Here is a 57,544-nt window from a genome sequence, read left to right as displayed (position 1 = left end):
CGGAAAACATCCGGTAGAACCGCTTGGCGCTGACCTTCGAGCGGCGGCGCGCGATGGCGTAGAGCATCTGGAAGTCGGACCGGATCGCCTCGGGGAAGTCCTCGGCGAAGCGGCGGTGCAGCACCATCGACTTGGCCGCGGTCAGCGCCGAGCGCGGATAGTGGAAGCCGGTATGGACGCGCGCCTGGTTGACCCGCGAGGCGCGGTCCATCAGCCGGTCGCCCGACTCGACCAGCACGATCCGGTCGGTGACCGAGCGCAGGAACAGCGCAAGGCAGCAGCCATAGAAGCCGCCGCCGATCACCAGGCAGTCGACGGCTCCGCCGCGGCTCATGCCGTGGTTCCCGTCAGGGGCGCACGCCCCCGCATCGCGAGTTCGGGCAGGACAAGCGGGGTCACCGCCTCCTGCCCGGACAGGACGGGCGGGGTCTCGTCCACCACCTCGACGTTCAGCTCTTTCATCACCTGCCCGAAGAGATCGACCGAGCTGCGCTCGTCCAGGATGTCCTCGCCCAGGGCGCCGGACAGCGACTCGATCATCTTCTGCACGCCGATCGACAGGCCGAAGATCGCGATGGAGAGGAACAGGGCGGTCAGGCTCAGCGCGAGCGTCAGGGTGAACCAGCCGGGCTGGACCGCGCTGAAGGTCAGCCAGACCACCACCGCATAGACGGCGAGCGCGAGCGACCCCCCGGCCACCAGCAGCGACAGAAGCGCGACCAGCGCCAGCACCCGCGGGGCGGAACTGACGAGCAGCTTCTGCACGAGGCCGAGCTTGCGCCCGAGATCGCCGAACATCCGGTGCCGCCGCCGGGCCGTGGCGGTCTGCCACAGCACGGGCAGGGCCTGGTCCATCGGCGGGAAGCGCAGCGCCAGCTGCGGGTCGGGATGGGCGAGCAGCTTGTTCAGCAGCGTGCGGGGATAGGCCGCCGTCAGCATGCTGCGCGCGCTGACGCGGAAGCCCGCGCTGTGCCCCAGCGCCTCGAGCAGCGGGTTCATCGCGCTCCGCGACCGGCGCCGGCCGATCACGATGGCACTGGCCGCCGCCGCCGCCTCGATCATGGCGGGAAGGTCGAGGTCCGGCTGCTCGTCGATCGCGGTCAGCACCACCACGTCGCCGATCGCCTCGGCGGCCCCGGCCACCCGGCGGCGGTAGAACGGCGTGCCATGGCGGAGCTTCAGCAGCCGGATGTTGCCGATCCTGGCCATCAGCGGCTCGTAGGCCTCGGCGCCATCGGCCGGCACGGTCAGCAGCACCTCCCAGTAGCGGAACCGGGCCGCGATGTCCCCGCAGAGGCGCTGCAGGCCGGCGGCGGCCTCGCGCGTTGCCGGAAGATCCGGAAGGCAGACGGAAACGAAGATGTCCTCGCGTCGGGAAGTCGGTGTCATGCCGGGTCTGCCTTCTCGCTGGCGATGTCGAGAGCCTGCATGAGGCGGCCGAGCGCCGCCCCGAGCACCGCCGCCATGGCCTCGGGCGGCTGTTTCATCTCGATGGAGACCCAGCCGGAATAGCCGCGCCGGGCGAGCGCCGAGAGGGCGGTGGCCGCCGCTCCGGCATCGGCGGGGGCCGGCGCCAGATGCGGCTCGCTGACATGGACATGGCTGATCGGCGAGGCTACCCCGGCCACCGCCTCCGCGATGCCGGCGAAGGCCCCGTTCAGATGCATCGAACCGAGATCCAGGATCAGCGTCACCGCCGGATGCGCGAGGTCCGCCACGAAGGCATCGGCCTCCTCGAGCGTGGTGAGGAAGTTTGTGCCATAGGCCGCCGGGTTGAATTCCACCCCCAGCCTCGTGCCGGCGGCCTGTGCCGCATCGCCGAGATCGGCGAAGGTCTCCAGCGCCACCTCGCGCGCCTCGGTCGCGGCCATGGTGGCGGGCACGACCCGCTGCCGCGGCGAGCCGAAGACGAGGTTCGGGATCGCCAGCCGCCCGGCCAGCGCGATGGCGCGCCGCATCCCCGCCCGGAACGCCTGCCGTTCCCCGGGGGCGCCGAACAGCGCCGCCCCCTCGACCCCGAAGAGCAGCGACTGCATCGAGACAAGCTCCAGCCCCGCCGCCCGCGCCTCGCCCACCGCCCCGGCCAGTTCGGCCTCGGTCGGGGCGAAGGGATCGGCGCTGCGGTCGAAGAACAGCCCCGGGGCGATCTCGAGGCCGCGGATGCCGTGGGCGCGCAGCACCCCGTAGGCCGCGGCCCGGTCCTGCGGATGCCAGGCGATGTTGGAGACCGCGAGCCTCATGCCGCGGCCCTTTCGGCGGCGAAGAACCGGCGGAGGCCGGCCAGAACCTCCCCTGCCGAGGCGATGTGGGGACCCGTCCGGCCCCAGAGCGCGGCATGGCGCGTGCGCAGGTCCTCGCGGTGGATCCTGGCCTGCGATGGGGGCATCGGCCGGCCGGTCAGCGCCCGGTGGATCGCCCCCGCCTCCAGCGGCTCCGGCGCGAGATGGATGAGGTCGAGCCCCGCCCCGAGGCAGAGGCCGATGTCCGCCCAGAGCCGGGACATGTCGTAATACTGGAAGCGGCTGTCCGGATGGGTGAAGCGCACCGCCTCCATCCCGGCCGCCGACACCGCCGCGTCATAGGCCGGCCGCCGGCCGCTGGCCTCCAGCGCCGCGCGGTCGATGACATGCAGGTCGGTGGCCGGCTCGGGCCGGTAGATCCCGGCCAGCCCCGGGCGCAGGCCGGCCGGCAGGGCCTCGGCCAGCTCGGCCAGGCGCGGCTCCGTCAGCATGGCGGGCATCGGGTTCAGGATGTCGAACAGGAAGTTCTTCCTGAGCCCGGGACCGAACAGGGCGGGCAGCCGGACGATCAGGCAGCGCGGAAACCGCTCGACGCAGAATTCCTCGAGCGCGCGGCGGTTGCGGCCATAGGCGAGGGCGGTCTGGAACCGGGTGCTCGTCTCGTCGTCGCCGCCGTCGAACCGGTCCAGGACCGCGATCGAGGAGATCAGCACGAAGCGCTCGGCCCGGATCGGGGCGAGCCGCTCCATCAGCGCGCCCATCGCGGCCGCATCCTGCTCGGGGAAGCGGTTGGCGGTGAACATCGATCCGGGAGCCGCGGCGCAGACGACGGTCCCGAAGGTCCGGTCCACCGCCCCGGCGATGTTCGAACGGTTGAAGAGGCCGCCAAATTCGTGCTGCCCACGCAATGAATTGCCGACGAAGCCCGTAAAACCTACCAGGGCATCCATGACCATACTGACTTTTTGATAAAGACAATGGGCAAGAACTAGACCCGTCATTCCGATTCGTCAAATTCCGGCCACCACCATTTGCCGCGGATTTCCGGCGGTGCGCCATTGTCCTTTCGGGGCGGTTTATCTGCAAATATCTGATATTGTTTTACTTAATTTTAGGTTCCGGGTTCCTCCCGAACGGATGAGAGGATCCGGAAGCCCGTTTTGCCGGCAAGGGGATCAACGGACAGGCAGGTTCTGGACCATTATCCTATCGATCAATATGCTGCTATTGGACAGAGGTCCGATCTCTCTTTCAGGCGCGGTGACTGGCCGATCTATTGCGTGACGGTCATGTCTCATTCGGCGGGCGGATGCCGACATCTGCCGCGCCCCCGTCCGCAGGAGCCTCCCCGGCACCGCTCAGATGAGGCCCCAGTTGCCGGTTGCCAGTGCCACCCCCGCGATCACCGCATTGGCCGCGGCATGGGCCAGGATGGCATCGGTCAGGTTGCGCGAGCGCAGCGCCAGAAGCGCGAAGGCCACGCCCGCCAGTCCCGCCGCCAGCCAGCGGTCATGAAGGACCGCAAAGGCTGCGGAACTGACGGCCACCGCCAGCAGGACACGCCAGGGCCGGCGGCTTCCCGGCGGGGCAAGCCGGTCGAGCAGGTAGCCGCGGAAGAACAGCTCCTCGATCACCGGGACGAGCAGCGCGGTGCCGATGACCCGCGAGAGGATCCAGAGGGCGAGGCCCGCGCCGGCCAGCGTCCCCTGGGCCGGCAGGCTGCCCGGCCCGGGCGCCGGACCGGTCAGGGCCCAGAGGAGGCCGATGCCCACCCCCAGCCCCAGGGCCAGCGGATCCACCCGCCAGCCGAGGCTGCGCAGATGGGGCAGGAACAGCGCGAGCACCCCCGCCATCGCCAGCACCCGCAGGGGATAGACCGTCTCGGGCGAGGCGGAGAAGGTCGAGGCCAGCAATGCCGAGGCCATGAAGACGGCAAATGGCAGGATGCCCGCCACCATCGGATCGGCCAGGAAGGGCGGCAGGCGCGGGGCCTGTGCCGCCGGCCGCGGCAACCGGGCGAAGACGGCAAGGCTGCGGGCGGCAAGGATCAGGCCGAGCGACAGGAGCGTGAAGCTCAGCCAGCCGGCATGGCTGTGGAACCCGCCCACCGCCAGCCCGGGATGGCCGTTCAGCCCGATGACGAGCAGCAGCGTGATCCGCAGGATGTTGAGCGCCGCGCTTGCCACGATCCCGATCGGATAGAGCAGCAGGGCCGCGGGAAAGCGCAGCTCGTGGCGGAAGAGGCCCAGAAAGAGCGTGACGAAGACCGCGACGAGGCCCATCCCCTCGATCCCCGAGCAGACCGGGGCCACGCTGATCGAGAAGCCGGCGGCGCCGATGGTCTTCGCCACCGGGTCGGCCGCGACCTCGTAGCCTAGAAGGCGGATCAGCCCCGCCACCGCCGAGAAGGTGAGGTCGGCCATGGTCTCGAGCCGCCACAGCGGCCGGACCTGCATCGCAAGGATCGGCGCCAGCAGCCCCGCCACCGCGGCAAGCGCGAACCGCCCGCCCTGCGCGGCCAGGAACACCCGCCAGCGCGCAAGGGGCGCCACCATCAGCAGGGCACCCGTCGCGCCGAGCAGGATGCCCATGCCCCAGCAGGCCAGCACGACCGGCAGGACCGCGGTGCCGGCGCCCTCGGCCAGCAGGGGCAGCGGCGCCATCATGGCGGCGAAGCCGGCAAGGTTCGGCAGAAGGCCCGCCCGCCGCAGCCCGGCCTCGGCCGCCAGCTGCCGCACCGCCTCGGGGATCAGCAGCGCCACCAGCGCGAGGGCCGCGGCCATCGCATAGACGCTGACCATGAAGGTGCTCGCCCCGCCGCAGACCGCGGCCGGCCAGTTCTCGAGGCAGGTGAACCGGATCAGATGCTTGTAGGTGACGCCGATCACCGCCAGCTCGGCCGCCAGCAGGCCGACGAGCGCCAGAAGCGGCGCGACGGCCGGGCGGAGAGGGGGGCTTTCGGTGGTCATCGTCGCTGTCGTCGGAAGGGGAAGGAAAGCCCGCCCCGCAGGAAGCGAAGCGGGCCGGGGCCGGATCGCCGGGTCAGGCGGCGCGGCGGCGACGCTCCCAGGCGAGCAGGACGAGCGCGCTCACCACGGCGAGGGCGGCAGCCCCGTCGAGCGCGCTGATCTCGGGGACCGAGCAGGTGCCGAGCGCGATGCAGCCGTCCGTCGCGAGGGCCTGCGTGGCCGATACGAAGGAAATCGCGGTCGCGGCAAGAGCCGTCAGCTTCTTCATGTCACTTCCTTTGCAAGAATGAAGGCCCATGCGCGGGCCGCTTCAGCTTCCTGTCGTGGGCGGCGCATCGCCCGGGGCCGGCTCTCCGGCGGCACCGCCCGGCGAAAGACGCAGCTTTCGCCGGGCGGTGTTTCCGCTGCCCCGGCCAGAGCCGGGAATGATCGGGATCGTCAGCAGAGGCAGTCGAGCGCGCCGAAGGAAACGCCCAGGATGAAGGGCTGCGCGTTGTCCGCCGTCACCGGGTCCGGGTCGACCACCAGCGCCACCACGTCATCGGTGCCGGGCACGAAGCCCTCTCCGTTGCGGATGGCCAGGTCGACCAGTTCGTGGACATCGGCAAGCTGGCCGAAGTTCGAGCCGATGGAGTTGAGGCCGTCGGTCAGATTCCAGATCGCGGCCTGCACCTCGGCATCGTTGAACCTGGTGCCGGTGAAGTCCTGGTTCAGCAGCCAGGTTATCAGGTCGATGTTCTCCGCCGCCGCAAGCCCGTTGCTTCCGGTCTGCCCGGCCAGAACACGGGCCACCGCCGCCGCATCGGTGGCGCAGTAGAGATTGCCGGTGAACACCGGCGCATTGGAGAAGCTGGTCCCCATGGAGGCCAGCTCATAGGCGCTGGCGCAATAGGCGGTCGTGATCACCTGGCCATCGAACCGGGCGTCGCCGGTTCCGGCGATCCGCATGCTGTAGGCGTCGGACGTCCCGTTCTGGTATCCGCTGACCAACTGGTACTCCACCCTGTCCGGCAGGCTTTCGCACAGCTCTTCCAGCGTGTCCGCCACCCCGCAGAAGGACAGCTCGACCTCGGCCGCGGCAGTGCCGCCCCTGCCGTCCGAGACGGTGTAGCGGACCGTCTCGTAGCCCCTCTCGCCGACGTTCAGATCGGCATGGGCCGCCGTGCCGTCGAACGAGAGCTTGCCGTCCGACAGCGTGACCAGCGTCCCCCTGGCGGTGGCGATCGTCTCGCCTTCGCGGATCGTGTGGCCGTCCACCGTGGCGATGACCAGCGTGTCGCCATCGTCATCGCTGTCGTTCGCCAGCACGTCGAGCGTGATCGTCTCGTTCGCGCAGCCGCGACCGGTGTCGTTCAGCGCGACCGGCGCCGTGTTCAGCCGCACGAGGCCCGCATCGATGTCGGTCTCGACCTCGCCGATGGACAGCACGAACGTGTCGGTCAGGCCGAGAAGGTTCGCGTCGCTGTCGCCGTTCACCGCATCCGCGGCCTCGGCACCCCTGGTGGTGAAGGCATGGCCCGCCAGCGTGCCGAAGACCACCGAATAGCTGCCCGCGGCGAGACCGGTGAAGGAATACTGGCCGCCGTTCGCCGTGGTGGTGCTGGCCACCACCGCGCCCTTCCCGTTCAGCAGCGTCACCTCGACGCCATCCGCGCCGGCCTCGGTCGCGTCCTGCACGCCGTCGCCGTCAGCGTCGAGGAAGACCGTGTCGCCGATCGAGGCCGTCCGGGGATCGCGCACGCCGGCATCGACGTCGGTCTTCGCCTCGCCCCGGCCAAGCGTGATCCGGTCGGTCCGGCCCGTCGCGGGGTTCACGTCCGAGTCGACGGTGTCATCGCCGCCTACGTCCCTGCCCACGAAGACCCGGCCCGCCGGATCGTCGCCGAAGGCCACGGTGTAGTCGCCCGCCTTGAGGCCGCCGAAGGAATAGCTGCCGTCGGCCGCCGTCGTGGTGGTGGCCACGACCCGGCCGTCCGCGCCCATGAGCTGCACCGTCACGCCGCCCACGCCCGGCTCGGCCTGATCGGTGCCGCTGTTGTCGGTGTCCACGAAATAGCGGCCCGAGATCGAAGCCGGCCGGAAGGTGCAGAGCCCGAGATCCACGTCCACCGTCTCGCCGCCCCTCACGGTCAACACGTCCGACGCGCCGCCCGCATCCACGTCGGAATCGAGACTGTCGTCGGTGCCGGCATCCCTCAGGGTGAATTCCGTGCCGTCGGGCGCGACGCCCACCACCTTGTACTGGCCGGCCCTCACGTTCTCGAAGCTGTAGGCGCCGTTCGCATCCGTCGTGGTGGTGGCCACGACCCGGCCGGACAGATCGACCAGCTTGACCGTCACCCCCGCCCTCGGCGGCTCGGGCGTGCGCACCGTCGTGTCATGCCCTTCCAGCCGCAGGCTGTCGATGCGCACGTATTCCGAGCAGCTTCCGGCCACGGCGAGCCTGATCTGGTCGCCGCAGTCGATCTGCACGTCCCTGATGACATAGGTCGAGAACGGGCCGCAGTCCGAGCCGCCGCCGTCGCTGTCGCGGCTCAGCCGGATCGCCTCGACCTCGCGGCCGTCGATCACCAGCCGGATCGTGCTCTGGCCGTCGTTCTCGTCCTGCAGGCGGAGCGTCAGGTCATAGGTGCCGCTCTTGCCGTTGAAGCTCGTGGTCAGCTCGCCCTTGCCGCCGGGGCAGGCGAGGCGGACGAACTTGCCGCCCGAGGCGCCGGAGTCGCAGATGGTGACGAGGCTCGAGGTCTTGCACATCGCCTCGGCCTCGATCAGGTAGTCGCAGCCGGGGATCGTGCCGAGCGTGCCGTTGATCCCGTCGCAGTTGGTATCGCCGAAGACGCTGCCCGAGACGGTTCCGAGCTTCTCGAGGCTCCCGGCGCCGAGGTTGCAGTAGTCGATCCAGTTCGAGGTGACGTTGCACTGGCTGACCACGGTCAGCTTCGCGCCCGCGGCAGGCAGGCCGCAGGAGCTGTTGAAGGTGTAGTAGGTGCCGGCGCTGCCTTCCTGCTCGATCTCGACCAGCATGTACTTCTTGCCGCACTGATCCTGCACCCAGAAGTAGCTTTCGGCATAGACCTGGCCGCCGTTGCCCGCCGCGGTGCCGTCGGTGACGATCGACGCCTGCTGCCCGCAGCCATCGTCGGCATTGTTGTCCCGGCAGCTGTCGCCCGACAGGAAGCGGTCGTCATCGGCAACCTTCAGCGCGGTGTCGGCCGCGGCAGGCATGGTGAAGCTGTCGCCGACGCTCACCGAAGCGCCCATCGTGCCCTGCGAGAGGAGCTGGCCCGCGCTGAAGGCCGTGAACTCGAAATTGTTGAGGTTATAAAGGAAAGTCATTCCCGATACGGCTCCGCTTCTTCACAAATTCCTGTCGTGGGAAGCGATTTCCCGACTCCGGCACGAATGCATGGGCCCGACCGCCGACCGGACATGCCGCCCGAGGCGCGCCAGGATTGCATCGTCCGGCTGTCTGGCAAGAAACCGCTCCCTAACGGGGGCAAAGAAAGACACAGTTTTAACACAATTTAAAGATAATATTGACTTTTATTATCAATGACTTGTATTTGCAGAATTTCCAGTTTCGGCCTCCCGTGTTTCCGGGTTTAGCGGCTGAACATGATTTCCCGCAGGGATTGAAAATTGCAAAGGCATGCTCTTTCTGAGCAATTGTCTTCGCAGGGGTTTCAAATCCTGCGGCAATCGCGCCGCCTTTGAGAAAATCGGCCGGTGCGAATCCCGGATCTGCCGGGTTGCGGAATCGTGCGGCCGGCGGGCGCCCGTGATGGCAGGATCGACCGTCCTTCGGTGCCGTTCCTGAAGGTGCAAGCCATGGCCGGGGGCTTCCCCTGCGCCCCCGGCCCCTTCCGGGTCATGGGTGAGCCTGGCGCAGCCGGTGTTCCGCCCCCGGGTCTCGGGATCCCGGTGACGGCCGCAGCGCCGGCCCCGGCGCGGCTGCCGGCCGTGACGGACGGATCGGGGCGATCCCGCCCCCGGCCGGCCCTACTGCTCGCGGAAGGCGCGGGCCATGCTGTCGAGGACGGGGCGGGCCAGATACTGGGCGAAGGTGCGCTCGGCGGTCTGGATCATGATCTCGGCCGGCATCCCGGGCGTCGGCGTGAAGCCGGGGACACGGGCCAGTTCCTCGGGCTCGAGGCTCACCCGCGCCACATAGACCTCGCGCGGCACGCCGTCCGACGCGTCGGCGACGCTGTCGGCCGAGACATAGGCCACGCGGCCGTTCAGCACCGGCGTCGTGCGCTGGTTCAGCGCCACCAGCCGCACCGTCGCGGGCTGGTCCGCCTTCACGCTGTCGATGTCGTTGCGCGGCACCAGCACCTCGACGATCAGCGGCGCATCCGCGGGCAGGATCTCGGCGATCGGCTTGCCGGTCTCGATGACGCCGCCCGGCGTGTGGTAGTGCAGCCGGACCACCGTGCCGGCCACCGGCGCCGGCACCTCGGTGCGCGTCAGCACGTTCTCGGCCTTGCGCGCCTCCTCGCGCACGCTTTCCAGCTCGCCCTGGATCGCCTGCAGCTCGGCCAGCGCCGCGCGGCGGTATTCGTCGTGGGTCTTGTCGATCTGGGTCTGGAACTTGGCGCTCATCTTGAGGCTCTCGGCGATCTCGGCCTCGATCCGGCCCATCTGGCCCTGGGCCTCGAGCAGCGCCCGGCGCAGGGCGGAGATCTCGGTCTGCCGGATCAGCCCGGTCTCGAGCAGGGTGGTCTTCGAGGAGAGCTCCTCCTCCAGCAGCTCCGCCTGGCCCCGCATCGCCCGAAGCTCGGCCTCGTAGCCGCGGCCGCGCATCTCCAGCGCCTCGATGTTGCGCTCGACCAGCGCCACGTCATTGGCCAGCTGCGAGCGGGTGGCGCCGAAGGCGAGCCGCTGGCCCTCGATGATGGCGGCGATCTCGGGATCGCCCTGGGCGGCCAGCAGATGCTGGGGCAGCGCCAGCTGCTCGTCGCCGTGATGAAGCGCGAGCAGCCGCGCCTCGGTCGCCTCGAGCCGGGCGCGGCGCAGCACCAGCTCGCGCCGCGTGGCCTGCGCCAGCGTCTCGTCGAGGCGCAGGATCACCTGGCCCGCCTCGATGCGGTCGCCCTCCTCGACCAGGATCTCGCGGATGATGCCGCCTTCCAGATGCTGGACGATCTTGTTCTGGCCGGTGGCGACGAAGCTGCCCTGCGAGATCACGGCGGCGGCGAGGGGGGCCCTGAAGGCCCAGAGGCCGAAGCCGCCGAAGGACAGCGCCATCAGGCTGAGGCCGAAGACCGCGTGGCGCGTGACCGAGCGCGGCACGCCCGCATACCATTCCGGATAGGATGTCTCAGCCATGGGCGGGGCCTCCCTCGGGCCGAGCGACGCGGGCGGGCGCCGCCTGCGCATTGAGCTGGGCCAGCACCTTCTCGCGCGCGCCGAAGAGCGAGACGGTGCCATTGGCCAGCAGCATGATCTTGTCCACCACCTGAAGGAGCGCGGGCTTCTGGGTGATGACCACCACGGTGATGCCGTTCTCGCGCGCCTGGGCGATGGCGCGGGCCAGCGCCTTGTCGCCGGCCGTGTCGAGGTTCGAGTTCGGCTCGTCCAGCACCACGAGGCGCGGGTTGCCGAAGAAGGCCCGCGCCAGCGCCACGCGCTGCTTCTGCCCGCCCGAAAGCGGCGCGCCATCGGCCGCCACGAGGGTCTCGTAGCCCTGCGGCAAGAGCGCGATCATCTCGTGCACGTCGGCCAGCACGGCCGCGCGGTGGATCTCCTCGTCGGTCGCATCGGCCCGCATCCGGGCGATGTTCTCCTTGATCGTGCCGGGAAAGAGCTGCACGTCCTGCGGCAGGTAGCCCAGGTTCTCGCCCAGCTGGCGCGGGTCCCAGTTGCGCAGGTCCATCAGGTCCAGCCGGACCGAGCCCGAGGTGGGCAGGATCGAGCCCACCAGCATCTTGCCCAGCGTGGTCTTGCCCGCGCCGGAATTGCCGATCACCGCCAGCGTGTCGCCGGGATTGAGCGAGAAGCTGATGCCGTTCAGCACCACCTGCCTGGTGCCCGGCGGCACGTAGAGCAGCCGCTCGACATCAAGCCGGCCTTCGGGGCGGGGCAGGCGCAGCCGCTCGAACTGCAGCCGCGAGCCGGTCAGCAGCCGGGTGATCCGCTGGTGGGCGGCCCGCGTCAGGATCACCGCGTTCCAGCCCTCGATCGCGCCTTCGATCGGGGCGAGCGCCCGGCCCGCGATGATCGAGGCCGCGATCACCATGCCGCCGGTGATCTCGCCCTCGATGGCGAGATAGGCGCCCCAGCCCAGCAGGCCGATCTGCGTGAGCAGCCGCACCGCGCGCGAGAGGGCGGCGCTGACGATGTTGCGGTCCTGCGCGCGCACCTGCGCGGTCAGCGAGGCCGCCACGTCGCGGCCCCAGATCGCCACCGCCTCGGGGATCATCGCCATGGCGTTGATGATCTGGCTGTTCCGCGCCATCGACTCGAGATGCAGGTTGGCCCTGGACTGGGCGAGGTTGGCCTCGGCGAAGGGTTTCTCGGTCATCTTCTGGTTCACCAGCGCGATCACCAGCAGCAGCAGCGCCGTCACCACGACGATGCTGCCCAGGTGCGGATGGACGAGGAAGATCGCGAGGATGAAGAGCGGCGCGAAGGGCACGTCGAGGAACGAGATCAGCGTGCCCGAGACGAGGAAGCTGCGCAGCTGCTGCAGGTCACCCAGCGTCTGGTATTCCCGGCTTGATCCCGAAAGCGAGGCATGGGCGGCCGAACTCAGCACCGGCGCGCCGAGTTGCACCGCCACCTCGACCGCAGTGCGCATCAGCATGAAGCGGCGCACGGCATCCAGCACCGCCTGCAGCAGCACCGCCCCCACGATCACCACGGTCAGCATCACCAGCGTGTCGAGCGAGCGGCTGGTCAGCACCCGGTCCGAGATCTGGAACAGGTAGATCGGGATGGCGAGGATCAGCAGGTTGGTGGCGCAGGTCAGCGCCATGACGAGCCCGAGGTTGCGCCGCACCGCGGCCGTGCCCTGGCGCAGGCTCTCGCCGAAGTTCTCGGGGCCGAGGCGGCGGTGGAAGCCCGGTCCCTGGCCGCCCCCACCCCCGCCCTGTCCCGGAGGCGGGGCCGGGCGCTTCGGGATCGGCTCGCCCGCCCGGGCCTCGATGGTGACCGAGCCGGGGCCGGCGGCCGTGGTGTCCCGCATCCGGGTCGCGCCTGCGGCGACCCCCTCCGCGGCCCTGTCGGCGGTCCTGTCGGCGGCCCCGTCCGCGGGCCCTCCTGCGGCCGCCGGCGATCCGCCGCCTGCGGCGCCCGGCGGCAGGTCCCGCCGGTCCTTCGCTTCGAGTGTCAGGGTCGCATCGGAAACGGGCGGATCGGCGGGGGGATCGAGCATGTCCTTCAAGTCGGTGTCTCCGCTGTCGGCCCGCGCTCAGGCGAGCGCCGTCTGCATCACGTCGAGGCTGCCGGGCAGGTCCGGCAGGCCCGGGACGGGGGCGATCTCGAGGTCGGGGAGGGGGTCGATCATGCCCTCGGCCAGGAAGGCCACCGCCTCGCTCACCACCGGGGCCAGGGCCACGCCGCCGGGCGGCGCGTCGAGGTCGATCAGCCCGGCCTGGTGGATCAGCGCGTCGCTGTAGCCGCCGCCCGCCGCCATCACCGTGCTGTCGAGCCCGTCGTCGAACACATGGGCAAGGTTGGCCTGCGCATTCGAGCCGGTGACGATGCCGATCTGGCCGCCCGCCGCCGCCAGCCCCTCGCAGGCGAGATGGAGCTGGTCGGAATCCCCCAGCACATTGACCTGCTCGATGACGTTGAGCTTGGTGAAATTGCCCCGCACATACAGGACGTCGAGCCCGTCGAGGCCCGCGAAGGCCGGATCGTCGAGGATCGCCGCGCCGGGTCCGCCCCCGGCGGCCATCGCCTCGAGCGTGTCGCGGATGCCCGCGGTCATCTCGGTCACCGTGTCGATGCCCGACTGGGTGATCCGGGCGCTGTTGAGTTGCAGGTTGTCCTGCGCCGTCACCGTGCCTGCGGGGGCGCCGGTCACCACGTCGCTGTCGAGCAGGACGTTGGTCTGGCTGATCGAGGTCAGGCTCAGCATGTCCCCCTCGACCACGATCAGGTCGTAGTGGAAGCCGAGTTCGACGATCGCGGCCTGGTTCGAGACGATGTTGCCCCCGAGCCCCATCCAGGTGGAGGAGCCGGTGAAGATCACCTCGGCCCGGTCCATGTCGCCGAGGAAGACATACTGCTGGACCCAGTTCATCGCGGTCAGGTCGCCGTCAATGGTCACGATCCGCCAGTCCTCGGGCGCGCCGGAGCCGGTGGCCGCGGTCCCGGCCCCGCCCGAGGAGAACTGCTCGATCGCGGCCGCGTTGATCGCCTGCCCCGAGGGGGCGGTGCCCGGCAGGGCCGAGGAGACCATGACGTTGGTCTGGCTGATCGCGGCGAGTTCCACCACCGTGCCCCCTACCGCGATCACCGGCGCATCGACCCAGCGCAGCGTGATGAGCGTCTCGTTGACCGCGAGGTTGGCGCCGGTCTCGACCGCATGGCCGGGCTCGACCTCCATGTCGGAGAAGGGCCCGGCGGAGGGAGCCCCCGGATCGAGCCGCGGATCGGAGGCCGGATCCTCCGCCCCCCCGCCGCCGTTCCCGCCGCCATCCCGGCCGCCGTGGCCGGTCTGGATGCCCGCGGGTCCGCTGGCGCTGCCGGCCGTGGCCGTGCCGCCGCCCGGGCCGTCCTCTCCGGCGGGGGCGGTCTCCTCCCCCTCCTCCTCGGGGCGCAGCGCCTCGGGCAGCAGGTCGAGGAAATCGGGCAGGACCCCGGCCGGCGCGCCCACCACATGGATGCCCAGGGCCTCGGCCCCGTGCAGCGTCACCTCCGTCACCCCCGGGGCGGCCGGCGCCTCGCCCGTGGCGATCATCCGGGCGGCCATGGCCCCGGCATCGGCCAGCATGGGGACGGCATGGGCGGGCAGGCCCGCGTCCACATCGGCGCCGAGCGCCGCGGCCGCCCCGGCGAGCGCCTCGAGGGTGGCCATCTGCAGCCCGACCGGCAGGAAGACATCGGGCGTGCCGAAATCCAGAAGGTCGTTGTCGGACAGGTCCGCCACCTGGACCGTCACCGTCAGGATCGTGTTGGGCGGCGGCGGCACGAGGGCGGGAAGCCCCTCCGCCACCTCGCCGCCCGATCCCTGCACCGCGGGAAGCGCCGCCTCGCGCAGCGGAAGCAGCAGGTCCGGCGCGATCGGCTCGACGGGGGCGGGCGGGGTCTCGGCCGGCTCGACCGGCTCGGGCGCGGCGGCGGGGACGGCGGGCGCGTATTTCAGCCCCGGGGCAAAGTCCTGAAGCTCATGGGGCGCGGAAAGGGCCGGAAAGGGCACCGGCTCCTGCGGGGCTTCCTCGGCCAGCTTCCCGGCGGCGCGGAACGCCTCGTAGTCCGAGCGCATCCGTTCGGCCTCGAGCTCGAGATGGAAGGATCCGATGAAGCGGGAGATGGCCTCCGTCGAGGGATCAAGGGACATGGAACCTGCCTTCTCGGTCCGGGGGGCCAGCCGGGAGGGTGGCCCCGGTGGTGGGGGCGCGGGCACTGCCGCGCGATGGGCAGGAGCGGGGGCAGGGGTGCCGGTCCCGGTCCTGCGCGGAGGGAAAGCCGGCGGTTGCCTTGCGCCCCGGGCTTGCGGAGCGCGGGGCAACCGCCGACGCCTGGCCGGGATCGTCCCGCCCCGGTTGCAGGCGCGGGGCCGGCGTCGGCCGGCCCCGCGGAAGGGGTCCGTCAGCTCAGGTCGTCGTCGCCCACCGAGGTGGTGGAGGAGAGCGAGCCGCCCACCACCGTCATGTCGACGGTGTTGCCGAGGATGTTGGCCCCCATCACGATCGACTGGTTGAAGGCCGTGACATCGATCGCGGCCGCCGCCGAGGCGAGGGACTCGCCCGTGACATAGCCGTCGTCGCCGTTGCCCGTGCCCCAGCTGCCGGCATTGCCGCCGGCGCCGCCGTCGCCGTTCATCGCGGAGCCGCCGTTGCCGCCCAGCACGTCGCCGAGGGTCGCAGCACCGCCCGCGGCCGCGCCGCCGGTGGCCGCCCCCGAGGCGCCGCCCGTCCCGGAAGCCCATGCCGCCGTCGCCGGTCCCGCCGATCGAGGCCGCGGACGAGCCCGCGCCGCTCGAGCTGTTGGTGGCGTCGTCGTCGGAGGTGGCGTTGCCGCCATAGCCCGAGATCGCCTCGGCCATGCTGTCGGCCGAGCCGTCGAGATCGGCTTCCGCGAAGATCTGGGACAGGCCGCCCAGACCGCCCTCGGAGGCCGCGTCGCCCGTGCCGGCGCCATCCGAGGCGGCGCTCGATCCGGCCGTGTTGGTGCCCGCGCCGCCGGTGGCGTCGCCGCCCGTGCCGGCACCCGAGCCCGAACCGGCCGAGTCCGCGGTTCCGGTGCCGGCCCCGCCGGCGCCGCCCTCGGAGGCCGCGTCGCCCGTCCCGGTGCCCGTCCCGATACCGTCGCCCGAGTCCGCTCCGGCGTCGCCGCCATAGCCGGCGCCCGCCGTTCCGGTGCCGGTCCCCGTTCCGGTGCCGATGCCGTCCCCGGAGGTGGCGCCGCTTCCGGCATCGCCGCCCATGGCCGCCGCCAGGGCGCCGCTCAGCAGGCCGATCGCGCCCGCGCCGGCCCCGGCGCCGCCGCCCGTCGCCGTGCTGTCCGCGTCGGAAGAGGCCCAGGCCCGCGCCGAGGCCCGCGCGAGCGCGCCGGCATCGCCGCCGTCACCGCCATCGGCATCCGCATCGCCGCTGTCGCCCTCGCCGCTCCCGGTTCCCGTGCCGGTCGCCGCCGAGTCGCCGCCATCGCCGCCATCGCCATCGGCATCCGCGTCCGAAAGCCCGAGGCCGAGGCCCGCGCCGAGCGAACCCGCATCACCGCCGGCCGCGCCCTGCGGCCCGGTCGCGGAGCCCGCGAGACCCACGCCGAGGCCCACGCCCAGCGACGTGCCGTTGCCGCCGTCGCCGCCGTCGCTGTCGCCATCCTGGTCGCTGTCGGCCGAACCCTCGGCGCTGCTGTCGGCATCCGCCTCGCCGCCATCGCCGCCGTCGACGTCGCTGTCGGTCGTGGCGCTGCCGAGCCCGAGGCCGAGCCCGAAGCCGCCATCGGCCTCGGCATCGCCGCCGTTGCCGCCGTCGCCGTCACCGTCGCCGCCATCGCCCGAGGTGCCGCCCCAGGCCCCGGCCTCGCCGCCCTGCGCCATGCCGCCATGGGCCATGCCGCCGATGCTCGTGGCTTCCGATCCGCCCTCGGCGCCGTTCGCGCCCGCGCTGATCCCCTCGGCGGCACTGGCGGTCCCGCCGGTGGCGTTGCCATACTGGTTGAAGGTGCCGTCGTTGCTCACCGTCGGGTTCCAGAGCATGTCGGAATCCGAAAGGCTGCCATACTGGCCGGTCACGACGGCCGCATCGTTGCCCGAGCCGAAGTCCGAGCCGCCGAGCACGCCCTCGAGGTCGAGGTCGTCGCCCGCGCCGTAAACATTGCCCGCATCGTAGCTGAGGTCGCCGCCGGCCGCGAAGATGTCGCCCACCTCGGCGTCGTCACCCATGTCGATGTCGACCAGGTCGTCGTCGCGCGGGATCCATTCGCCGCCGCCGAAGTCGATGTTCACCTGGTTGGAATTGTCGTTGCTGTCGTCACCGCCGTTGGCGTTGGCGTTGTCGACGCTCTGGCCCTGGCCCTGGCTCTGGCCTTGCCCCTGGTCCTGACCCTGGCCCTGGTCCTGGCCTTGTCCCTGGTCCTGACCCTGGCCCTGATCCTGGCCTTGCCCCTGGTCCTGGCCCTGGCCCTGTTCGTTGGCCACATCGGTCGACTGCTGCTGGTCCTGCTGCTGCAGGTCGATGTCGGCCTCATGGACGCCGATCTCGGCATCGACATCGGCGTTCAGTTCTTCGACCGTGATGTCGTCGAACATGACCTGGTTGGACGGCGAATATGATCTTCTGTCGGACATGACACTATCTCTCCGGTCGCGCCGCAGGTCCGTCAGTCATTTCCAAGACGGAAAAGCCCGTACGCGACGAAATGGGTTGCGGTTGAGGATGGTGGAAACCGTGCCCGGTCCCGGATCCCGCGACGCGGAAGCGCCCGTTCCGGCACGGCCTGCGTCCTTCGCTGCCCTGGTGGCGGCCTCCTTTCTGGGACGGCGGACCTTGGCGGGCGGCAAAAGCCGCCGGGGCGCGCGCCCCAAGGCGCGCAAGGGCCAAGGCCAGCGGCCCTGCTCAATGCGTTTTCGGCAATGGATCGTTTCCGACCGGAAAACCGGTCCGGGAAAGGCTCGCACCAGGCAGGCAGAGGCACCAGTCACCCGAACGAGCGATCCGGGGCCGGGGGCCAACCGACTGTTCCGCAGGGTCTTTCGTGGCGTCCTTCCCGGCTCCTCCGCCCCGGGGTCCCGCCCGAATCCGCCCCGGACTAGATCGAACGGGCGGGGAGGGCGCGCGGCTTTCCGGAAACCGGCCGCATCCCGGTCCGCGGAAGAGACAAAGTTCTCAATAGCATGGCGAGGGGCAGCCGGCGCGGGCTCCTCCAATCGATCAGTGCATCAATCCTTTGATCGGTTTCCGGAATCGATGGAGTGGGATAGATAAATAGAATTATCGACCAATTTTGAAGCTTTTCGACTGTTTTCAGTTCATGTTGCCCGGAGAAGTGGGATGCGTGACGATCTCTTTGAGAAAAGCCTTTGCGACTCCGCGACCTGCCGCAAATCGGCCGTCGTGCTCTTCGTGGGAAGCCCGCTGATCTTCAACGACTGGATCCTGCGGGTGGCTGCCTCGGAATCCGACGACCTGGATGTCCGCCGCCACGAGGATCTCGCCTCGGCCGATCCGGCCCGGCTTGCCCGCGAGGGGGCGCTGCGGCTGGTGGTGGTCGAGGAGAGCCACTTCGACGAGCTCGCCCGGCGCCTGGGCGAGGCCCGCCAGCCCGAGGGACCGATCTCATGGGTGCTGGCCTACCGCAATCCCGCCCTCGCGCGCGAGGTGCTGCGGCAGCGGCAGGAGGGCGGCCCGCTGCAGGAGGTGCGGCTTCTGCCGATGAACGCGCCGATCGGGGTCTGGGCCTCGATGTTCCGCCTGACGCTCTGGGGCGACTTCTTCGTGCCCTGCGAGCTTCTGGCCCGGCGCGCCGAGGCGGCGCCCCCGGCCCCCGCGGCCGTCGTTCCGACCCCGGCGCTCTGCGAGGCGGGCCTCACCCCGCGCGAGACCGAGGTGCTCGAACTGGTGGCCAGGGGAGGACAGAACAAGGTCATCGCCCACCGCCTGGGGCTTTCGGAGCATACGGTGAAGCTGCATATCCACCGGATCATCACCAAGGTGGGCGTGCGCAACCGCACCGCCGCGGCCCGCTGGTATCTGTCGCGCGTGGCGGCGCCCGGGCTGTGAGCGTCCCGGCCCGCGAGGATTTCGACGAGGTCCTGCTGCTGCTCGGGCGGCTGAACTACGTCTGGAGCAACACCGAGAGCCTGCTGATCCATCTGATCGCGGGACTTGCCGGGACCACGAAGGACACGGCGCTGGTGATCTACCTCACGCTCAACACGACGCGGGCGCGGGCCGACCTGGTCGAGCGGCTGGCCAAGATGGAGGGTCGCGCCGCGGAAGAGCGCGAGGCCATCCTCGAGGCGGTGGGCAGGCTCACGCGGCTCGGCGGGCTGCGCAACCAGTACAACCACTGCATCTATGCCTTCGATCCCGAGGGGGGCAATCCGCGCACCATCCAGATGCGGATCTCGGACCGCAGGGCGGGGCTGCGCATGGGCCGGGTGAGCCGCATCGATGCGAAGGCGGTCGACGACATCCGCGGCTGCATCGCCGAGCTTGCCACGCTGAACCGCACGATCTGGGCCCTGATCCGCAAGGCGGGCTATCCGGCGTGACGGCCGGGCGCCCTGCCGGGGGCGGGCCCTGATGCGAGGGAACCCGCGCAGGTTGGCGCTTCCTTCCCTGAACGGGCCCCACCGCAGGGAGGCGGGTCCGAGGGCACCGCGGGCGCTTCCGTTCTGACGGCCTGCTCTCCAACCCGGGGCGCGGACTGCCGCAGGGAGGCGCCGCGTCTCCCCTGCACGCCCCGGGACGAGCCATGCGCCCACCGAATGCCGGGGTTCCCGCTCCGGGAGTTTCGGGTCCTGCAAAAGTCCCCATTTGCTGCATTGCAGCGGGAGACATCCGCGCGGCTGCTCCGAGACAGCGGCCGGACACCAGACAAGGACAGTGCCATGACCACCCTGACCCACAGCACCCTACGCGACGGCTTCCGTCTTCCCTCCTTCCTCCGCCGTCTTCTCGACGCCGCAGGCCTTTCGGCCGAGGCGCTGGCGCAGCGGCGGATCTACCGGCAGACCCTCGGCGAACTTGCCGCGATGACCGACCGCGACCTCGCCGACATCGGCATCAGCCGCCTCTCGATCGGGCAGATCGCGCTGGAGGCCGCCGGCTACCGAACCGGCCACTGAGACCCCCGCGACAGGCGGCCCCGGCAGGAGGCGGCCCCGGCAGGGGCATTCGGCTTTCCCTTCGCCGTCCGGCCGGTCGGCAAGAGCCCGGGGTGCCCGCTGCCCGACCCTCCCCGCGGCGGGCCCCTCCTGTCGTTCCGGCGGTGCCGGAAGCGGCACCGAAGGCGGGCCCGGCGGCGCGGGGTCAGTTCCGCAGCACGTAGTCCCGCACCGCGGCGGGATCGGGAAGGGCGCCGGTCTGGAAGCCCGAGGCATCGCGCAACTCCGGCGGGGGGAGCCAGCCCGGATCGACGCCGCGCATATCGGGCAATTCGTGCGCGATGCCCTTGTGGCAGTCGATGCAGGTATAGCCCTCGGTCCGGATCAGGTATTGCGTGTGGATCTGCCCCGCCCTGTCGGTCTGGCGGGTGAAATCCATCGCCACCTCGGAATGGCAGTTCCGGCATTCGAGCGAGTCATTGGCCTTCAGCCGCGCCCATTCGTGCTCGGCCAGCCGCAGGCGGTGGTCGAGGAACTTGCGCCGCGTGTCGATCGTGCCGAACAGGTGGCCCCAGACCTCCTTCGAGGCCTGCATCTTGCGCGCGATCTTGTCGGTCCATTCATGCGGCACATGGCAGTCCGGGCAGCCCGCGCGCACGCCCGAGCGATTGGTGTAATGCACCGTGCGGGTCAGTTCCTCGAAGACGTTGGTCTGCATCTCGTGGCAGGAGGTGCAGAAGGGCTCGGTATTGGTGGCCTCGAGCGCCGTGTTGAACCCGCCCCAGAACAGCACCCCGCCCACGAAGCCGCCGAGCGTCAGGAACCCCACGCTGAGAAAGCCTGCCGGGCGGGTCGCGATCTGCCAGAAGCGGCGGAGGAACCGGGGAACGGGCAGCCGCATCACTCCTCTCCGACCGGCATCAGGGTCAGCATGTCGCGGAAGCGGTTCTCGACCAGCGGCCGCGCGTTCGACTGCGGCACGTGGCAGGCGGTGCAGAAGTAGCGGCGCGGCGAGACATCCGCGAGCATCTGGCCCTCGCGGTCCTGGAAATGCGTGATCGAGATCATCGGCGCCGCGACCAGTCCGGAATATTCGCGGCGGTGGCATTCAAGGCAGCGGTTCGCCGTGACCGAGAGCTGATAGCCCTCGATGCCGTGCGGGATGACCGGCGGCTGCTCGGGATAGTTCCGCCCCACCCGCACGTCGTTGATGATCCAGTCGGCGACGGGCGGCGCGGGCACGTCTCCCATCGGCTCGTCGGCGCCGGTCAGGCGCGGCGCGTCCTGCGCCTGCGCCTGGGCCGCGGCAGCCAGGGCCCACAGCGCCAGCACGGCGGCGCGGGTCAGACGGGTTCGATCTTGACGGCGCATTTCTTGAAATCCGTTTGGCGGGAGATCGGGTCGTTGGCGTCGAGCGTCACCTTGTTGATGAGCTGGCTGGCGTCGAACCAGGGCACGAAGACCACGCCGCGCGGCATCCGGTTGCGGCCGCGGGTCTCGAGCCGGGTCCGCATCTCGCCGCGGCGCGAGATCACCCGCACCTCGGCGCCGCGGTTGAGCCCGCGTTCGCGCGCATCCTCGGGATGCATGAAGCAGACCGCCCCGGGGAAGGCCTTGTAGAGTTCCGGCACCCGCATGGTCATCGAGCCGGAGTGCCAGTGTTCCAGCACCCGGCCCGTCACCAGCCAGAGGCCGTAGTCCGCGTCGGGGCTTTCGGCGGGCGGCTCGTAGGGAACGGCGAGGATGATCGCCCGGCCATCGGGCTTGCCGTAGAAGCGCACGCCCTCGCCCGGCTTGACGTAGGGGTCGAGCCCCTCGCGGTAGCGCCAGAGCGTCTCCTGCCCCTCTACCACCGGCCAGCGCAGGCCGCGCACCTCGTGATAGGTGTCGAAGGGCGCGAGGTCGTGGCCATGGCCGCGGCCGAAGGCGGCATATTCCTCGAACAGCCCCTTCTGGACGTAGAAGCCGAAATGCGCGGCCTCGTGGTTCGCATAGTCGGGATCGACCCCGGTCGCGGGGAAGCGGTCCACCGTCCCGTTGGCGAACAGCACCTCGAACAGGGTCTTGCCGCGATATTCGGGTGCCGCGTCGAGGATCCCGGCCGGCCAGACCTCGTCGGTGGTGAAGCGCTTCGAGAATTCCATCAGCTGCCAGAGGTCGGACCGCGCCTCGCCCGGCGCCTCGACCAGCTGGTGCCAGAAGTGCGTGCGCCGCTCGGCATTGCCGTAGGCGCCCTCCTTCTCGACCCACATGGCGGCGGGCAGGACCAGATCGGCCGCCCGGCCCGTGACCGTGGGATAGGCGTCCGAGACCACGACGAAGTTCTCGGGGTTGCGATAGCCCGGCCAGGTCTCCTGGTCGATGTTGGGCGCGGCCTGCATGTTGTTGTTGACCTGCACCCAGTAGAAGTTGATCTCGCCATCCTTCAGCTTGCGGTCCTGCTCGACCGCACTGGCCCCCACCCAGTCGGGCAGCAGGCCGCGGGGCAGGCGCCAGATCTCCTCGGCATGGGCGCGATGCTCGGGGTTGGTCACCACCATGTCGGCGGGCAGGCGGTGGGCGAAGGTGCCCACCTCGCGCGCCGTGCCGCAGGCCGAGGGCTGCCCCGTGAGCGAGAAGGGCGAGTTGCCGGGCTCGGCGATCTTCCCGGTCAGCAGGTGCAGGTTGTAGACCATGTGGTTGGCCCAGACGCCGCGCACATGCTGGTTGAAGCCCATGGTCCAGAGCGACATGACCTTGCGGTCCGGATCGGCATAAAGCTCGGCCAGCTCCTCGAGCAGCGCCGGCTCCACCCCCGAGATCCCGGCGGCCTTTTCAAGCGTGTATTCGGACACGAAGGCCGCGAAGGCGTCGAAATCGGCCGGGGTCATGGCACCCGCATCCGCCGCGCCCCGCGCCGCCAGCTGGAGCTGATGCTCGGGGCGCAGCCCGTAGCCGATGTCGGTGGCCCCCAGCGCGAAATTCGTGTGCCGGTCCACGAAGTCGCGGTTCACCCGGCCCGTCCGGATGATGTGGTTCGCGATGTAGTTCAGGATCGCGAGGTCGGTGCCCGGGGTGAAGACGATGGGCGTGTCCGCGAGATCCATGCTGCGATGGGTGAAGGTCGAGAGCACCGCCACGCGCACGTGTTCGTGGCTCAGCCGCCGGTCGGTCAGCCGGCTCCACAGGATCGGGTGCATCTCGGCCATGTTCGAGCCCCAGAGCACGAAGGCGTCGGCATGTTCGAAGTCGTCATAGCAGCCCATCGGCTCGTCCATGCCGAAGGTGCGCATGAAGGCCACCGCGGCCGAGGCCATGCAGTGCCGCGCGTTCGGGTCGAGGTTGTTCGACAGGAAGCCCGCGCGCATCAGCTTCGAGGCGGCATAGCCCTCCCAGATCGTCCACTGGCCCGAGCCGAACATGCCGACCGCCCGCGGGCCCTTCCCGGCCAGCACGCGCTTGGCCTGCGCGGCCATGATGTCGAAGGCCTCGTCCCAGCTCACCGGCTGGAACTCGCCGTCCTTGTGGTAGACCCCGTCGCGCATCCGCAGGAGCGGCGTGGTCAGGCGGTCCTCGCCATACATGATCTTGGACAGGAAATAGCCCTTCACGCAGTTCAGGCCGCGGTTCACCTCGGCCTGCGTGTCGCCATGGGTGGCGACGACATGCCCGTCGCGGGTGCCCACCATCACCCCGCAGCCGGTGCCGCAGAAGCGGCAGGGCGCCTTCGACCAGCGGATGCGCAGCGCCTCGGCCCCTCCCGTCACGGGCTGGGCAGGCGCGGGCAGCGCAAGCCCCGCCGCAGCCGCAGCAGCCGCCGCCGCCTGCGCCTTGATCAGATCGCGTCGCGTGAGCGTCATGCTTCTTCTCCCAGTGTCCGGAGGGGTTCGGCCTGCTCGTAGACCATGCAGGCCGCATGCACGCCCTCGATCAGCGTCATCCGCGTCAGCAGATCGCCGATGGCGCCGCCGGAGGGGGCCTCCATCAGCACCACGAGCCGGCCCGTCCCGGCCAGCGCCACCTCGGCCCCCATCGCCTCGACCTCGCGCGTTACCGCGTCCTCGCGGCCCGGGACCACGCGCAGCACCGCGCTCGAGATATGAAGCATCGGCTCAGCCATGGCGCGGCGGCTCCTCGGCAGGCAGGATCAGGATCGCATCGCCCGGGCAGGCGGCAAGGCAGGCGCCGCAGCCGGTGCAGGCGGCGGCATCGAGCGCCGGCAGCGGCGGTCCGCCCAGCCGCGGCCGCAGCCGGATCGCGGCCTCGGGGCAGATGTCCGCACAGCTGCCGCAGGTCACGCCGAGGCGGGGAAGGCAGCCCTCGCCCAGCAGGACCCGGTGGCGGAAGGGCGGCAGGCCGCGGTCGAAGACGGGCTCGGGGCAGGCCTCGGCGCAGGCGCCGCAGAAGGTGCAGGCGGCGTGGAACTCGATCGCGGGCAGCCCGCCCGTGGTCACGATCCCCTCGGGACAGGCCCGGGCGCAGAGGCCGCAGAAGGTGCAGGCCGAAGGCTCCGCCATCCACGGCGGCCGGGGAAGCGGTGGTGGAGGAGGAGGCTCGACCCGCCCCCCGAGCAGATGGCGCCGCGTCAGGGTCATGTCCTTCTCCCTCAGACCGGAGGGCCGGGCGGGCCGAAGGCCATCTGCCACATCCAGATGAGAAAGCCCCAGCCGCCGACGAAGGCGATGGCGAGGAACGGCCAGATCAGCGCGGCCAGCAGCAGGAACACCACGATCTCCTCGCGCCGCCGGACGGGAGGCTCTTCCGCCGGAAGGGGGGCGGGATCAGGCATCGCCGCCCTCGTGTCGCGAGAAGCGCCGCCGCAGCGCCTCGGCCCCGACCGTCAGGAGCCCGGTGAAGAAGGCGGCCCCCACCACGTGATTGGACATGTAGCCCAGTTCGAAGGCGCCGTAGTCGAACCAGCTCCAGATCATGCCGATCGGAATGCCCACCAGGGCTCCCATCCCGAAAGCCGAGGCGAGCGAGCGACGCGACCTGCGCGCGAAGGGGGGCCTGCGTACCGGCATGGGGCGGAAATCGCGATCCCGCCCGAATGTTCCCGCCGGTTGCGGGTAATCTTCGCCCGCGCGGGGCGGGCCCCCGGCGTGCTGATGCCACCCGTTGCCCCGGCGGGGTCGGAAAACCTCGCCCGCGCGCGGCGGGCCCGGGGCAGGGCGGGGCGCCGGAACCGGCAAGTCCCCATCGGGGGGCACAGCATCGGTCGTCGGCCAGTCGCCGCCCGGCGCAGCCCAGCACGGTCTCGGACAGGAAGCCGTGTGGTTAACGACTGTGCCGGCCGGCGGCGACAGGACCGCGCACCTGCTTGTCCCGCTCGTCCCGGCCGTGCTACCCCGATGCCATTGAACCTGTTGTGCCTTATCTATTGGAACGTGAACGATGATTTTCGAGAAGCGCCCGAGTGCGACTGCTCCTTTTTCCCTGGCGGCCAAGTGCATTCCCACGCTCGATCAGCCAAGGATGGTGCCCGCCACGCTCGGCATCACGCTTGAAGGTGGATCGGGCGACGACACCCTGATCGGAGGCGCGGGATCGGACCTGCTCGTCGGAAACGGCGGCAACGACTGGCTGGAAGGGCGGGCAGGGGCGGATACGCTGATCGGCGGCGAGGGCGACGACACCCTCGCCGCAGTCGGCCTGAACGATGTCGCCCGGGGGGGCGACGGTCTGGACCTGCTGCGTCTCGACCTGTCGGCGGTGACCAGCGACATCTACCTCTATGACCGCTGGGGCGACCTTTCGAGGCCGGAAGACGGACTTCTGGCCAGCAGTGTGGAGTTCTTCGACATCAGCCTTGGCTCCGGGTCCGGGCTCTTCCGGACCGATGCGCTGATGACGGATCGTGCAGGGCGCGGTGGACATGTCGATGGCGGAGACGGCCACGATTACATCTACCTGGACTACATGGGTTCGTCGCCCGACGGCCTCGGGATCGAGGCGCTCGATCTCGACTTCAGCTCCGGCGAGTCCTCCATACGACTGTCGGACGGCTCCCTGCGCCAGCTGGTTCTGGAAGACGTGGAAACTGTCGGCGTCCACGGCACAGCGGGCAACGACAGGATGATCGCAGGCGCCCTGCAGGGTGACTTCGAAGGCCGGGCTGGCGACGACCTTCTGGTCGGGGGAAGCGGGAACGATTTCCTGATCGGAGGTCATGGATGCGACCGGATCGTCGGTGGAGCCGGCGACGACCGTATTCATGATGGCAACTATGGCTGGAGGCTGCCAACGGCGTTTGATCTTGATCCGGATCTCCTTCTCGGCGGCGCCGGGGCCGATACGATCACGGGGGAACCGGGCGACACCTTGATCGGCGGAGCCGGAGACGATTGGTTGACCTCCAGTGGCAACAGTACGCTGCAGGGCGGCAGCGGAAACGACGCCGTCTGGATTCACAGCCTTGAATGCCGCGCCAGGGGCGGGGCCGGACTCGACACGTTGTCGATGTGGCTTGATGAGACAGGCCCGGTGGAAATGTTTTTCCTTGAGGGTGTCATAACGGTTAACGGAACGAGGATCGCGGAGGGGTTCGAGTTCGTCAGCGGCGAGTTCAGCGCCGGAGACGACGTCATTGTGGCGGGGTTCCTTGCGCCGGGCCCGTCGAGTCACATCATGTATGATTACGCCTGGCTTGATGCGGGCGAGGGCGACGACCGGATCGTGCTGAACTACACCGGGCGCTACGGCGAAGGTCTGTCGGCTTCCGGTGTCAGCATCGTCTTCGACAGCCTCGACAGGAGCCGGATCACGATGAGCGACGGCTCGGTGCGGCTCGTGGATCTCCAGGGATTCGAAGCCGCCACGATAACCGGCAGCGCGGGGGATGACAGAATCTCGGGGACCGTGGGAGGCGACCTGCTGCGCGGCGGCGCAGGCGCGGATTACCTCGACGGGGGTTCGGGCGAGGATCGGCTCTACGGCGGACAAGGCCGCGACCAGCTCGTGGGCTCCATTGGCCGCGACACCTTCGTCTTCCACGGCGCTCCGGGCACCACGGGCGCCGACTCGATCCTCGACTTCGTAGCAGGCTTCGACAGGATCGAACTTGCCGGCGCGGCTTTTGTTGGCCTCGGGGCCGGGACGCTGGATCCCGAGGCCTTCGTCGCCAATGCACGGGGGCTTGCGACGGATGCCGATGATCATCTGGTTTACGCAACCGGGACCGGAGCGCTCTGGTTCGACTCGAATGGCTCCTCTGCGGGGGGCCGTACGCTTCTGGCGAGGCTTGAGCCCGATCTGGCCCTTTCGGCTTCGGACTTCCTGGTGATCTGACGCCCCCTGACCTGCCACTGAACTTTCTGGCCTGCCCCGATGGAGGGGTCCAGTTTCAATCTTGGTGCATGGCTGGGGCTTTGATGATGGGTTGGGTAGCCCCTCCTGACGGCACTTATGTGCCACAGTGATCCAGACAGGATCAGGAGGAACCCGCTATGAAGGACGTCTCGATCATCGGCGTTGACCTGGCGAAACAGGTTTTTCAACTGCACGGAGCGACAGCAGAAGGCGAGGTCGTGTTTCGCAAGAAGCTGTCGCGCAAGCAGTTTCTCACGTTCATGCAGTCGCAGTCCGGGTGCATCATTGCGATGGAGGCCTGTGCCACCGCTCATCATTGGGCCCGGACCTTGTCGGCCATCGGGCATGAAGTGCGCCTGATCGCCCCGAAATTCGTCAAGCCGTATGTGAAGAGCCAGAAAAACGACATGGCGGATGCCGAGGCGATCGCGGAAGCGGGCAGTCGGCCGACCATGCGTTTCGTCGAGGTGAAGACGCCGGAGCAGCAGGGCCTCGGCATGATCTTCAGGCTGCGGGATCTGCTGGTAGGGCAGCGGACGCAGATGATCAATGCCTTGCGCGGCCATCTCGCCGAGTTCGGGCTTGTCGCCGGGAAGGGGCGGGAGAACGTGGACAAGCTGCGGACCGTTCTGGAGCCGGGCGCAGGGTCAGACGATCTTCCTGCTGTGGTCCGCCACATGGCACAGCTTTGCTTTGATCAGATCGACGATCTGTCGCAGAGGATCACCGAGCTTGATACGCAGATCGCGGCGGCCAGCAAACGTTCGCGGTTCTCAGCCCGACTGCAAAAGATGCCCGGCATAGGCCCTATTACCGCGATGGCATTGGCGGCTTTCGCGCCACCGATGGAGAGCTTCCGTCAGGGAAGGGATTTCTCGGCTTGGCTGGGCCTCGTGCCGCGACAGCATTCCAGCGGCGGCAAGCAGAGGCTCGGCCGCACGAGCAAGTCCGGCCAGCGCGACATCCGGCGCTTGCTGATCATTGGCGCGATGGCCGTAATCTCCGGGACCAAGATCCGGCCACCCGCAGAAAGCTCGTGGCTGGGGCGGATGCTGGCACGCAAGCCACGGATGCTGGCCGCCATCGCATTGGCGAACAAGATGGCCCGCATGCTTTGGGCCATGATCACAAAGAACGAAGAGTTTCGAGGGGGACCGCTGATGGCGAACTGACGAGGTCAGCAGCACCGCCTCGAAATGCGGGAGAAGCTGAAGCTTGTATGAAATCGATCGGACAGATCGGGGTTGGGGAAACCAGTGTCACATGGAGAGCTTCGAGCTCGTTTTGATGTTTTGACCACAACCCGCGCATCCCATACCGGCCATGGAGCAAAGCGCTCCGACGAAAGGCCTGACACATGGACGCATTCGATCGTATCATGCTAGCCGAGGCGACAGCCCGCTAAAACCGGGGCTACCCACACATGATGTGACCGCCCCCCGAGGTCATCGAGGCGGAAGACCTATCCGCCCGTGTGGTTCATGTGCCGGACGGGGGTGCCGATCTCCACCCCCTCGAGGATCGGCGGCTTCTCGTAGGCCATGTTCGGCCCCGCGCTTGCGGCACGGATCGGCGTGGACTGGCACGAGATGGGCGCGGTGCTGGGCCGGCACCTCGCCACGCTCCACCCCGGGGGAACGGTCCGGCAGCGCGCGATCCTGCTGTCGGGGCCGGTGGAATCCGGATGGGTCGGACCGCTCGAGGCCGGCCTGAACGCGGCCCTTTCCGGCTCTGCGGTGTCGAGATCCTTGCGGTCTACCGGGCCGACACCGGCCTGCGCGAGCAGCTGCGGACCCTGGAACGCGCTCTGGCCGACTGGCCGGCCCTCGATCTCGTCATCGGGAATGCCCCTGCCATCGAGGCGGCGATGGCGCTGCGGGCGGCCGAGGCACCCGCGTCGGCCGCGCCCGCACTGGCCGCGATCTATTTCAGCCATGGCATCGCGCGGGGACTGCTGGGCGGCCAGATCCTCGCCGTGCCGTTCGACGATCCGGTGGAGCAGGGAGAGCGGGCGGTGGCCGCGGCCATGGAGGCCATCGGCGGCGGCCGGGACGCACGCCTGAATGGCCCCCCGCATCGCCCTCATCACGCGGGGAGCGGAAGCGCAGGCGGCCCGGATGTCGCCCGCCGGCTACTTCCCCGCGCTGAACTGATCGGGCCGGAAAGGGGAAACTCCTGCTCCCGCGCCCGGGCGGGTCGCGTCACGGACTTCCGGGCCGTCCCGTTCACGGGGCTTCCGGACCGTCGTCCGGCGGGGCGGTCGGGTCGAGCAGCGGACCCACGGCCCCGCCGGCGTGGATGCGCGCCATCGCACGGCCGACGAGAGGGGCCAGCGACAGCAGCCGGACGCGCGGCCCCGCCTCGGGCAGGCGCGCCGAGTCGGTGACGGTCAGCGTGTCCACGGCCGGATCGGCAAGGCGGTCCACCGCTGCCGGGTCGAGAAGATGCGTGGCCAGCAGATGCACCTCGGCTGCGCCCCGCGCGCGGCAGGCCTGCGCCGCGCGCAGCAGCGTGCCGCCGCTGTCGATCATGTCGTCGACGATCCAGACCGACTTGCCGGCCACGTCGCCCGCGAACAGCTCGCCCGAGACGACGCCCGACGAGCGGCGCTTCTCGAGAAAGCCGAAGCCCACCTCGCGGTTGCCCATCTGCTCCACCGCCTCGCGCAGAAGCTCGGCCCGCTTCACGCCGCCGCCGTCGGGCGAGATCACCGCCAGCGGCGCCTCGCCCGCACGGCGCAGGATCTCGCCCGCGAAGAGGCGGCAGCCGTCGAGATGCACCGTGGTGCAGCGGAACCCGTTCTGGAAGGCGGCGAGGTTGTGGACCTCGGCCGTCACGACGCAATCCGCCCCCGCGGCCTCCAGCAGGCGGGCCACCTCGGCGGCATTGACCGGATCCCGGGCCTTGGTCTGCCGGTCCTTGCGCATGTAGGGCAGCCAGGGGCAGATCGCGACCACGCGCGCGGCCCCGTTGCGGCGGCAGCAGGCAAGGAACAGCAGAAGCCGCATCAGCGCATCGTTCACCGAGCCGTCCGGCCCCGCGTGGAGCGCCGAGAAGACGAAGACATCCTGCCCGCGGACGCTGACCAGAGGCCGCATCTTGTGCTCGCCCCCCGCGAAGGCGCGCATCTCGAGCGGCGAGGGGGCCACGCCGGCATGGTGCGCCGCCTCATGGCCCAGGGGGTGGGACGGGGTGAGATCGAACCAGCGCATGGGGCACATTCCCCCGGCGGGCCGCACCCCGCATTGACCGCAGTCATTGAGCCGGCGCCGCAGGCGCGGATCATCGACGGCACCTTGCCAAGGGAGGATGCGATGAAGATCTCCGGCATCGCCACCCTCGACCACTCTCCGCAGGTGGTGGCGGAATGGCTCAACGAGTTGCAGCAGGATCTGGGCTGGGCCGATCGCGGGCGGGCCTATCTGCTGCTGCGCGCGACACTCCACGCGATCCGGGACTTCCTGACGGTGGAGGAGGCGGCGGATCTTGCCGCGCAGCTTCCGATCCTGATGCGCGGGATCTTCTACGAAGGCTGGGTGCCGTCGCGCACGCCGGCAGAGGCGCGCACGGTGGACGACTTCCTCGAGCGGGTGACGGGCGCCTTCACCGTCAGCCCGCTGGCCGAGCCGGACGTGGCGGTCGCGGCGGTGTTCGACCTGCTGCGCCGGCACGTCTCGCAGGGCGAGTTCCGCCAGGTCGCCTGGGCCATGCGGAGGCCGCTGCGCGACCTGTGGATGTAGCGGATCCCGGTCTTCCGGCGGCGGAGCCGCCCGGCTACGGGCCGAAGGTCGCGTTCCTGTCGGCGCTGCCCGGAATGGAACGGGTGATCGAGACGCACATGGCGCATGTGTTCCTGTTCGCCGACCGGGTGCTGAAGCTGAAGAAACCGGTCGCCCTCGGCATGCTCGACCACCGGACGCTCGCGGCGCGGCACCGCGCCTGCGCGGCCGAGTTGCGGCTGAACCGCGAACTCGCGGGCGACGGCGTCTATCGCGGCCTGCTTCCCCTGGTGGTTGTCGCCGGCCGGATGGGCGTGGGCGGGCCTGGCAGGGTGGTGGACTGGCTCGTGCACATGCGGAGGCTTCCGGCCGACCGGATGCTCGACCGGCTGGTCACCGAGCGGCGCCCGGTCGAGCGGTCGCTCCTGTCGGTCCTGACGCGGGATCTGGCCGCGTTCTACCGGCGCAGCCGCCGTGCCGGCGAAGGGCGCCATCTCGCGCGCCTGAGGCAGGAGGCCGAGGTGAATGCGGGCCACCTCGCCGCGATGGCGGTGCATGTGCCCCAGGTTGCCGTGGCCGGGCTCGCGGCGGTCTGCGCCCACCGCATCCGGGCGCACAAGCACGAGATCGCCCTCCGCGAGCGTCAGGGGCTGATCGTCGAGGGGCACGGCGACCTGCGGCCCGAGCACGTCTGCCTGATCGCCCGGCCGGTGGTGTTCGACCGGGTGGAGTTCTCGCGCGACATCCGCCTTGCCGATCCGTTCGACGAGGTCGGCCATCTTGCGCTGGAATGCGCCCTTCTGGGGGCCCCGGACCTGGGCGGCCCCCTGCTGAGCGGGCTGGAGGCGGCGGGCCTCGCCGCGCCCTCGGCGGGCCTGCTGTCGACCTACCGCCTGGTCCGCTGCCTCTCGCGGGCGCGGCTCAGCCTCGATCACCTGCGCGACGAAGGGCGCAGCGATACCGCGCGCTGGATCGCCAAGGCTTCCGCCTACCTGGCCGAGGCGGCCCGGCTCGCCTCGGCCTGAGGGCGCCCCGGCACGCCGGTTCGCGGAACGGACGCCGCACGCGGCCGCTGGATCAAGGGAGACCGCGGGCCGGGATACGGCATGAGCGGGCCCGGATCGCGAGGTGCCCGTGGCGCGGGACATGCAGCACCATGACCCGACCCTGCCTCGTCCGACGCCGCCGGACGCCCGACGTGACGGATCCCCGGTGCCGCCGGACCTGTGCCGGGAGATCGCCATTCATAATCCGAATTACCGGTTCCAGGCCGACCACCTCGGCCGCCGCGGACTCCGCGAGGTCGGTGAAGCCTGGCGCCTTCTCGAAGGGCGCCCTTCGCAGGCCGAGAAGCGCCAGGCCCGGGTCCGCTCAGAGAACGAAGTCGCCGCCCCCGAGGGTGCCCGCGCCACTGACGAGGATCCGGAAGTCGGCGCGCCCGTCGCCATCGACATCGCCCATCACCGCCCCGTCGGCAAAGCGCAACTCGCCTGCAACCCCGCTGAAGGCCCGTGCGCCGACAAGGGTGAAGTCCTGGTTCCCGGGCTGCGCCGCATTCGCATCCATGGCCGAGAGGTCGATGCGATCAGCCCCCCGCGCGAAGTCGACGATCACGTCGCTGCCCGCTCCGCGACCGGCATCCGCGATCGACGCGAAGACGAACACGTCCGCCCCGGCCTGCCCGGTCAGGCGGTCCCGACCCGCACCGCCGACCAGCGTGTCGTCGGCCTGGCCCCCGATCAGGGTATCGGCGCCATTGCCACCCACGAGATGATCCTTCCCGCCTTCCCCCCACAGCCGGTCGCCGCCCTCTCCGCCCAGGAGACGGTCGCCCCCTGCCCGTCCTTGAAGAACGTCCGCGCCGCTTCCGCCCACCAGACGGTTCGTGGCGGCATTGCCGAACAGCCTGTCCGCCCCGAACCCGCCGGTGGCGTTCTCGATCAGCGTGTCGAACGCGATCTGCATGTTGCCGATGGCGCCCATCACGTTCGACAGCGCGCCGGGCATCAGGTCGATCAGCTGCGCCGCCCACCAGCGGCTGAAGTTGGCGTGGTCCGTCCCGCCGTGGTCCACGACAAGGAAGGCCACCTGCCCGCCCAGCGAGGCCGCGTGATCCAGCGCCCCGCCCGCCGTCGAGCCCACGCCATAGACGGTCGCCCCGGCATGGATGGAGGGCGCGTCGTACATCTGCTTCAGGGCGAGGTAGTCCGCCAGCATCGGGGTCAGGTTGTAGGCCTTCGTCGCCGCGACACGGGTGTTCTCGTCCTGATCGAAATAGGACATCAGGCTCGTCTGCCAGCTGTCGTTGGCGATCGAGGATGCCGCGAAATCCGTGACCTCCGAATAGTCCTGCGGATGGCCCAGTCCCAGCGCGTGCAGGGTCTCGTGCATGTAGGTCCGGAACACATAGCTGCCGTAGCCGTCGCCGGGCCCGACGCGATCCGAGGCGATGCGGATCTCGGCCGAGGTGATCGTCGTGCCGCTGGCCGATGTCCCGGTGGAGGCACCCGTTCCGCCGTTCGAATAGGTGATCTGCGCTTCCCCGGTGGTTTCCGCGAAGCGCAGCCCGGTCATCGTCGCGATTTCCGCCAGGGCGGCACGCGCCAGCCCGCGCTCCTGCACGGTCAGGTCGCTCAGGTTGACCGTGATGGCGCCGTCGCGGCCCGCGGCCATGGTGCGGGTGACCCCATCCGAATAGGACGTCGTCATGAGCCGGTGCGCGAACTGCTGCGGGGTCATGGTGTGCATCGGCATCGGCCTTCCTCCATCGGTTCTGTCTGCCCCCTGTATTGACGGAAACGGGTTACGGACAGGTTCTGCGCCGGAAAGCGTCGGAGGTTCAAGCTGTCGGGCACGAAACTCTGGCAACTTGCGAAAGAACGACCGGGTGAAGCGCTGCCGCCGGCCATGACCGGGATCAACCCTGCATTGCGCATCCAGCCCCGCCCACACCTCTGGGCGTGCGGCATCCCCTTAACGTGCAAGGGAAAGGGGGGAATGCCTCTCCTTCCTTCTTTGAAACACGACGTCTGTCATGCAGACTTTCCGGCGAATCCTTTTCATCCGCGCATTCTCAGAAGGATCGCATTTCATGACCAGCATACTCACCGTCACCAGCAGCCCCTCACCCGAATACGACTATCTCGTCTTCACGGTCTCGCTGTCCGAGCCCGCGAGCGACGCGGTGAGCGTGGACTACCAGTTCCGCTCGGGCTCGGCGCAACTGCGGGACGACTTCTACTCGACCGATTTCGCCGGGACGCTGACCTTCGCCCCCGGCGAGACGGTGCGGACGATCCAGATCCGCTCCTACGGCGACTCGCTCGACGAGCTGGACGAAAGCGTCTTCCTGGAACTGAGCGACCCGCGCGGTGCCTCCTTCGGCGGCAACATCCACACGCTTTCGGCCACCGGCTGGGTGCTCGACGAGGACGGGGTCGGGGTGAACCGGGCGCTGGCGGTCTCCAGCCCCGTGGTGACCGAGGCGGCCGGGGGACAGGCGCTCTTCACGCTGAGCCTCTCGGAGGCCTTCACCACCGACCGCACCTTCAGCTTCACCACCTACGACGGCTCGGCGCGGGCGGGCTCGGACTATGTGGCGCGCACCGGCACCGTCACCTTCCTCGCCGGCCAGACCGAGGCCACGGTGGCGGTGACCCTGATCAACGACGGGGCGATCGAGGCGGGGGAGAGCTTCGGCCTCGCCGTCACCGGGGCGCATGGCGTGCCCGCGGCGACCGGCACCGCCGGGATCCTGAACGAGGACGGGGCCGGGCCGGTGATCTCGGTCGAGGGCGGCCGCGAGTCCGAATACAGCTACCTGACCTATACCGTCCGGCTGTCCGAGCCCGCGAGCGACGCGGTGAGCGTGGACTACCAGTTCCGCTCGGGCTCGGCGCAACTGCGGGACGACTTCTACTCGACCGATTTCGCCGGGACGCTGACCTTCGCCCCCGGCGAGACGGTGCGGACGATCCAGATCCGCTCCTACGGCGACTCGCTCGACGAGCTGGACGAAAGCGTCTTCCTGGAACTGAGCGACCCGCGCGGTGCCTCCTTCGGCGGCAACATCCACACGCTTTCGGCCACCGGCTGGGTGCTCGACGAGGACGGGGTCGGGGTGAACCGGGCGCTGGCGGTCTCCAGCCCCGTGGTGACCGAGGCGGCCGGGGGACAGGCGCTCTTCACGCTGAGCCTCTCGGAGGCCTTCACCACCGACCGCACCTTCAGCTTCACCACCTACGACGGCTCGGCGCGGGCGGGCTCGGACTATGTGGCGCGCACCGGCACCGTCACCTTCCTCGCCGGCCAGACCGAGGCCACGGTGGCGGTGACCCTGATCAACGACGGGGCGATCGAGGCGGGGGAGAGCTTCGGCCTCGCCGTCACCGGGGCGCATGGCGTGCCCGCGGCGACCGGCACCGCCGGGATCCTGAACGAGGACGGGGCCGGGCCGGTGATCTCGGTCGAGGGCGGCCGCGAGTCCGAATACAGCTACCTGACCTATACCGTCCGGCTGTCCGAGCCCGCGAGCGACGCGGTGAGCGTGGACTACCAGTTCCGCTCGGGCTCGGCGCAACTGCGGGACGACTTCTACTCGACCGATTTCGCCGGGACGCTGACCTTCGCCCCCGGCGAGACGGTGCGGACGATCCAGATCCGCTCCTACGGCGACTCGCTCGACGAGCTGGACGAAAGCGTCTTCCTGGAACTGAGCGACCCGCGCGGCGCCTCCTTCGGCGGCGGCAACCGGACCCTCTCCGCCACCGGCTGGGTGCTCGACGGGGACGGGGTCGGGCTCAACCGCTCGGTTGCCGTCGGCAATGCCACGGTGCAGGAGGGCCCGGGAGGCCGCGTCGCGGTCTTCGTGGTCGACCTCTCAGCCCCCTCGACCGAACGGATCGCCATCGACTTCCAGACCCTCGCGGGCACGGCCCGGGCAGGCAGCGACTTCACCGCCCGCTCGGGCGAGGTGGTCTTCCGCCCCGGCCAGACCCAGGCCGAGATCCGCATCCCCATCGCCGACGACCTCGTGCTCGAGAACACCGAGAGCTTCAGCCTGCGCCTCGTCCCGCCCTTCCCGAGCCAGATCTCCTCGGCGACGCCGGTGCCGGTGGGGGTGGCCACCATCATCGATGGCAGCCTGCGCGGCACGGGGGGCAATGACCGGCTGGCGGGCACGGCCTATGCCGAGCGGATCGAGGGCCTCGCGGGCAACGACCGGCTCGACGGCCGCGGCGGCAACGACATCCTGGGCGGCGGCGGCGGCAACGACCGGATGATCGGGGGCGACGGCGCCGATGTGCTGAGCGGGAACGCGGGACGGGACACGTTCGTCTTCGACACCCGGCCGGGCGGAGGCAACGTCGACCGGATCACCGATTTCAACGTGGCCGCCGACATGATGCTTCTGGAGAACGAGATCTTCCGGGGTCTCTCCGAGGGCGCGTTGCGCAATGCGGCCTTTGCCTCGAACCGCTCGGGCCAGGCCACGGATGCGACCGACCGGTTCATCTACGAGCGCGACACGGGCGCGCTCTGGTATGATGCGGACGGGACCGGAGGCGTCGGTCGGGTGCAGATCGCGACGCTCTCGCCGGGGCTCTCGCTGACGGCCGCGGATTTCCTCGTGATCTGACCGGCGCCTGAACGGATGAGCGCCACCTTCCACGGGCCGGGGCATGCCTGGCGTGTCCGCCGGGCAGACACTTCGGCGCCAGCCGGGCAACGCGGTTCGACAGGCGATCCTCGTCGAACCGCGTCGCCCGGCCTTCACGGAGCGTCGAGCCGGGTGCGGACGATGCGGCAGACCCTGTCGCGCTGGAAGCCCATGCTGGCCGGAGGCTTGAACTGCAGCGAATTGCGCTCGCCACCGGGTTCGAGCAGCCTGGCGTCCTGCAGCAGTTTCGCGATGTCGCATCGCCCGCGGGCAACTTCACTGGTGAAGACGTCGCGGTCGACATGAATGAACTCGGCGTCCATCCATCCCGCCGGACGATCGGCGATGGTGAGAGGATTGCCGGGGGCGAGATCGATGAAGGCCCCGGTGTCGCGCAGTCGCCGAAGCGCTTCGACTGCGTGGCGGAGATCGTCGACCTGAGACGACCGCGCGTTGTGCCAGATCCGGAGGAGCGGGATCGCGGCCCTGGCGATGGAACCGCGAGACCATGGCAGGAGGCCGCGCCTTGCGGCAAAGGTTCCCGCCATGATGATCAGGGTCGCCGCCTCGAGGACATGGGCCACGCCCTCGGGAACGGCCGCGGATCCATGGTCCGGCACCACCGCCTCGCAAATGCGCTCCCGCATCCGGGGCCAGATCCTGGACAGCAGGGCCTCGTTCTCGATCACGATGCGCACGACGGCCGGCAAAAGGTGGCCATGGTGGCTGCGTGCCGCTTCGGCCATGGCCGCGGTGAAAGCCCGCAGGTCTGTGTGGCCCTGCAGGTCTGCGAGGGTGCCGTGCGTCCACGACCGGGCCGGCACCTCAAGCAGCCGGGAGGTCAGACCGCCAAGACAGGCAGGCCGCCCCGGACGCAGATGCCCTGCGATCGGCGAGGACGATGTCGAGACGAGGACGCACCGTCCGGTTCCGACGTCGCCAGGAACCGTCCCGCCGCTCTTCTTGCGGAACGCCGGGATCAGCCGTTCGAGCTCGCGCTCCGGCACCTCCGGAAAGTCATGGAGCACCAGCAGGCCGTCGTGCGCCTGAGTCACCAGCCGTTCCAGGCCCAGGTCGGGCGCGGTCCAGGCGGCACGCTCCTCCTGATGGCCGCTGGTGCTCCGCACGGCCGCCATCAGCAGCTCCGTCTCGGGGCCGCTGCCACCGTGGAAGTTCAGGCCCAGCCCATCGAGCCCGGCCAGGCGCAGCAGCGGCCCAGCAAGAGCCGCCGAGATCGCCAGCATCAGCGCGGGATTGCCGCTGGCCATCCGCCCGACGCCTGCCTGCCAGCCCTCGAGCGAGCCCGAGGCCCGCAGTGCCCGCGACGGGGCGGTGAGCGAGAGATCCTGGCGGCCGGGACCGATCGCCCGGCCGTCGGGCAGCATGTAGGCCAGCGCCTCGCTCTCGCCGCAGATCCAGCCTGGGCGCGGTGTGGCCCGGATACGGTCAAGGGTGGGCCAGGCCCGGATGAGATCGACCAGCGCCTGCGGCCTTGCGCGGAGATCGAGCCCGCGCTCGGCAAGGCGCGCCGCCACCGCCGAAGGGGACTTGACGAGATCCCGCGCCAGGACGACCTCCCGCTGTACCAGGCAGTCGCGGTCGAGGAAGGTCAACTCGACCGACCAGTTGCCGGTGACCGCATCGCGGATCTGCACGGCAGCGCGCAGCGGGCCGCAGACCGGGACGAACCGGTCCTTCCTCATGAGGCCGATCAGCCCGCGGTCGCGGCACCAGACGTGGTCGTGCGGGAGTTCACCGAACATCCGCGCCATGAGCCACGCGGCGCGTGCCTCGGCCTCGTCGTTCGGTCCACAGGCGTCCGGCTGACCCGGGTCACGGTCACCCTGATGGGCGCCCGCGTCCTCCGACGCCGAGGCGTCATCCGCCGTGCTGACGGCGGGCATCCCGTTTTCGTCGAAAGGCGCACTGGCGGCGGTCGCCGTCTCGGGATCCTGCGGTTCGGGATGCGCGGACGGGGAGCCGGGCGCGGACGCGGGAACGTCCTCGTGGGTCATGTTCGTCGTTTCCTCTGATTGGGGGATTGTCGGCGGTGTATCGCCAATGCCCCGATCATAGGCTCCGGCTTGCGCTCCGGCACCTGCCCTGCCCTCGTTATCAACAGGAACGCGCAGCCATCCGGTCGCCGGGCCTCAGGAACCTGTGGAGAACTCCGGCTGCCGAAGGGCGCCGGTTCGCCGGCTGTATCGATGATACTGACCTCTCCTGCGGACTGGCTTCACGCACATGTTCCGCAGGATGACCGGGATGCGTATGGCGGCACGGCAGTGGGCTCGGCGGCGGCCCGGATCGGAGGTGGAGGCATGTCCTCTCCTCGAAGAACCTGCAGGTCTCTCTCTTGCCACTGCCCGCCGCCGCCCGGCAGATCCGGATAGATGGCGAGGAACCGGCCGCCTGGGTTGCACCCGGCAGGAACGATGCGCTGCTCCGCGGAACCGGTCGGATGGGTTCGCGCGGCGGCAAATGCCGGCGCATGCCCTCCCATCGCCAGCGTTGCATTTCGAGAGCGGACCGGCGCGCCGGTGCGGCGGCTGTCCTCAGCCTCGCGGACAAACCCGGCCCGTCCCTGGAACCGCGCCCACCCAAGGCAGCCGCGGAAGGCGATGTCAGCCCCAGTTCCGGTCGTGCTCGGCATGGGTGCGCAGGTAGGCGCCGGGGGCGAAGTGGGTGTCGTAGAACCCGGTATCCAGCCGGTGCGCCTGAAGATACATCTTCAGCAGCACCGGCGGCACCGTGGCCGGGAAGCGCCCGAAGGTCCTGAACACGTAGTCGGCCATGATCGTCGCGATCTCCACCGCTTCGTCGTCGAGCTTCGCCGCCGAGGAGCGAACGGCCGCAGTCTCGCGGTAGGGTCCGCCCTGCGCGGGATCGAACGGCCCGCCCCGGCCGAACTTCCGCGCCACCGCCGCGCGCACGGCCGCGCCCATGTCGGCATGATGCGGCGGCACGTGCGCCTCGAACACTCCCGGCAGGCCGGTGATGTAGGGCAAGGGATCGCCCTGCAGCATCTCGAACCGGAAGCCGAGCCCCGGCACCGCGGGATCGCCGCTCGCCCCCAGCACCACGAAGGGGTTGATGCCGGTATACATCCAGCCGCCCAGCCCCAGCGCCTGCAGCATCAGCGCCCCGGCATAGCAGGCGGTGCCCATCTCGACCGCGACATCGCTCAGCGCCTCACGCTCGAGAAAGCTCATCGGATAGGCCGCTTCCATGTTCAGCCGGTGGCCGAACCGTTCCAGTCCCGGGATCGGCCGCTTGTTCACGTCGTCGTAGATGCCGGTGCCGTTCTGCACGAGGTAGAGCAGCAGCAGGATCACATGCTGCGCGAGATCCGCCACCGGCCAGATCAGCGTGGAGCCGGCAACGTTGGCGCACCAGGTGTTGTGCCCCTCCATGCAGGGCATCGCCGCCGGGATGTTCATCCGGCCATCGGCGAGCTTCACGATCCGCGCCCGGTGCGCCGCGATCCACGACCTGAGGTCGCCCGTCTCCGCCACCGGCGTCATGTCGCGCGTCGGCAGGAAGTAGACGCCCGTGTCATCGGTGAAGAAGAACTCCGTGGTGTTGAACCCGGCCGAGGAGGGGAACGTCCGCCCGCCCGCCGAGGTCGTGTAGTTCGGCAGGCCCTTGTAGCCCGGATGGTGCGGGAAGAGGTTGGCCCAGCCGGTATTGCCCGCGACGGTGGCGAGCAGGAGCATCTGTTCGGCCGGATCGAGCGCCTCGGGCGCCTCGCGCGAGGTGTAGGCAAGCGGGCCTTCGGGAATGGTCGCCCCCTTGGCGAAGCGGCGCGAGCGGCGGCCGTGGATCGCCTCGATCAGCGGGAAGGTCGCGGCCTGAACCAGACCGCGCGCATGGGGAGTGGTGGCGTCGAGCATGATCTTTCCCTTCGTCCTGAGTGTCTCGCCCCGGGCCTGACCGAGGCCGGCGAGCAGCGCCCCCGCGCCGGCCATCGTCGCGCCGAGAAGCCTTCGTCTGTCGATGCCGTGCATGGGGTGCCTCCGTTTCCGATGGCTTCTGATGCCATGTCCGGGAGGTCGGGCGTCAGGCACGGACTCGACGGAAACGGCCCGGATGTGACATCATGGCGGATGCCTGCGCCCGTCACCCCGCATCGCGTCTCGGTCTGCCTCGTGGCGGTGCCCGAGATGGCGACGGGCGTGCTGAACGGGCTCTACGAGGTGCTCGGCTTCGTCGGCTCCGGCTGGGAGATGCTGACCGGCTGGCCGCCCGGCCCGCGCCGCTTCGCCCCCCGCATCGTGGCCGGAAGCCGCGAGCCGTTCCGCAATGCGGCGGGCCTGCCGATCGCCCCCGACCTGTCCTTCGCCGAGGCGCGCCGTGCCGATGTCGTGATCGTCGGCGACCTGGCCATCGGCCGGGACGAGGACACCCGCGGCCGCTGGCCCGCCGCAGCGGACTGGCTGCGCCGCCAGTATGATCAGGGCGCGCTGGTCTGCTCGGTCTGCACCGGATCGCTGATGCTGGCCGAGGCCGGGCTGCTCGATGGCCACGACGCGACCTGCCACTGGGCCGCCGCCGGCCAGATGCGCCGCCACTACCCCCTTGTGCAGCTTCGCCCCGAACGGGTGCTGGTGACGGCCGGGGCCGGACATCGGCTGGTGACGGCGGGCGGCATGGCATCCTGGACCGATCTCGCGCTTTACCTCGTGGCGCGCTACTGCGGCGAGGAGGAGGCGCGCCGGGCCTCGAAGCTGTTCCTGTTCGGCGACCGAAGCGACGGGCAGGCGCCCTTCGCCGCCCGGGTCCGGCCGCGGCAGCACGACGACGCCTCGGTTGCCGCAGCGCAGGTCTGGATTGCGGACCACTACGCCCAGGCGAACCCGGTGGCCGGGATGACCGAGGTTTCCGGCCTTGCGCCCCGCACCTTCAAACGCCGTTTCGAGACGGTGACCGGCTATGCTCCGCTCGAGTATGTGCTGTCGCTGCGCATCGAGGAGGCAAAGCAGATGCTGGAGACCACCGACATTGCCATCGACGCCATCGCGGGCGAGGTCGGCTATGCCGAACCCGCCGCCTTCCGCCGCATCTTCAAGCGCACGACCGGCATAACCCCCCTCGTCTACCGCCAGCGCTTCCGCCATGTCGCAACGCTCGGGGAGGTGAACGGGGGCCTTGCCCGATGATCAAGGCGCTGTCGTCCAGAGCGTTGCCGGAAACCCCTTCGATGGCCAGGACCTGCTGCAAACGGCCCTTCGGCCGTGCCTTCCGGCCAGGCATCGAGCGGCGGCCCCGCGATCAGGATCCGGTTCGACCGCAGGGGGTCGGCGACGAAGCGGGCCTCGTCAATATCCTGCACCTGCAACTCGGGCAGGATCCCGAGCGGCTCCGGCCTGTCGTGGCGCTCGCCCCTCAGAGCAGCTTTCCGATGTCCTCCGCCGTCAGGACCTTTCCGGCCGAGACGAGCTTTCCGTCCACGACAAGCCCGGGGGTGGACATCACCCCGTAGGCCGCGATCTCGGCGACGTCCGTCACCTTGACGATCTCGGCCGGCTTGCCTGCCGCCGCCGCCGCGGCACGGGCATTCTCGGCCAGGGTGACGCATTTCCTGCAGCCCGAACCGAGGATCTTGATGATCATGATCGCTTCCTTCTTCAGATGAACCAGTCGGAAATCGCGTTGAAGACAAGGCCGATCGACAGGATGCCGATCGTCACGACGGCGGTGAAGGTCACCAGAAGCGGCAGCTTCACCACCCGCCTCAGCATGATCAGCGACGGCAGCGAGAGGGCGGTGACGGCCATCATGAAGGCCAGCACCGTTCCCAGTCCCACGCCCTTGCCCACGAGGGCCTCGGCGATCGGCAGCGTCCCGAAGATGTCGGCATACATCGGGATCCCCACCAGCACCGCCACCGGGACCGACCACCACTTGTCCTGCCCGATCAGCGCCGAGATCACGTCGGCGGGGATCCAGTTGTGGATCGCGGCACCGATGCCCACGCCGATCAGCACATAGGGCCAGACGCGGCGGACGATCTCGGCCACCTGATCGCGCGCATAGGCGAACCGCTCGGCCCGCGTCAGGGTGGCGGCCTCGCCCGAGACCGGGACCGTCCGCACGAAGGCCGCCACCTGGTCCTCCATCCCCAGCCGTCCGATCACCGTGCCGCCGACGACCGCCACCACAAGCCCGACGCCGACATAGGCCAGCGCGATGGGCCAGTTGAAGATCGAGGCGAGCAGGATCACCGAGGCGAGGTCGACCAGCGGCGACGAGATCAGGAAGGAGAAGGTGACCGCCAGCGGCAGCCCGGCCGCCGTGAAGCCGATGAAGAGCGGGATGGACGAGCACGAACAGAAGGGGGTCAGCGTGCCCAGCAGCGCGGCCAGGCTGTTCGCGCCGATGCCGGACCGGCCGCCCAGCATGGCGCGGGTGCGCTCGGGCGGGAAGTGGCTCTGGACCCAGGAGATGACGAAGATCAGCACCGACAGCAGCGCGAATATCTTGATCACGTCATAGACGAAGAACTGGACCGAGCCGCCCAGCCGCGAGGCGGGATCGAGGCCCACGGCCTCCACCCCTTTACCCACGAGATCGTTCAGCCAGACCATCCGCAGGACCTGGTCGTTCATCCAGCCGAAGACGCTCATGCCCGGGCCTCCCCTGTCGCGGGTTCGCCCGCCAGCGCGGCATCGAGCAGCCGGGACAGGTCGGGCGGAAGGTCGGGATTGATCCGGTAGCGCACCCATTGCGCGTCGCGGCGATCCACCACGAGGCCCGCCTGCTTCAGCACCTGCATGTGCCGCGACATCCGGCTCTGGGTGGCGCCGAGCCTGCGCATCAGCTCGCAGACGCAGTGCTCGGAGCCATCGGCCAGAAGGCGCATCGCCGCGAGGCGGGTGGGTTCGGCAAGGGCCGAAAGGACGGTCACGATCATCAGGCTGCTCCCCAATATGCGCATTTGCGCATGTGTGGAGCGGGACGCCCTGATCTGGGTCAAGGCGGCCGGAGAGATCGCGTCATGTCAGCCCGCGCCACGGGTTCGGCCGACATCCATGGGCGGGTGACATGGGATCGCTTTCCGCGCATCGGGCCGTCTGGCGGCCGGCTTGACCCCCGGGTGTCGCCGGAGCTAACGTCACAACGGATCTTGAGATGTTGAGACATGGACGACAAGGCCGCCCTTACGGCTTTTGCGGGCCTCTCGCAGGAGACGCGGCTGCGGATCGTGCGGCTTCTGGTGCGCGCTGGTCCCGCGGGACTGGCGGCCGGCGCCATCGGCGAGGCGATCGGGGCGAGTTCCTCGCGCCTCTCGTTCCATCTCGCGCATCTCGAACAGGCGCACCTTGTCACCTCGCGCCGCGAGGGGCGCTTCGTGATCTATGCCGCCGCCTATCCCGTGCTGTCGGACCTCGTGGCCTTCCTGATGCGCGACTGCTGCGACGGGCGGTCCGAAATCTGCGCGCCGTCTCTTGCCGGAGAAGATCATGACTGACGCCCGCCCGCTCGATATCCAGGCCATCGAAGGAGGCGACCCGGACCTGGCCCGCGCCCTTGCCGCCGCCGGCCTGCCGGTGGACGACCTGACCGAGCCGGGCCGGTGCTTCTTCGCCTATCGCGCCCAGGGCCAGCCCGCGGGCTTCGGCGGGTTCGAGCGGCACGGCGCCCATGTCCTCCTGCGCTCGATCGTGGTGCCCGAGGCGCGGCGCGGAGACGGTCTGGGCCGGGCGATCCTCGCCCACCTGATGACCGAGGCCGCGGGCGCCACGTCGGTCTGGCTGCTCACCACCGCCGCCGCGCCGTTCTTCGCCCGCCACGGCTTCCGCAGCGTGCCGCGCAGCGAGGCACCGGCCGAGATCCTCGCCACCCGACAGGCCGCGGCGATCTGCCCGGCCTCGGCCACCCTGATGACCCGCGACCCGGAGAGCTGATGCACCGCCTTTCCTTCCTCGACCGCTGGCTCACGCTCTGGATCTTCGCCGCCATGGCGCTGGGGCTGATGCTGGGCCGGATCTTCCCCAGCCTTCCGGGCGCGCTCGACGCGGCCTCGGTAGGGACCACCAACCTGCCGATCGCGGCGGGGCTGATCCTGATGATGTATCCCCCGCTCGCCCGCGTCCGCTACGAGGAGTTGCCGCGCGTCTTCCGCGACGGGCGGGTGCTGGCGCTGTCGCTGGTGCAGAACTGGCTGATCGGCCCGGTGCTGATGTTCGCGCTGGCGGTCATCTTCCTCAGCGACCAGCCGGATTACATGACCGGAGTAATCCTGATCGGGCTTGCCCGTTGCATCGCGATGGTTCTGGTCTGGAACCAGCTGGCCGGTGGCGACAACCAGTATGTGGCAGGCCTCGTGGCCTTCAACTCGATCTTCCAGATCCTGTTCTTCCCGCTCTATGCCTGGATCTTCCTCGGGCTGCTGCCGCCGCTCTTCGGGCTCGAGGGCAGCGTGATCGACGTGAGCTTCGCCACCATCGCGCAGGCGGTGCTGATCTACCTTGGCATTCCCTTTGCGGCCGGTTTCCTGACGCGGCGGGTGCTGATCGCGCGGAAGGGCGCGGCCTGGTACGAGGGGCACTTCCTGCCGCGGATCGGGCCGCTGACCCTCGCAGCGCTTCTCTTCACCATCGTCGCCATGTTCAGCCTGAAGGGCGGCGACATCCTCGGCCTGCCGATGGACGCCGCGCGGATCGCGCTGCCGCTTTCGCTCTACTTCGCGATCATGTTCGGGGTGAGCTTCGTCCTCGGCCGGCTGATCGCCCGTGACTATCCCCGCACGACCGCCATCGCCTTCACCGCCGCCGGGAACAACTTCGAACTCGCCATAGCGGTTGCCATCGCGGCCTTCGGCCTCGCTTCGCCCGTGGCCTTCGCGGCCGTCATCGGCCCCTTGGTCGAGGTGCCGGTGCTGGTCCTGCTGGTGCAGGTGGCGCTGCGGCTCAGGTCCCGCTGGTTCGAGGCGCGGCGGGCATGAGCGAGATGCCGGCCCTCGAGGCGCGAACCCTGCGCCGTCCCGATCCGGAGGCTCTGGCCGGCTTGCGCCCGAGCTGTCCACCGCTCATCCTGCCGCCTTGCGGATCCCTGCGCGGGCGAAGCATGAGCCGCTTCCCGGCGCTCGAGGCCGAAGGTTCGCCACGTCTCCCTGCGGCCGTCCGGTGAGCCCGCAGGCGCGGGTCGCGGCGGCGCTTGGCGTGGTGCAGATCCTCGCCTGGGGCAGCAGCTATTACCTGATGGCGGTGCTGGCCGCGCCGATCGCCGCGGACACGGGCTGGCCGCTGCCCTGGGTGGTGGGCTCGCTCTCGGTCGGGCTGCTGGTGGCGGGGCTGGTCTCGCCGGTCGTCGGCCGCACCATCGCGCGCCGTGGCGGGCGGCCGGTGCTGGTGGCGGGCTGCCTCGGGATCGCGGCGGGCCTGATGACGCTGGCGCTGGCGCCGAACCTGCCGGTCTTCGTCACGGGCTGGATGCTGATGGGCGCCGGCATGGCTGCGGGGCTTTACGATCCCGCCTTCGCCACGCTCGGCCAGATCTACGGGCGCGAGGCGCGGCGGGCGATCACGCTGCTCACGCTCTGGGGCGGGTTCGCGAGTACCGTCTGCTGGCCGCTCTCGGCGCTGATGCTGGAGAGCTTCGGCTGGCGCGGGACGGCGGCGGCCTATGCGGGGCTGCATCTGGCGATCTCGGTGCCCCTTCTGCTGCGGGCGATCCCGCACGCGCCGCGGCCCCAGGCGCGCGATCCTGTTCCGCCGCCGGAGCTTGCGGGCGAGGAGCGCAGGGCCTTCCGCATCATGGCGGCGATCCAGACGCTTGCAGGCCTCGCGGTGACCATCGTGTCGGTGCATCTGATCGTGCTTCTGGGCGCGCGGGGGCTGCCGCTGGCGGCGGCGGTCGCGCTCGGGGCGCTGATCGGCCCGGCTCAGGTCGGCGGGCGGCTGGTCGAGATGGCCGGCGGAACCCGCCATCACCCGGTCTGGACGCTGCTCGCCGCCGCGAGTGCCACCGCGGCCGGGCTGGTCCTGCTGGCGGCGTCGGACTGGCCGGCGCTGGCGCTGGTCCTTTATGGCGCCGGCAACGGCGTCTATTCGATCGCCCGCGGCGCGCTGCCGATGGCCCTTTTCGGACCGGAGCGCTATCCGGGTGTCATGGGGCGGCTCGCGCGGCCGTCGCTGGTGGCACAGGCCGCCGCCCCGCTGGTGGGCGCGGGGTTGATCGGTCTCATGGGTGCCGACGGCACGCTCGGGGTGCTGGCGGGGATCGCCGCCACGAACCTCGTGCTGGCGGCGGTGCTCCTCCGTCAGACAAGGCGCCTGCGGGATCCGTGAGCCGGATCCCGTGGCCGCCTCAGATCCGCCCACCCCTTCGCGCCAGGAAGCGGCCCGCCTGAACGGCGGGCCGTTGGCAGGTCAGCCCAGTTCCACCTCCTGCGACTTGAAGGTCAGGTGGCGGACCGAGGCCGGCGGGTCCGAGATCTTGCGGATGTTCGCCCAGGTCTGCTTGTAGTTCGGCAGCACCAGCTCGTTGGTCCCTGCGTTGATCACGTTACCCTGCGTGCCCGAAGGCGCGCCGAACACCATGAAGGTCTCGCCGGGCCGCGCAGTGGGCGTGGGGCAGGCCATCGCCTGCGTGGCGCCCACGTCGTTCCAGATCTCGACCAGATCGCCCGGCTTCAGGCCAAGCTCGGCCATGTCGTCGGGGTGGATCTCGAGGAACGGGAAGGGGAAGCGGTCGAAGACGAAATCGTTCTCCTTGTCGAGGAACCAGTTCTGCCAGTGGATGTTCGACCGGCCGTTGTTGATGAGGTATCGGTAGGCCGCCTTCTGCTGCTCCTTTCCCGGCGCCTGAAGCCCGCGCCACGCGCCGGCGCAGAACCGCGCCCGGCCGTCGTCGGTGCCGAACTTGCCGTCGGAATAGAGCCGCTTGGTACCGACCAGCTTGCCGTCCTCGTAGCCCGTCACCGGCTCCTGCACGCCGTTGTTGCCCATCGCGCGCAGCCGGTCGTAGGTCACGATCTGCCCGGTGTTGGCGTGGTAGCCGTCCATGAAGGCGTCCTCCTCGGTCGCCCAGTCATAGCCCTTGAACTGCGCGGCATAGTCCGCGCGGCCGTCCTCGGTCAGCACCTTTTCCAGCGCCTGTGCGATGCCGGCCGCGATCAGGCAGTCGGGCCGCGCGCTGCCCGGACCGTCCATGTATTTCTCCACCAGCCGCATCCGCCGCTCGCCGTTCATCGAGGTCAGGTTCATCTCGCCCGACTCGACGGCCGGAAGGATCACATGGGCCTGCTGGCCGATCTGGGTGTGGATGATGTCGACATTGACCGAGAAGAGGCCGCCCGCCTCGATCGCGCCGACGATGGCGTCCACCATCTCCTCGCGCGTGGCGCCGGCGCGGGCGTCCATCGCCTCCTTCACCATGTTGGTGCGGCGGTTGTAGACGCGCTTGAACTCGACCGCGTTCAGCGTGGTCTTGTAGTGGTCGTTGGCCCAGATGTGGTGGACCTTGCCGCGGCCGCGGATCAGCAGGTCGTCGATATAGGCCGCGGGCCGCCCGACATGGGCATCCGAGGGGCGCATGTAGCCCTCCTGATGGCCGCCGAGGCGCGCGACGCCGCCGCCGGGCCGGCCCACGTTGCCGGTGGCGAGCGCGATGTTCACCGCAGCACCAATGGTGCGGTAGTTGTCGTTGCCCCAGATGATGCCCTTCTCGTAGCAGGTGACGGTGCGCCGCCGCGCGCCGCCCTCCTTGGGCCGGGCGATCCATTCGGCGGCTTTGGCGATGTCGGCCTCGGGCACGCCGCAGATGGCGGCGCCTTGGGCGAGGCTCATCCGGCAGGCCTCGCGGGCGGCCTCGAAGCTGCCGAGGGCCGCGGGATGGGCCGGATCTTCGGGCTGGGCCACCCCTTCGCGGAAGGTCGAGGCGTCGATGAAGGCCTGATCGATCCAGCCCTGATCGGCGATATGGGTGAAGATCGTGTTCAGAAGCGCGAGGTCGGTCCCGGACTGGATCTGAAGGTGCAGGACGTTCGCCGCCCCCGCGGCTTCCTCGCAGGCGTTCACCGTCACCGTGCGGCGCGGATCGACGATCACGATGCGGGCGGGGGTGTGCGGCTCGCCGGGCAGTTCGACCTGCTTCTTCGCCAGCGTCTCGCCGCGCATCCCCGGCACCATGTGGTTCAGGAACAGGTTGGTCTGCGTCTCCAGCGAGTTCGCCCCGATCATGAAGATCGTGTCGGCAAGGCCGTAATCCTCGTAGCAGTAGTTCAGTTCCCCCACGCCCATGTCGCGGGTCGAATGGACCTCGGAGTTGTAGGCGGGCCGGTTGTGGATGCGGCAGTGCTTCACCTTCATCGACTGGAAGTAGAGCTTGCCGGTGCCCCAGGTGTTCTCGTAGCCCCCCGCCGAGCCGCCGTGGTCGAACATCGAGACGAACAGGTCGTCCTCGTTGTCCTTGTCGATCACGCGGGCGGTGACGCGGGCCACCAGATCCAGCGCGTCCTCCCAGCTTGTCGGCTGCCAGGTGCCATAGCGCCAGACCATCGGCTCGGTCAGCCGCTGCTGCTGCGTGCCGGTGATATCGGATCGGCGGTTCTCGGCGATGCGCGCGCCGCGAACCGATCCCAGCCCGCCGTTCACCGAACACTCCGGGTCGGGCTTGATCACCAGATGCACGTCGCGCCCGTCCTGCTTCACGATGTTGTACATCGAGGGCGCGTACCAGTTCGGAGTCTGCGTCTCCTGCTGTTGGGCGAGATCCACGCCGAACTTGTTCTGGCTCGGATCGGTGCCGCCCTGCCGGTTGATCGGCCAGGTGTAGGCCTTGTAGCCGCAGCCGACGATGCAATAGTGGCAGGTGACGTTGTGCTCCTTCGCATCCGCCGGGATGATCGGCAGGCGGTCGATGTGACGCTTGTAGGCCATGATCCCCTCCCCTCAGAGCACGTTCGACAGGCGGCCGTAGATCAGTTCGTCCACGCCCTCGGCGTGGATGTCGCCCTTGTCGTCGACGCGCAGCGTGAACTGCGGCAGGTTCTGCGTGGCATTGCCCCAGATCTGCTGGCCGCCCGCCTCGCAGTCGAAGCGCGAGTAATGGCCGGGGCAGTTCAGCGTCCGGTCGGCGGCGTTGTAATGCAGCTGCCAGCCCTTGTGCGGGCAGAGCACGGAATAGGCCACCACATCGCCGTCCGGCCCCGCGCCGCCCTCGACCGGCTGGCCGAGTTTCAGCAGGATGCCGGGGCTGTCGGGATCGGGATAGGCGATGTCCAGCGGCTCGCCCACCTTCAGGTCCGCGATATTGGCGAGGCGGTTCGACGGATAGTCCACCCGCGCCATCGCGCCCGCCTTCGCGGGGGCCACGGGCAGCACCGCCCCCGCCGCAAGCCCCGCCGCCCCCACCACACCGCCACGCAGGAACTGGCGGCGGCCGACATCGACCAGCCGGTTGCATCTCATCGGATGTCTCCTCCCAAAGACCTGAGGGCAGGATAACAGGGCCGCGCCCGTCGCCGCGACGCGCCCGAGGGCGTTTCCGCAATGCGGCAAGTGGCGGGCAAGGATGCGGATTTTCCGGCGTTCGGATTTCCGAACGTCAGAGACCCAGCTTCTGCATCTTCTCCCACAACGTCGTGCGCGAGACGTCGAGCAGCTTCGCCGTCTCGGCCACACGCCCCTCGCAGCGCTCCAGCGCGGCGAGGATCTGCGCCCGCTCGGCCGCGTCGCGCGCCTGGGCCAGGGTGCGGAAGCTCTCGTCCTGCCGCTCGGGGAAGAGGTCCGCCGGAAAGAGCCACGCGCCCGCGGCAGTCTCCAGCGCCCGGACCAGCCGCGCGCGCAGCTCGCGCCCGTTGCCCGGCCAGTCGTGGGCCCCGACCGCCGCCTCGGCCAGCGCCGAGATCCCGGAGAGCGGCCGTGGCCGCCGCGGGTTCATCCGCCCGAACAGGAGGCGCAGAAGCCAGACCGCGTCCTCGGGCCGCTCGGCCAGCGGCGGCACGCGGATCTCGCTGCGCGAGAGCCGCTCGCCCAGGGCAGCGAGCGTCGGCCCCGCCCCCGGCAGCATGGCCGAGATCACCCGGCCGGTAGTCCGGTCGAGCGCGCGGAGCAGATTGTCCTGCAGGGCCTCGGGCAGCCGCTCGGGGGCATTGAGGAACAGCACCCCTTCGCCGATCTGGTGCAGGGCATCGCTCAGTGCGGCGGCCGGATCGGACTCGCGCGCCAGGTTGACCTCGACGAAGGGCGCGGCGCTGCGGTCCGACAGCCGGTGGATGCGCCGCGCGACGAGGCCCTTGCCGGTGCCCGGCGCGCCGCGGATCGTCACCGGATGATCCTGCGCTGCGGCCGCGCGCACCAGCGCCTCGACCCGGCGCGCCGCCTCCGACACGCCCAGCAGCGGCGGCAGATCGATGGCCACCTCGCGCCGGATCAGCAGCGCCAGCCGTTCCAGCAGCACCGGCAGCTCGAAGGGCTTGGTCACATAGTCCGCCGCGCCTGCCTGCATCAGCCGCACCGCCTGTGCGATGTCGCCCTGCCCGGTGATGAACAGGAAGGGCGGCGGCGTCACCGTGCGGCAGAGCGTGGTGAAGACCTCCTCGCCCGAGCCATCGGGCAGCCGGATGTCGCAGATCACCGCATGGAAGGGCTTGCGCGGCGTGCGCAGCGCCCCAAGCGCACGCCCCGCCTGCTTCAGCCAGAGCACCTCGGCCCCCTCCAGCGTCAGCCGCTGCAGAAGCGAGCCGCCCATGATCTCGTCATCCTCGATGAGGGCGATCCGATGGCCGCTCAGCATGGCAGCCTCGGCGGCAGAACGACCGCCAGGGCGGTCAGCCCATCACTGCGCGCGTGATCGATCCGCCCGCCCAGGTCGCGGACCAGATCCCGGACGAGGCGCAGGCCCACGCCGCCTTCGGGCGGCAGCGGATCGTCGGTCATCAGCCGGCAGAGCGCAGCCTCGGACAGGCCCGGCCCGTCGTCCGACACCTCCAGCCGCAGGTCGGCATCGCAGGCCACGCGCAGGGCAACACTGCCCCCCGAACCGGCCGCAGCCGACGCGTTCAGCAGCAGGTTCAGCGCGATCTGGCGGACCGGTGCCGCGGGCCAGGGATCAAACAGCCCCGGCGCGACCGCCCAGTCGAGGCGCTGCCCAAGCCGCGCCACCTCGGGTGCGAAGAGGATGCGGAGGTCGTCGAAGTCCTGCGCCTGAAGCGGCATCCCCTGCCGGTCGATCCGGTTCATCTCGAGCGTCGCCCGCGCCACGTCGCGCAGATGGCGCAGGCCGCGGTCGAGCAGATCGGCCGACTGGCGCACCACCTTGGGACGGTCGGCGTAGCTGCGGATCGTGTCGGTCGCGTTGAGAAGCCCGCCCAGCGGGTTGTTGATCTCATGCGCGAGCGAGGAGGAGAGCCGGCCGAGGCTCACGAAGCGCTCGCGCTCGGCCAGCCGGCGTTCGGTCTCGGCCCGCGCCCTCACCGCATCGCTCATGGCGTTGAAGGTGCGGAACAGCCCGGCCAGCTCGGGATCGCCGCGGGGGATCTCGGCCTCGGCGATGGGCTGCGGCGCGCCCTCGGCCGCGCCCATGTGCCGCGCGAGCGTGCCCACCGGGCGCAGCATCCGGCGCATGGCCAGCAGTCCAAGCGCCGCGATCAGGCCGGTCGCCAGCGCATTGCCGGCGAGCAGAAAAAGCCGCGCGTGGCGCCGCTCGGCGACGAGATCCGAAACGTCCAGTTCGATCAGGATCTGACCGATCGGCCGCCCCTGATAGACGAGCGGCGCCAGCACCCGCACATGCCGGGCGGCAGGGTCAAGCACCAGCGCCTCCGAGGGAAGGGCATCGGCGCTCAGCGTCGCAAGCGCGCTGCCCACCGGCGCGCGGCGCGGGTCGCTCGCCGCGATCACACGGCCCTGCGCATCGGCCACGGCGGTCAGCACGATCCGGCCGCCCGCCTCGCCCGCACGATCCAGCGTGTCGAAGACCTCCCACACATCCTCGCGCAGGACCGAGGGACCCAGCGCCACGGAAAGCCCCGTCACCTGCAGCTCGACCAGTTCGCGCAGGCGCGACCGCTGCTCCGCGTCCAGCCGGCCGAGCACCTGTTGCGAGGCGACGAGTCCGGTTGCCACCATCATCGCGGCAGCCGCGAGCGGCACCCGGACCGAGAGGGGCAGGTGCCGCATCACCGGGCCGCGCCGAGTTCGCGCATGCGCTGCGCGATCGGGTCGAACAGGGCCACCGCGCCCGGCACCACCCCGTCGAGCTGCAGCAGTCCCAGCGCCGCGCGCCCGGCCTCGGTTTCGCGAAGGGTCAGCAGGGCCTCGCGGAACCGGCGGACCTCGGGGGTCTTGCTGCCATCACGGCGGCAGGCGAAGGGCGGAAATCCCATCGGTTCGGAGCGCGCGATCACCCGGGTGCTTTGCACAAGACCGGGTTCGGCGGCTGCCAGCGCCTCCCAGACATAGCCGTCGACGCTGCCCGACCGCGCCAGCCCCGCCCCCACCGCCCGGACGACGTTGCGGTGCCCGTAGGTGAAGAAGGTCCGGCCGAAGTACCGCTCGGGCGTCTCGCCCATCCGCGCGAGGTCCGAGGCGGTGACGAGCCACCCCGAGTTGCTGTCCGGGTCGGAAAAGGCATGGATGCCGCCGCGGAGATCCGCCAGCCCGCCCGCCGCATCGCCCGTCTGCACGATCAGGCAGGAGCGGTAGAGGGGCTGCCCCCGCCAGACCGGAACTCCCACAAGCTCCAACACATCCTCATGCTGCAGGAACGGATAGCCGCAGATCCAGGCCGCCGAGACAGAGCCTTCGAGCAGCAGGCCCACGACCTCCTGATAGGTGCGGCGCTGGACGAGGGATACGCTGTCGCCAATCGCCTCCGACAGCGCGAACCGGAGCCGGTGCAGAAGGACCGCCTCATTGTCGAGGAACACCGGCGTGAGCCCGAGGCGGAAGTCGGGCGACGCCCGGAGCAGCGAGGGCGCGGCCAGGCCCACGCTCGCCATCCCAATCAGCCGCCGCCGCGTCGGGTGCTTCGCCATGGGCACCTCCCGTCCGCAGCCTAGTCGAGATCGAAACCTCACGGCAACGGAGCAGGCCCTGGAAAGGAGCGCTTGGGATCATGCAGGTCCATAACCTGCTGCTGGCCCGGAAATATTCCGAACGTCCCGAGCATGTTCATGACGGCAAGGTGATCGTCATGCGCTCGAACCTGCGCTGGTGCAGCGATGGGTTCGAGTTCAGCTGTTGGAATGGCGACATCATGCTCGAAGCCGTGGAACGCCGCTTCGGCGCATACCGTGCGCCCGCGGTCATCGAGATGCTGTCCGACAATGGGCCGCCCTACATCGCGAAGGACACGCAGATCTTCGCCCGCCAGTTGGGCCTGAAGCCCTGCTTCACGCCGGTCCAGAGCCCGCAGAGCAACGGCATCTAGGAGGCCTTCGTGAAGACATTCAAGCGCGACTACGTCCAGGTGACGCCGTTGCCAGATGCCCAGACCGTTCTCGGATTGATCGGAGGCTGGATCGAGGACTACAACAACAACCACCCGCACTCTGGGATGAAAATGCGCTCGCCCCGCGAGTTCATCGCAGCTCAAACCGCAACCGCCTGAGTGTCCGATGAAACGGGGGCAAGACCACTTCGGGGGAAAACTTGTTCGTGGTCTTGCCCATGATGCTCCACCTTACTCAGGAGTTGGAGCCTCCTGTCTTTGCAGAATCCGCTATGATGAAGGATGGTGCGGGCGGCATCCCGCGAGCCTCCGGGGCCATCGACGAAGCCCGTTTGCCGGCAAGGGAGCCGCCCGTTTCTTCGCATTCATCCTGAACAGTTGATTGGGGCTGTTGGCGCAGACCCCGCAGAACAGGAACAGGAGACATGATGGACCAGAACTACATCGGCGTCGATGTCGCCAAGGCGTGGCTCGACATCTACCATCCGGCTCGTGGTGCCAAGCGCATAGAAAACACACTGCCCAGTGTCCGCAGCTTCGCCCGGGCCGCGGCGCGCGAGGGTGTCTGGGTGATCTTCGAGGCCAGCGGCGGCTATGACCGGGTGCTGCGCGACGGCCTTGAGGCTGCCCAGGCCAGCTTCAGCCTGCGTCAACCCCCGTCAGGCCCGCGATTTTGCGTGAGCCATGGGGGTGATCGGCAAGACCGACCGTGTCGATGCCCGGATGCTCGCGACCTTTGGTCAAAGGTTGCAGCCACCGCAGACCCCGCCCGGCTCACCGACGCGGCAGGCACTTCTGGCGCAGATTACCCGGCGCCGTCAATTGGTTGAGATGCGAAAGCAGGAGGTGACCAGACTTCAGCAGACGACAGACTGCGAGGCCCGGTCCGACATCAGGAGCTTGATCCTGCTCCTCGAGCGGCGGATCGAAAAGGTCGAGACAAGGATCGCGGAGATCATTCAGTCTTCGCCCGAACTGGCCGAAACCGATCGCCCGCTGCAGTCGGTGCCCGGTGTCGGCACGATCGTCGCGGCCACTCTTCTGGCCGAGTTGCCTGAGATCGGCACAACAGATCGCCGAAGGATCGCAGCTCTCGCCGGCCTTGCGCCGATTGCCCGGGATAGCGGCCAACGCAACGGGAAACGTGTCATCGGTGGCGGAAGGGCCACCGTCAGGACCGCCCTCTATCTCGCTGCACTGCACGCGTCACGTCATTCGGCGACGTTCAAAGCGTTCCGAAAGAAGCTGCAGGATGCAGGAAAACCGGTGAAAACCGCTTTGACTGCGACGGCCAGGAAGCTGCTCAGCGAGCTCAACAGCATGATCTTGGGCGGAACCTGCTTTCGGGAGACTCAGCCAACCTGAATACAGTTGCCGGCAAACCCGGCGCGGTTCATGTTCAACCCGAGCATGAAGGCGAAGATGGATGGGCTGGAGGCGGAGCGGGCCGATCTGGAAGCACGCCTCGCGGACATCCCGGAGCCGGAACCGGTGATGATCCATCCGGGGCTTTCGGAGATCTACGCCCGCAAGGTCGCGGACCTGATGGTGGCATTGAACGACGCGGAGACGAAGCCGGAGGCGGCTGGGATCCTGCGCGGGCTGATCGGGAAGATCGTGCTGACGCCGGATACGACGGCCGCGAACGGGCATGCGATCGAGCTGATCGGCGAGATCGGCGCCATTTTGTCGTTACGCGACAAGGGGATGGGCGGCAACACAAAAGCCCGCAGCGGTGCTACGGGCTTGAGGCAAGTGACGCTGGTTGCGGGGGCAGGATTTGAACCTGCGGCCTTCAGGTTATGAGCCTGACGAGCTACCGGGCTGCTCCACCCCGCGGCCGTTTTGCGTCTTGAGCGATTGTTTGCTTCTGACGCGGATGATTTTGATCGTTCTGGAGATTTCGTTTCTTTTCAGGTCTGGCGGCGACCTACTCTCCCACGTCTTGAGACGCAGTACCATTGGCGCGACGGCACTTAACGGCCGAGTTCGGGATGGGATCGGGTGTTTTGCTCGTGCTATGGCCACCAGACCGGAGAAGAAACGACAACATCAGGCTTATGCTTGTTCCAGGTCGTGCTGCTTTCTGATCTGGGGTAGAGCGAGGTTATGAGCCTTGCTGTTACCGGGTCAGATCAAGCCAATCGGGCAATTAGTACCAGTCAGCTGAATGCGTTGCCGCACTTACACCTCTGGCCTATCGACGTGGTGGTCTTCCACGGCCCTCAAGGGAGACCTTGTTTTGAAGGGGGCTTCCCGCTTAGATGCCTTCAGCGGTTATCCTGTCCGAACATAGCTACCCAGCACTGCCGTTGGCACGACAACTGGTCCACCAGTGGTTCGTTCACCCCGGTCCTCTCGTACTAGGGGCAACTCTTCTCAAGTCTCCTACACCCACGGCAGATAGGGACCGAACTGTCTCACGACGTTCTAAACCCAGCTCACGTACCTCTTTAAATGGCGAACAGCCATACCCTTGGGACCTGCTCCAGCCCCAGGATGAGATGAGCCGACATCGAGGTGCCAAACGATGCCGTCGATATGGACTCTTGGGCATCATCAGCCTGTTATCCCCAGAGTACCTTTTATCCGTTGAGCGATGGCCCTTCCACTCGGGACCACCGGATCACTATGGCCGACTTTCGTCTCTGCTCGACTTGTCAGTCTTGCAGTCAGGCGGGCTTCTGCCATTGCACTCGACGACCGATTTCCGACCGGTCTGAGCCCACCATCGCGCGCCTCCGTTACTGTTTGGGAGGCGACCGCCCCAGTCAAACTACCCACCACGCAGGGTCCCGGATCCGGATGACGGACCGCGGTTAGACATCAAGAATGCGAAGGGTGGTATCTCAAGGTTGGCTCCACGGGAACTGGCGTCCCCGCTTCGATGCCTACCACCTATCCTGCACATCACATTCCTGATGCCAGTGCGAAGCTATAGTAAAGGTTCATGGGGTCTTTCCGTCTAACCGCGGGAAGTGTGCATCTTGACACACAGTTCAATTTCGCTGAGTCCACATCAGAGACAGCGGGGAGATCGTTACGCCATTCGTGCAGGTCGGAACTTACCCGACAAGGAATTTCGCTACCTTAGGACCGTTATAGTTACGGCCGCCGTTTACTGGGGCTTCAATTCAAGGCTTGCACCTCTCCTTTTAACCTTCCAGCACCGGGCAGGCGTCAGACCCTATACGTCGCCTTACGGCTTCGCAGAGCCCTGTGTTTTAAGTAAACAGTCGCCACCCCCTGGTTTGTGCCCCCCGCCCATGCTTGCGCACAGACGGGGCCTCCTTCTCGCGAACTTACGGAGGCATTTTGCCGAGTTCCTTTGATGTGGTTCTCTCAAGCGCCTTGGTATACTCTACCAGTCCACCTGTGTCGGTTTAGGGTACGGTCTGATGGAGGGCTATTTCCAGGGACCGCTCAGCAGCCCGGCCAATCCGATAAGGCCGAACTACACCTGCGATCCGTCACATCCTCCTGGCCCAGGAATATTAACCTGGTTCCCATCGACTACGCCTTTCGGCCTCGCCTTAGGGGCCGGCTCACCCTGCTCAGATTAGCTTTAAGCAGGAACCCTTGGACTTTCGGCGACAGGGTCTCTCACCCTGTTTGTCGCTACTCATGTCAACATTCTCGCTTCCGATCTCTCCACCGGATGCCTTACGGCCCGGCTTCACAGAAAGCTTCGCGTCTCTGTCTCCCCGGAGGGATAAGAGACATGAAGCTATATCACGGAACGCTCCGCTACCACGCACATTGCTGTGCATCCTGAGCTTCGGCTCGTGGCTTGAGCCCCGTTACATCTTCGCCGCAGGACAGCT

At 69.3% G+C, this 57,544-nt stretch carries 45 protein-coding genes, 1 tRNA gene, 2 rRNA genes and 1 pseudogene (2 of these 49 only partly in view); 16 read left to right on the top strand and 33 right to left on the bottom strand.

Annotated features, from left to right (window positions below):
* From CK951_RS20570 to CK951_RS21965, 10 genes are all read right to left on the bottom strand, one after another.
* On the bottom strand, positions 1-334 hold the beginning of the coding sequence (locus tag CK951_RS20570; protein ID WP_096788074.1) for an FAD-dependent oxidoreductase. The gene continues 830 nt to the left of window position 1, outside the view; the window shows 334 of its 1,164 coding nt (coding positions 1-334); the start codon lies at positions 332-334; its stop codon lies beyond the left edge, outside the window.
* Positions 331-1,389, bottom strand: coding sequence for a hypothetical protein (locus tag CK951_RS20565; RefSeq protein ID WP_198402520.1), 1,059 nt, complete (start codon positions 1,387-1,389; stop codon positions 331-333). Before CK951_RS20565 ends, CK951_RS20570 begins: the two co-directional genes overlap by 4 nt.
* Positions 1,386-2,240, bottom strand: coding sequence for a sugar phosphate isomerase/epimerase (locus CK951_RS20560; RefSeq protein ID WP_096788073.1), 855 nt, complete (start codon positions 2,238-2,240; stop codon positions 1,386-1,388). The genes CK951_RS20565 and CK951_RS20560 overlap by 4 nt, the downstream gene beginning before the upstream one ends.
* Positions 2,237-3,196 carry a hypothetical protein gene (locus CK951_RS20555; protein ID WP_232520806.1) on the bottom strand — a complete coding sequence of 320 codons (960 nt, stop codon included), beginning with the start codon at positions 3,194-3,196 and terminating at the stop codon, positions 2,237-2,239. The genes CK951_RS20560 and CK951_RS20555 overlap by 4 nt, the downstream gene beginning before the upstream one ends.
* 402 nt (positions 3,197-3,598) lie before the next feature.
* A complete protein-coding gene (xrtE, locus tag CK951_RS20550) occupies positions 3,599-5,209 on the bottom strand; it encodes an exosortase E/protease, VPEID-CTERM system (RefSeq protein ID WP_096788072.1) in 1,611 nt (536 codons plus the stop codon).
* 73 nt (positions 5,210-5,282) lie between these two features.
* A complete protein-coding gene (locus CK951_RS20545; RefSeq protein ID WP_096788071.1) occupies positions 5,283-5,477 on the bottom strand; it encodes a hypothetical protein in 195 nt (64 codons plus the stop codon).
* Positions 5,478-5,647: 170 nt separating this feature from the next.
* Positions 5,648-8,545: an SdrD B-like domain-containing protein gene (locus tag CK951_RS20540; RefSeq protein WP_096788070.1), complete on the bottom strand. Its 2,898-nt coding sequence runs from the start codon at positions 8,543-8,545 to the stop codon at positions 5,648-5,650.
* A gap of 663 nt (positions 8,546-9,208) precedes the next feature.
* A complete protein-coding gene (locus CK951_RS20535) occupies positions 9,209-10,537 on the bottom strand; it encodes an HlyD family type I secretion periplasmic adaptor subunit (protein ID WP_096788098.1) in 1,329 nt (442 codons plus the stop codon).
* Entirely contained in the window at positions 10,530-12,584 is a 2,055-nt protein-coding gene (locus tag CK951_RS20530) for a type I secretion system permease/ATPase (RefSeq protein WP_232520818.1), read from the bottom strand. The genes CK951_RS20535 and CK951_RS20530 overlap by 8 nt, the downstream gene beginning before the upstream one ends.
* Positions 12,585-12,620: 36 nt before the next feature.
* Positions 12,621-17,174 carry a hypothetical protein gene (locus tag CK951_RS21965; RefSeq protein ID WP_157764699.1) on the bottom strand — a complete coding sequence of 1,518 codons (4,554 nt, stop codon included), beginning with the start codon at positions 17,172-17,174 and terminating at the stop codon, positions 12,621-12,623.
* Positions 17,175-17,877: 703 nt separating this feature from the next.
* On the opposite strand from CK951_RS21965, the gene CK951_RS20520 reads away from it, so the two are divergent.
* The 3 genes from CK951_RS20520 to CK951_RS20510 all read left to right on the top strand — a co-directional run bounded on the left by CK951_RS20520 (position 17,878) and on the right by CK951_RS20510 (position 19,676).
* Positions 17,878-18,606, top strand: a complete 729-nt coding sequence (locus CK951_RS20520) for a LuxR C-terminal-related transcriptional regulator (RefSeq protein ID WP_096788068.1) — start codon at positions 17,878-17,880, stop codon at positions 18,604-18,606.
* The gene (locus CK951_RS20515; protein ID WP_096788067.1) at positions 18,603-19,100 is read left to right on the top strand and encodes a hypothetical protein; all 498 of its coding nucleotides are present in this window, start codon (positions 18,603-18,605) and stop codon (positions 19,098-19,100) included. The genes CK951_RS20520 and CK951_RS20515 overlap by 4 nt, the downstream gene beginning before the upstream one ends.
* 339 nt (positions 19,101-19,439) lie before the next feature.
* Positions 19,440-19,676: a DUF1127 domain-containing protein gene (locus tag CK951_RS20510; RefSeq protein WP_096788066.1), complete on the top strand. Its 237-nt coding sequence runs from the start codon at positions 19,440-19,442 to the stop codon at positions 19,674-19,676.
* Between the two features lie 184 nt (positions 19,677-19,860).
* Here CK951_RS20510 and CK951_RS20505 read toward each other — a convergent pair whose 3' ends face one another.
* Genes CK951_RS20505 through CK951_RS20475 form a run of 7 tightly spaced genes read right to left on the bottom strand, consistent with a single transcriptional unit; the run spans position 19,861 to position 24,583 of the window.
* A complete protein-coding gene (locus tag CK951_RS20505; RefSeq protein ID WP_198402519.1) occupies positions 19,861-20,556 on the bottom strand; it encodes a cytochrome c3 family protein in 696 nt (231 codons plus the stop codon).
* Positions 20,556-21,026, bottom strand: a complete 471-nt coding sequence (locus tag CK951_RS20500) for a nitrate reductase cytochrome c-type subunit (protein WP_096788065.1) — start codon at positions 21,024-21,026, stop codon at positions 20,556-20,558. The genes CK951_RS20505 and CK951_RS20500 overlap by 1 nt, the downstream gene beginning before the upstream one ends.
* Positions 20,999-23,494 carry a periplasmic nitrate reductase subunit alpha gene (napA, locus tag CK951_RS20495; RefSeq protein ID WP_096788064.1) on the bottom strand — a complete coding sequence of 832 codons (2,496 nt, stop codon included), beginning with the start codon at positions 23,492-23,494 and terminating at the stop codon, positions 20,999-21,001. The genes CK951_RS20500 and napA overlap by 28 nt, the downstream gene beginning before the upstream one ends.
* Positions 23,491-23,754: a chaperone NapD gene (locus tag CK951_RS20490; RefSeq protein ID WP_096788063.1), complete on the bottom strand. Its 264-nt coding sequence runs from the start codon at positions 23,752-23,754 to the stop codon at positions 23,491-23,493. Before CK951_RS20490 ends, napA begins: the two co-directional genes overlap by 4 nt.
* Positions 23,747-24,229 carry a ferredoxin-type protein NapF gene (locus CK951_RS20485; RefSeq protein ID WP_096788062.1) on the bottom strand — a complete coding sequence of 161 codons (483 nt, stop codon included), beginning with the start codon at positions 24,227-24,229 and terminating at the stop codon, positions 23,747-23,749. The genes CK951_RS20490 and CK951_RS20485 overlap by 8 nt, the downstream gene beginning before the upstream one ends.
* An 11-nt stretch (positions 24,230-24,240) precedes the next feature.
* Complete coding sequence (locus CK951_RS20480) at positions 24,241-24,423, bottom strand: periplasmic nitrate reductase, NapE protein (protein ID WP_096788061.1); 183 nt, start codon at positions 24,421-24,423, stop codon at positions 24,241-24,243.
* Positions 24,416-24,583: a nitrate reductase gene (locus tag CK951_RS20475; RefSeq protein WP_232520802.1), complete on the bottom strand. Its 168-nt coding sequence runs from the start codon at positions 24,581-24,583 to the stop codon at positions 24,416-24,418. Before CK951_RS20475 ends, CK951_RS20480 begins: the two co-directional genes overlap by 8 nt.
* Before the next feature lie 445 nt (positions 24,584-25,028).
* Between CK951_RS20475 and CK951_RS21960 the strand changes: the two genes are divergently transcribed.
* Together CK951_RS21960 and CK951_RS20465 are read left to right on the top strand one after the other, a co-directional pair.
* A complete protein-coding gene (locus tag CK951_RS21960) occupies positions 25,029-26,921 on the top strand; it encodes a calcium-binding protein (RefSeq protein ID WP_096788059.1) in 1,893 nt (630 codons plus the stop codon).
* A 158-nt stretch (positions 26,922-27,079) separates the two neighbouring features.
* Positions 27,080-28,114 (top strand): IS110 family transposase, encoded by a 1,035-nt coding sequence (locus CK951_RS20465; protein WP_096786879.1) that lies wholly within the window; start codon positions 27,080-27,082, stop codon positions 28,112-28,114.
* Positions 28,115-28,404: 290 nt separating this feature from the next.
* Here the strand turns inward: CK951_RS20465 and CK951_RS20460 are convergent, their stop codons facing one another.
* Both CK951_RS20460 and CK951_RS20455 read right to left on the bottom strand, forming a co-directional pair.
* Complete coding sequence (locus CK951_RS20460) at positions 28,405-29,019, bottom strand: hypothetical protein (protein WP_096788058.1); 615 nt, start codon at positions 29,017-29,019, stop codon at positions 28,405-28,407.
* Between the two features lie 148 nt (positions 29,020-29,167).
* Positions 29,168-30,154 (bottom strand): ribose-phosphate pyrophosphokinase, encoded by a 987-nt coding sequence (locus CK951_RS20455; RefSeq protein ID WP_157764698.1) that lies wholly within the window; start codon positions 30,152-30,154, stop codon positions 29,168-29,170.
* 102 nt (positions 30,155-30,256) lie between these two features.
* Here CK951_RS20455 and CK951_RS20450 point away from each other — a divergent pair, with 102 nt between their 5' ends.
* Both CK951_RS20450 and CK951_RS20445 read left to right on the top strand, forming a co-directional pair.
* A complete protein-coding gene (locus tag CK951_RS20450) occupies positions 30,257-30,682 on the top strand; it encodes a DUF2267 domain-containing protein (RefSeq protein ID WP_096788056.1) in 426 nt (141 codons plus the stop codon).
* Positions 30,673-31,686, top strand: a complete 1,014-nt coding sequence (locus CK951_RS20445; RefSeq protein ID WP_096788055.1) for a hypothetical protein — start codon at positions 30,673-30,675, stop codon at positions 31,684-31,686. The genes CK951_RS20450 and CK951_RS20445 overlap by 10 nt, the downstream gene beginning before the upstream one ends.
* Before the next feature lie 346 nt (positions 31,687-32,032).
* Here the strand turns inward: CK951_RS20445 and CK951_RS20440 are convergent, their stop codons facing one another.
* A complete protein-coding gene (locus tag CK951_RS20440) occupies positions 32,033-33,415 on the bottom strand; it encodes a M10 family metallopeptidase C-terminal domain-containing protein (RefSeq protein WP_096788054.1) in 1,383 nt (460 codons plus the stop codon).
* 337 nt (positions 33,416-33,752) lie between these two features.
* On the opposite strand from CK951_RS20440, the gene CK951_RS20435 reads away from it, so the two are divergent.
* A complete protein-coding gene (locus tag CK951_RS20435; protein WP_096788053.1) occupies positions 33,753-36,299 on the top strand; it encodes a Calx-beta domain-containing protein in 2,547 nt (848 codons plus the stop codon).
* Between the two features lie 134 nt (positions 36,300-36,433).
* On the opposite strand, the gene CK951_RS20430 is transcribed toward CK951_RS20435, so the two are convergent.
* Together CK951_RS20430 and CK951_RS20425 are read right to left on the bottom strand one after the other, a co-directional pair.
* On the bottom strand, positions 36,434-38,335 hold the full coding sequence (locus CK951_RS20430; protein ID WP_096788052.1) for a DUF927 domain-containing protein: 1,902 nt from the start codon (positions 38,333-38,335) through the stop codon (positions 36,434-36,436).
* 609 nt (positions 38,336-38,944) lie between these two features.
* The gene (locus tag CK951_RS20425; protein WP_232520801.1) at positions 38,945-40,327 is read right to left on the bottom strand and encodes a hypothetical protein; all 1,383 of its coding nucleotides are present in this window, start codon (positions 40,325-40,327) and stop codon (positions 38,945-38,947) included.
* 99 nt (positions 40,328-40,426) lie between these two features.
* Between CK951_RS20425 and CK951_RS20420 the strand changes: the two genes are divergently transcribed.
* Positions 40,427-41,479 (top strand): GlxA family transcriptional regulator, encoded by a 1,053-nt coding sequence (locus tag CK951_RS20420; RefSeq protein ID WP_096788051.1) that lies wholly within the window; start codon positions 40,427-40,429, stop codon positions 41,477-41,479.
* A gap of 226 nt (positions 41,480-41,705) precedes the next feature.
* On the opposite strand, the gene CK951_RS20415 is transcribed toward CK951_RS20420, so the two are convergent.
* Genes CK951_RS20415 through CK951_RS20405 form a run of 3 tightly spaced genes read right to left on the bottom strand, consistent with a single transcriptional unit; the run spans position 41,706 to position 43,233 of the window.
* The gene (locus CK951_RS20415) at positions 41,706-41,933 is read right to left on the bottom strand and encodes a thioredoxin family protein (protein ID WP_096788050.1); all 228 of its coding nucleotides are present in this window, start codon (positions 41,931-41,933) and stop codon (positions 41,706-41,708) included.
* 14 nt (positions 41,934-41,947) lie between these two features.
* Positions 41,948-42,946, bottom strand: a complete 999-nt coding sequence (locus tag CK951_RS20410) for a permease (RefSeq protein WP_096788049.1) — start codon at positions 42,944-42,946, stop codon at positions 41,948-41,950.
* Positions 42,943-43,233: a metalloregulator ArsR/SmtB family transcription factor gene (locus CK951_RS20405; protein ID WP_096788048.1), complete on the bottom strand. Its 291-nt coding sequence runs from the start codon at positions 43,231-43,233 to the stop codon at positions 42,943-42,945. Before CK951_RS20405 ends, CK951_RS20410 begins: the two co-directional genes overlap by 4 nt.
* Before the next feature lie 228 nt (positions 43,234-43,461).
* On the opposite strand from CK951_RS20405, the gene CK951_RS20400 reads away from it, so the two are divergent.
* The 4 genes from CK951_RS20400 (at position 43,462) to CK951_RS20385 (ending at position 46,612) form a co-directional block, all read left to right on the top strand.
* On the top strand, positions 43,462-43,791 hold the full coding sequence (locus CK951_RS20400; protein ID WP_096788047.1) for a helix-turn-helix transcriptional regulator: 330 nt from the start codon (positions 43,462-43,464) through the stop codon (positions 43,789-43,791).
* Positions 43,784-44,227, top strand: coding sequence for an arsenic resistance N-acetyltransferase ArsN2 (arsN2, locus tag CK951_RS20395; RefSeq protein ID WP_096788046.1), 444 nt, complete (start codon positions 43,784-43,786; stop codon positions 44,225-44,227). Before CK951_RS20400 ends, arsN2 begins: the two co-directional genes overlap by 8 nt.
* Complete coding sequence (gene arsB / locus CK951_RS20390) at positions 44,227-45,267, top strand: ACR3 family arsenite efflux transporter (RefSeq protein WP_096788045.1); 1,041 nt, start codon at positions 44,227-44,229, stop codon at positions 45,265-45,267. The genes arsN2 and arsB overlap by 1 nt, the downstream gene beginning before the upstream one ends.
* A 181-nt stretch (positions 45,268-45,448) precedes the next feature.
* Positions 45,449-46,612: an MFS transporter gene (locus tag CK951_RS20385; protein WP_096788044.1), complete on the top strand. Its 1,164-nt coding sequence runs from the start codon at positions 45,449-45,451 to the stop codon at positions 46,610-46,612.
* Positions 46,613-46,693: 81 nt separating this feature from the next.
* Here the strand turns inward: CK951_RS20385 and CK951_RS20380 are convergent, their stop codons facing one another.
* The 5 genes from CK951_RS20380 to CK951_RS20360 all read right to left on the bottom strand — a co-directional run bounded on the left by CK951_RS20380 (position 46,694) and on the right by CK951_RS20360 (position 53,304).
* A complete protein-coding gene (locus CK951_RS20380) occupies positions 46,694-49,204 on the bottom strand; it encodes an arsenate reductase (azurin) large subunit (protein ID WP_096788043.1) in 2,511 nt (836 codons plus the stop codon).
* A 12-nt stretch (positions 49,205-49,216) separates the two neighbouring features.
* The gene (locus CK951_RS20375) at positions 49,217-49,735 is read right to left on the bottom strand and encodes an arsenate reductase (azurin) small subunit (protein WP_096788042.1); all 519 of its coding nucleotides are present in this window, start codon (positions 49,733-49,735) and stop codon (positions 49,217-49,219) included.
* 136 nt (positions 49,736-49,871) lie between these two features.
* Entirely contained in the window at positions 49,872-51,062 is a 1,191-nt protein-coding gene (locus CK951_RS20370; protein WP_096788041.1) for a sigma-54 dependent transcriptional regulator, read from the bottom strand.
* Positions 51,056-52,447, bottom strand: a complete 1,392-nt coding sequence (locus CK951_RS20365; RefSeq protein ID WP_096788040.1) for an ATP-binding protein — start codon at positions 52,445-52,447, stop codon at positions 51,056-51,058. Before CK951_RS20365 ends, CK951_RS20370 begins: the two co-directional genes overlap by 7 nt.
* Positions 52,447-53,304, bottom strand: a complete 858-nt coding sequence (locus CK951_RS20360; RefSeq protein WP_096788039.1) for a PhnD/SsuA/transferrin family substrate-binding protein — start codon at positions 53,302-53,304, stop codon at positions 52,447-52,449. Before CK951_RS20360 ends, CK951_RS20365 begins: the two co-directional genes overlap by 1 nt.
* Positions 53,305-53,381: 77 nt before the next feature.
* Here CK951_RS20360 and CK951_RS20355 point away from each other — a divergent pair.
* From CK951_RS20355 to CK951_RS20350, 3 genes and pseudogenes are all read left to right on the top strand, one after another.
* Positions 53,382-53,879, top strand: a pseudogene (locus CK951_RS20355) (integrase core domain-containing protein); the annotation flags it as partial.
* A 266-nt stretch (positions 53,880-54,145) separates the two neighbouring features.
* Positions 54,146-54,550, top strand: coding sequence for a hypothetical protein (locus CK951_RS21265; RefSeq protein WP_157764619.1), 405 nt, complete (start codon positions 54,146-54,148; stop codon positions 54,548-54,550).
* A 70-nt stretch (positions 54,551-54,620) separates the two neighbouring features.
* Complete coding sequence (locus CK951_RS20350; protein ID WP_157764621.1) at positions 54,621-55,085, top strand: transposase; 465 nt, start codon at positions 54,621-54,623, stop codon at positions 55,083-55,085.
* A gap of 397 nt (positions 55,086-55,482) precedes the next feature.
* On the opposite strand, the gene CK951_RS20345 is transcribed toward CK951_RS20350, so the two are convergent.
* The 3 genes from CK951_RS20345 to CK951_RS20335 form a co-directional block, all read right to left on the bottom strand.
* A tRNA-Met gene (locus CK951_RS20345) sits at positions 55,483-55,559 on the bottom strand.
* Between the two features lie 78 nt (positions 55,560-55,637).
* Positions 55,638-55,752 (bottom strand): 5S ribosomal RNA (rrf, locus tag CK951_RS20340).
* 99 nt (positions 55,753-55,851) lie between these two features.
* A 23S ribosomal RNA gene (locus CK951_RS20335) occupies positions 55,852-57,544 on the bottom strand; it runs 1,175 nt beyond the window's last position.

This window comes from Rhodobacter sp. CZR27, assembly GCF_002407205.1.
GTDB lineage: Bacteria > Pseudomonadota > Alphaproteobacteria > Rhodobacterales > Rhodobacteraceae > Cereibacter_A.
Note: the sequence above shows the minus strand (reverse complement) of the source record. Positions and strands in the feature narration are given on the sequence as shown.

Coding starts and splice junctions, on each gene's coding strand:
- CK951_RS20540 (WP_096788070.1), bottom strand. CDS start 8,545: ATGACTTTCCTTTATAACCTCAACAATTTCGAGTTCACGGCCTTCAGC.
- CK951_RS20510 (WP_096788066.1), top strand. CDS start 19,440: ATGACCACCCTGACCCACAGCACCCTACGCGACGGCTTCCGTCTTCCC.
- CK951_RS21960 (WP_096788059.1), top strand. CDS start 25,029: ATGATTTTCGAGAAGCGCCCGAGTGCGACTGCTCCTTTTTCCCTGGCG.
- CK951_RS20460 (WP_096788058.1), bottom strand. CDS start 29,019: ATGCGGGGGGCCATTCAGGCGTGCGTCCCGGCCGCCGCCGATGGCCTC.
- CK951_RS20485 (WP_096788062.1), bottom strand. CDS start 24,229: ATGACCCTGACGCGGCGCCATCTGCTCGGGGGGCGGGTCGAGCCTCCT.
- xrtE (WP_096788072.1), bottom strand. CDS start 5,209: ATGACCACCGAAAGCCCCCCTCTCCGCCCGGCCGTCGCGCCGCTTCTG.
- CK951_RS20405 (WP_096788048.1), bottom strand. CDS start 43,233: ATGATCGTGACCGTCCTTTCGGCCCTTGCCGAACCCACCCGCCTCGCG.
- CK951_RS20410 (WP_096788049.1), bottom strand. CDS start 42,946: ATGAGCGTCTTCGGCTGGATGAACGACCAGGTCCTGCGGATGGTCTGG.
- CK951_RS20465 (WP_096786879.1), top strand. CDS start 27,080: ATGAAGGACGTCTCGATCATCGGCGTTGACCTGGCGAAACAGGTTTTT.
- CK951_RS20535 (WP_096788098.1), bottom strand. CDS start 10,537: ATGGCTGAGACATCCTATCCGGAATGGTATGCGGGCGTGCCGCGCTCG.
- CK951_RS20440 (WP_096788054.1), bottom strand. CDS start 33,415: ATGCCGATGCACACCATGACCCCGCAGCAGTTCGCGCACCGGCTCATG.
- CK951_RS20415 (WP_096788050.1), bottom strand. CDS start 41,933: ATGATCATCAAGATCCTCGGTTCGGGCTGCAGGAAATGCGTCACCCTG.
- CK951_RS20555 (WP_232520806.1), bottom strand. CDS start 3,196: ATGGTCATGGATGCCCTGGTAGGTTTTACGGGCTTCGTCGGCAATTCA.
- CK951_RS20435 (WP_096788053.1), top strand. CDS start 33,753: ATGACCAGCATACTCACCGTCACCAGCAGCCCCTCACCCGAATACGAC.
- CK951_RS20520 (WP_096788068.1), top strand. CDS start 17,878: ATGCGTGACGATCTCTTTGAGAAAAGCCTTTGCGACTCCGCGACCTGC.
- CK951_RS20560 (WP_096788073.1), bottom strand. CDS start 2,240: ATGAGGCTCGCGGTCTCCAACATCGCCTGGCATCCGCAGGACCGGGCC.
- CK951_RS20365 (WP_096788040.1), bottom strand. CDS start 52,447: ATGCGGCACCTGCCCCTCTCGGTCCGGGTGCCGCTCGCGGCTGCCGCG.
- arsN2 (WP_096788046.1), top strand. CDS start 43,784: ATGACTGACGCCCGCCCGCTCGATATCCAGGCCATCGAAGGAGGCGAC.
- CK951_RS20425 (WP_232520801.1), bottom strand. CDS start 40,327: ATGCACGGCATCGACAGACGAAGGCTTCTCGGCGCGACGATGGCCGGC.
- CK951_RS20505 (WP_198402519.1), bottom strand. CDS start 20,556: ATGCGGCTGCCCGTTCCCCGGTTCCTCCGCCGCTTCTGGCAGATCGCG.
- CK951_RS20430 (WP_096788052.1), bottom strand. CDS start 38,335: ATGACCCACGAGGACGTTCCCGCGTCCGCGCCCGGCTCCCCGTCCGCG.
- napA (WP_096788064.1), bottom strand. CDS start 23,494: ATGACGCTCACGCGACGCGATCTGATCAAGGCGCAGGCGGCGGCGGCT.
- CK951_RS20400 (WP_096788047.1), top strand. CDS start 43,462: ATGGACGACAAGGCCGCCCTTACGGCTTTTGCGGGCCTCTCGCAGGAG.
- CK951_RS20565 (WP_198402520.1), bottom strand. CDS start 1,389: ATGACACCGACTTCCCGACGCGAGGACATCTTCGTTTCCGTCTGCCTT.
- CK951_RS20420 (WP_096788051.1), top strand. CDS start 40,427: ATGCCTGCGCCCGTCACCCCGCATCGCGTCTCGGTCTGCCTCGTGGCG.
- CK951_RS20480 (WP_096788061.1), bottom strand. CDS start 24,423: ATGCCTGATCCCGCCCCCCTTCCGGCGGAAGAGCCTCCCGTCCGGCGG.
- CK951_RS21265 (WP_157764619.1), top strand. CDS start 54,146: ATGATGGACCAGAACTACATCGGCGTCGATGTCGCCAAGGCGTGGCTC.
- CK951_RS20455 (WP_157764698.1), bottom strand. CDS start 30,154: ATGCGCTGGTTCGATCTCACCCCGTCCCACCCCCTGGGCCATGAGGCG.
- CK951_RS20500 (WP_096788065.1), bottom strand. CDS start 21,026: ATGCGCCGTCAAGATCGAACCCGTCTGACCCGCGCCGCCGTGCTGGCG.
- CK951_RS20530 (WP_232520818.1), bottom strand. CDS start 12,584: ATGCTCGATCCCCCCGCCGATCCGCCCGTTTCCGATGCGACCCTGACA.
- CK951_RS20490 (WP_096788063.1), bottom strand. CDS start 23,754: ATGGCTGAGCCGATGCTTCATATCTCGAGCGCGGTGCTGCGCGTGGTC.
- CK951_RS20375 (WP_096788042.1), bottom strand. CDS start 49,735: ATGAGATGCAACCGGCTGGTCGATGTCGGCCGCCGCCAGTTCCTGCGT.
- CK951_RS20545 (WP_096788071.1), bottom strand. CDS start 5,477: ATGAAGAAGCTGACGGCTCTTGCCGCGACCGCGATTTCCTTCGTATCG.
- CK951_RS20360 (WP_096788039.1), bottom strand. CDS start 53,304: ATGGCGAAGCACCCGACGCGGCGGCGGCTGATTGGGATGGCGAGCGTG.
- CK951_RS21965 (WP_157764699.1), bottom strand. CDS start 17,174: ATGTCCGACAGAAGATCATATTCGCCGTCCAACCAGGTCATGTTCGAC.
- CK951_RS20380 (WP_096788043.1), bottom strand. CDS start 49,204: ATGGCCTACAAGCGTCACATCGACCGCCTGCCGATCATCCCGGCGGAT.
- CK951_RS20370 (WP_096788041.1), bottom strand. CDS start 51,062: ATGCTGAGCGGCCATCGGATCGCCCTCATCGAGGATGACGAGATCATG.
- arsB (WP_096788045.1), top strand. CDS start 44,227: ATGCACCGCCTTTCCTTCCTCGACCGCTGGCTCACGCTCTGGATCTTC.
- CK951_RS20450 (WP_096788056.1), top strand. CDS start 30,257: ATGAAGATCTCCGGCATCGCCACCCTCGACCACTCTCCGCAGGTGGTG.